At 62.0% G+C, this 56,519-nt stretch carries 51 protein-coding genes and 1 pseudogene (1 of these 52 only partly in view); 35 read left to right on the plus strand and 17 right to left on the minus strand.

The window, feature by feature from the left end; genetic code table 11:
• The 5 genes from ACS4RR_RS27200 to ACS4RR_RS27220 all read left to right on the plus strand — a co-directional run.
• Nucleotides 1-964, plus strand: partial view of an ABC transporter substrate-binding protein gene (locus ACS4RR_RS27200; protein WP_170260073.1) — the 3' portion only. Its footprint begins 626 nt before the window's first position; 964 of the gene's 1,590 nt are visible here — the last part of the coding sequence; the start codon falls outside the window, past its left edge; its stop codon occupies nucleotides 962-964.
• Nucleotides 965-1,060: 96 nt separating this feature from the next.
• Entirely contained in the window at nucleotides 1,061-2,065 is a 1,005-nt protein-coding gene (locus ACS4RR_RS27205) for an ABC transporter permease (protein ID WP_017968663.1), read from the plus strand.
• Complete coding sequence (locus ACS4RR_RS27210) at nucleotides 2,062-2,889, plus strand: ABC transporter permease (RefSeq protein WP_017968664.1); 828 nt, start codon at nucleotides 2,062-2,064, stop codon at nucleotides 2,887-2,889. The genes ACS4RR_RS27205 and ACS4RR_RS27210 overlap by 4 nt, the downstream gene beginning before the upstream one ends.
• Complete coding sequence (locus ACS4RR_RS27215; protein ID WP_017968665.1) at nucleotides 2,882-4,513, plus strand: ABC transporter ATP-binding protein; 1,632 nt, start codon at nucleotides 2,882-2,884, stop codon at nucleotides 4,511-4,513. Before ACS4RR_RS27210 ends, ACS4RR_RS27215 begins: the two co-directional genes overlap by 8 nt.
• A 51-nt stretch (nucleotides 4,514-4,564) precedes the next feature.
• Nucleotides 4,565-6,568, plus strand: a complete 2,004-nt coding sequence (locus ACS4RR_RS27220; RefSeq protein ID WP_456190455.1) for a CocE/NonD family hydrolase — start codon at nucleotides 4,565-4,567, stop codon at nucleotides 6,566-6,568.
• Between the two features lie 3 nt (nucleotides 6,569-6,571).
• On the opposite strand, the gene ACS4RR_RS27225 is transcribed toward ACS4RR_RS27220, so the two are convergent.
• Nucleotides 6,572-7,483 carry an alpha/beta hydrolase gene (locus tag ACS4RR_RS27225; protein WP_017968667.1) on the minus strand — a complete coding sequence of 304 codons (912 nt, stop codon included), beginning with the start codon at nucleotides 7,481-7,483 and terminating at the stop codon, nucleotides 6,572-6,574.
• A 223-nt stretch (nucleotides 7,484-7,706) separates the two neighbouring features.
• Between ACS4RR_RS27225 and ACS4RR_RS27230 the strand changes: the two genes are divergently transcribed.
• Nucleotides 7,707-8,231, plus strand: coding sequence for an RNA polymerase sigma factor (locus ACS4RR_RS27230; protein ID WP_026154620.1), 525 nt, complete (start codon nucleotides 7,707-7,709; stop codon nucleotides 8,229-8,231).
• Nucleotides 8,228-10,357 (plus strand): vWA domain-containing protein, encoded by a 2,130-nt coding sequence (locus tag ACS4RR_RS27235; protein ID WP_456190385.1) that lies wholly within the window; start codon nucleotides 8,228-8,230, stop codon nucleotides 10,355-10,357. The genes ACS4RR_RS27230 and ACS4RR_RS27235 overlap by 4 nt, the downstream gene beginning before the upstream one ends.
• A gap of 64 nt (nucleotides 10,358-10,421) precedes the next feature.
• Here the strand turns inward: ACS4RR_RS27235 and ACS4RR_RS27240 are convergent, their stop codons facing one another.
• Complete coding sequence (locus tag ACS4RR_RS27240) at nucleotides 10,422-11,348, minus strand: SMP-30/gluconolactonase/LRE family protein (protein ID WP_456190386.1); 927 nt, start codon at nucleotides 11,346-11,348, stop codon at nucleotides 10,422-10,424.
• Between the two features lie 226 nt (nucleotides 11,349-11,574).
• Between ACS4RR_RS27240 and ACS4RR_RS27245 the strand changes: the two genes are divergently transcribed.
• Complete coding sequence (locus ACS4RR_RS27245) at nucleotides 11,575-12,651, plus strand: LacI family DNA-binding transcriptional regulator (RefSeq protein WP_018070702.1); 1,077 nt, start codon at nucleotides 11,575-11,577, stop codon at nucleotides 12,649-12,651.
• Between the two features lie 75 nt (nucleotides 12,652-12,726).
• Here the strand turns inward: ACS4RR_RS27245 and ACS4RR_RS27250 are convergent, their stop codons facing one another.
• A complete protein-coding gene (locus ACS4RR_RS27250) occupies nucleotides 12,727-13,758 on the minus strand; it encodes an L-idonate 5-dehydrogenase (RefSeq protein ID WP_456190387.1) in 1,032 nt (343 codons plus the stop codon).
• 10 nt (nucleotides 13,759-13,768) lie between these two features.
• On the minus strand, nucleotides 13,769-14,710 hold the full coding sequence (locus ACS4RR_RS27255) for a 2-hydroxyacid dehydrogenase (protein ID WP_456190388.1): 942 nt from the start codon (nucleotides 14,708-14,710) through the stop codon (nucleotides 13,769-13,771).
• Between the two features lie 135 nt (nucleotides 14,711-14,845).
• On the opposite strand from ACS4RR_RS27255, the gene ACS4RR_RS27260 reads away from it, so the two are divergent.
• The 13 genes and pseudogenes from ACS4RR_RS27260 (at nucleotide 14,846) to ACS4RR_RS27320 (ending at nucleotide 29,317) form a co-directional block, all read left to right on the plus strand.
• The gene (locus ACS4RR_RS27260) at nucleotides 14,846-15,610 is read left to right on the plus strand and encodes an SDR family oxidoreductase (protein WP_017968674.1); all 765 of its coding nucleotides are present in this window, start codon (nucleotides 14,846-14,848) and stop codon (nucleotides 15,608-15,610) included.
• A gap of 13 nt (nucleotides 15,611-15,623) precedes the next feature.
• Nucleotides 15,624-16,169 (plus strand): gluconokinase, encoded by a 546-nt coding sequence (locus tag ACS4RR_RS27265; protein ID WP_456190389.1) that lies wholly within the window; start codon nucleotides 15,624-15,626, stop codon nucleotides 16,167-16,169.
• 1 nt (nucleotide 16,170) lies between these two features.
• Nucleotides 16,171-17,064, plus strand: coding sequence for an NAD(P)-dependent oxidoreductase (locus ACS4RR_RS27270; protein WP_222384865.1), 894 nt, complete (start codon nucleotides 16,171-16,173; stop codon nucleotides 17,062-17,064).
• Between the two features lie 108 nt (nucleotides 17,065-17,172).
• Nucleotides 17,173-18,668, plus strand: a pseudogene (locus ACS4RR_RS27275) (sugar ABC transporter ATP-binding protein).
• An 18-nt stretch (nucleotides 18,669-18,686) separates the two neighbouring features.
• Entirely contained in the window at nucleotides 18,687-19,727 is a 1,041-nt protein-coding gene (locus ACS4RR_RS27280) for an ABC transporter permease (RefSeq protein WP_170260085.1), read from the plus strand.
• 51 nt (nucleotides 19,728-19,778) lie between these two features.
• Complete coding sequence (locus tag ACS4RR_RS27285) at nucleotides 19,779-20,876, plus strand: ABC transporter substrate-binding protein (protein WP_222280596.1); 1,098 nt, start codon at nucleotides 19,779-19,781, stop codon at nucleotides 20,874-20,876.
• A gap of 96 nt (nucleotides 20,877-20,972) precedes the next feature.
• Complete coding sequence (locus tag ACS4RR_RS27290) at nucleotides 20,973-21,311, plus strand: hypothetical protein (protein WP_222280595.1); 339 nt, start codon at nucleotides 20,973-20,975, stop codon at nucleotides 21,309-21,311.
• Nucleotides 21,312-21,636: 325 nt separating this feature from the next.
• Nucleotides 21,637-22,662 (plus strand): ABC transporter substrate-binding protein, encoded by a 1,026-nt coding sequence (locus ACS4RR_RS27295; protein ID WP_456190390.1) that lies wholly within the window; start codon nucleotides 21,637-21,639, stop codon nucleotides 22,660-22,662.
• Nucleotides 22,663-22,696: 34 nt separating this feature from the next.
• Nucleotides 22,697-23,587 carry an ABC transporter permease gene (locus ACS4RR_RS27300; RefSeq protein ID WP_456190391.1) on the plus strand — a complete coding sequence of 297 codons (891 nt, stop codon included), beginning with the start codon at nucleotides 22,697-22,699 and terminating at the stop codon, nucleotides 23,585-23,587.
• On the plus strand, nucleotides 23,563-24,312 hold the full coding sequence (locus ACS4RR_RS27305; protein WP_456190392.1) for an ABC transporter ATP-binding protein: 750 nt from the start codon (nucleotides 23,563-23,565) through the stop codon (nucleotides 24,310-24,312). Before ACS4RR_RS27300 ends, ACS4RR_RS27305 begins: the two co-directional genes overlap by 25 nt.
• A 37-nt stretch (nucleotides 24,313-24,349) precedes the next feature.
• Nucleotides 24,350-25,720 (plus strand): LLM class flavin-dependent oxidoreductase, encoded by a 1,371-nt coding sequence (locus ACS4RR_RS27310; protein WP_456190393.1) that lies wholly within the window; start codon nucleotides 24,350-24,352, stop codon nucleotides 25,718-25,720.
• A 59-nt stretch (nucleotides 25,721-25,779) separates the two neighbouring features.
• Nucleotides 25,780-26,850, plus strand: a complete 1,071-nt coding sequence (locus ACS4RR_RS27315; protein ID WP_260112031.1) for an LLM class flavin-dependent oxidoreductase — start codon at nucleotides 25,780-25,782, stop codon at nucleotides 26,848-26,850.
• A 505-nt stretch (nucleotides 26,851-27,355) separates the two neighbouring features.
• Entirely contained in the window at nucleotides 27,356-29,317 is a 1,962-nt protein-coding gene (locus tag ACS4RR_RS27320) for a HAMP domain-containing methyl-accepting chemotaxis protein (RefSeq protein ID WP_260112032.1), read from the plus strand.
• Between the two features lie 90 nt (nucleotides 29,318-29,407).
• Here the strand turns inward: ACS4RR_RS27320 and mctP are convergent, their stop codons facing one another.
• The 5 genes from mctP to ACS4RR_RS27345 all read right to left on the minus strand — a co-directional run bounded on the left by mctP (nucleotide 29,408) and on the right by ACS4RR_RS27345 (nucleotide 33,954).
• Complete coding sequence (mctP, locus tag ACS4RR_RS27325; protein WP_260112033.1) at nucleotides 29,408-30,883, minus strand: monocarboxylate uptake permease MctP; 1,476 nt, start codon at nucleotides 30,881-30,883, stop codon at nucleotides 29,408-29,410.
• Complete coding sequence (locus tag ACS4RR_RS27330; RefSeq protein ID WP_130689074.1) at nucleotides 30,873-31,070, minus strand: DUF3311 domain-containing protein; 198 nt, start codon at nucleotides 31,068-31,070, stop codon at nucleotides 30,873-30,875. Before ACS4RR_RS27330 ends, mctP begins: the two co-directional genes overlap by 11 nt.
• A gap of 272 nt (nucleotides 31,071-31,342) precedes the next feature.
• The gene (gene mctR / locus ACS4RR_RS27335; RefSeq protein ID WP_017968690.1) at nucleotides 31,343-31,987 is read right to left on the minus strand and encodes a two-component system response regulator MctR; all 645 of its coding nucleotides are present in this window, start codon (nucleotides 31,985-31,987) and stop codon (nucleotides 31,343-31,345) included.
• Nucleotides 31,984-33,369, minus strand: a complete 1,386-nt coding sequence (gene mctS / locus ACS4RR_RS27340) for a two-component system sensor histidine kinase MctS (protein ID WP_260112034.1) — start codon at nucleotides 33,367-33,369, stop codon at nucleotides 31,984-31,986. Before mctS ends, mctR begins: the two co-directional genes overlap by 4 nt.
• Nucleotides 33,370-33,489: 120 nt before the next feature.
• Entirely contained in the window at nucleotides 33,490-33,954 is a 465-nt protein-coding gene (locus ACS4RR_RS27345) for an Lrp/AsnC family transcriptional regulator (protein WP_003555489.1), read from the minus strand.
• 163 nt (nucleotides 33,955-34,117) lie between these two features.
• Between ACS4RR_RS27345 and ACS4RR_RS27350 the strand changes: the two genes are divergently transcribed.
• From ACS4RR_RS27350 to ACS4RR_RS27370, 5 genes are all read left to right on the plus strand, one after another.
• Entirely contained in the window at nucleotides 34,118-34,897 is a 780-nt protein-coding gene (locus ACS4RR_RS27350; protein WP_017968692.1) for an ABC transporter ATP-binding protein, read from the plus strand.
• 39 nt (nucleotides 34,898-34,936) lie between these two features.
• Complete coding sequence (locus ACS4RR_RS27355) at nucleotides 34,937-35,710, plus strand: transporter substrate-binding domain-containing protein (protein WP_018070682.1); 774 nt, start codon at nucleotides 34,937-34,939, stop codon at nucleotides 35,708-35,710.
• A 12-nt stretch (nucleotides 35,711-35,722) separates the two neighbouring features.
• Nucleotides 35,723-36,448, plus strand: coding sequence for an ABC transporter permease (locus ACS4RR_RS27360; RefSeq protein ID WP_162117611.1), 726 nt, complete (start codon nucleotides 35,723-35,725; stop codon nucleotides 36,446-36,448).
• 12 nt (nucleotides 36,449-36,460) lie between these two features.
• On the plus strand, nucleotides 36,461-37,150 hold the full coding sequence (locus tag ACS4RR_RS27365) for an ABC transporter permease (RefSeq protein ID WP_260112035.1): 690 nt from the start codon (nucleotides 36,461-36,463) through the stop codon (nucleotides 37,148-37,150).
• A 120-nt stretch (nucleotides 37,151-37,270) separates the two neighbouring features.
• Entirely contained in the window at nucleotides 37,271-38,179 is a 909-nt protein-coding gene (locus ACS4RR_RS27370) for a homocysteine S-methyltransferase family protein (RefSeq protein WP_260112036.1), read from the plus strand.
• 35 nt (nucleotides 38,180-38,214) lie between these two features.
• Here the strand turns inward: ACS4RR_RS27370 and ACS4RR_RS27375 are convergent, their stop codons facing one another.
• A complete protein-coding gene (locus ACS4RR_RS27375; RefSeq protein ID WP_260112177.1) occupies nucleotides 38,215-38,649 on the minus strand; it encodes a MarR family winged helix-turn-helix transcriptional regulator in 435 nt (144 codons plus the stop codon).
• A gap of 201 nt (nucleotides 38,650-38,850) precedes the next feature.
• Here ACS4RR_RS27375 and ACS4RR_RS27380 point away from each other — a divergent pair, with 201 nt between their 5' ends.
• Nucleotides 38,851-40,665, plus strand: coding sequence for a chloride channel protein (locus tag ACS4RR_RS27380; protein ID WP_456190394.1), 1,815 nt, complete (start codon nucleotides 38,851-38,853; stop codon nucleotides 40,663-40,665).
• 89 nt (nucleotides 40,666-40,754) lie between these two features.
• On the opposite strand, the gene ACS4RR_RS27385 is transcribed toward ACS4RR_RS27380, so the two are convergent.
• The 5 genes from ACS4RR_RS27385 to ACS4RR_RS27405 form a co-directional block, all read right to left on the minus strand.
• Nucleotides 40,755-41,525: an ABC transporter ATP-binding protein gene (locus ACS4RR_RS27385; RefSeq protein ID WP_407752449.1), complete on the minus strand. Its 771-nt coding sequence runs from the start codon at nucleotides 41,523-41,525 to the stop codon at nucleotides 40,755-40,757.
• A gap of 9 nt (nucleotides 41,526-41,534) precedes the next feature.
• Nucleotides 41,535-42,518 carry an ABC transporter substrate-binding protein gene (locus ACS4RR_RS27390; protein ID WP_260112038.1) on the minus strand — a complete coding sequence of 328 codons (984 nt, stop codon included), beginning with the start codon at nucleotides 42,516-42,518 and terminating at the stop codon, nucleotides 41,535-41,537.
• A gap of 40 nt (nucleotides 42,519-42,558) precedes the next feature.
• Nucleotides 42,559-43,410 (minus strand): ABC transporter permease, encoded by an 852-nt coding sequence (locus ACS4RR_RS27395; RefSeq protein ID WP_456190395.1) that lies wholly within the window; start codon nucleotides 43,408-43,410, stop codon nucleotides 42,559-42,561.
• 10 nt (nucleotides 43,411-43,420) lie between these two features.
• A complete protein-coding gene (locus tag ACS4RR_RS27400; protein WP_260112040.1) occupies nucleotides 43,421-44,773 on the minus strand; it encodes an LLM class flavin-dependent oxidoreductase in 1,353 nt (450 codons plus the stop codon).
• A gap of 407 nt (nucleotides 44,774-45,180) precedes the next feature.
• Nucleotides 45,181-45,966, minus strand: a complete 786-nt coding sequence (locus tag ACS4RR_RS27405) for an IclR family transcriptional regulator (RefSeq protein ID WP_012760654.1) — start codon at nucleotides 45,964-45,966, stop codon at nucleotides 45,181-45,183.
• Nucleotides 45,967-46,184: 218 nt separating this feature from the next.
• On the opposite strand from ACS4RR_RS27405, the gene ACS4RR_RS27410 reads away from it, so the two are divergent.
• The 8 genes from ACS4RR_RS27410 to ACS4RR_RS27445 all read left to right on the plus strand — a co-directional run bounded on the left by ACS4RR_RS27410 (nucleotide 46,185) and on the right by ACS4RR_RS27445 (nucleotide 54,477).
• A complete protein-coding gene (locus tag ACS4RR_RS27410; protein ID WP_260112041.1) occupies nucleotides 46,185-47,258 on the plus strand; it encodes an ABC transporter substrate-binding protein in 1,074 nt (357 codons plus the stop codon).
• A 22-nt stretch (nucleotides 47,259-47,280) separates the two neighbouring features.
• Nucleotides 47,281-48,795, plus strand: a complete 1,515-nt coding sequence (locus ACS4RR_RS27415; RefSeq protein ID WP_170281769.1) for a sugar ABC transporter ATP-binding protein — start codon at nucleotides 47,281-47,283, stop codon at nucleotides 48,793-48,795.
• Nucleotides 48,792-49,754: an ABC transporter permease gene (locus ACS4RR_RS27420; protein ID WP_260112042.1), complete on the plus strand. Its 963-nt coding sequence runs from the start codon at nucleotides 48,792-48,794 to the stop codon at nucleotides 49,752-49,754. The genes ACS4RR_RS27415 and ACS4RR_RS27420 overlap by 4 nt, the downstream gene beginning before the upstream one ends.
• Complete coding sequence (locus ACS4RR_RS27425; protein ID WP_260112043.1) at nucleotides 49,751-50,692, plus strand: ABC transporter permease; 942 nt, start codon at nucleotides 49,751-49,753, stop codon at nucleotides 50,690-50,692. The genes ACS4RR_RS27420 and ACS4RR_RS27425 overlap by 4 nt, the downstream gene beginning before the upstream one ends.
• Nucleotides 50,689-51,645: an amidohydrolase family protein gene (locus tag ACS4RR_RS27430; protein WP_260112044.1), complete on the plus strand. Its 957-nt coding sequence runs from the start codon at nucleotides 50,689-50,691 to the stop codon at nucleotides 51,643-51,645. The genes ACS4RR_RS27425 and ACS4RR_RS27430 overlap by 4 nt, the downstream gene beginning before the upstream one ends.
• Nucleotides 51,638-52,948 carry an alanine racemase gene (locus ACS4RR_RS27435; RefSeq protein WP_260112045.1) on the plus strand — a complete coding sequence of 437 codons (1,311 nt, stop codon included), beginning with the start codon at nucleotides 51,638-51,640 and terminating at the stop codon, nucleotides 52,946-52,948. The genes ACS4RR_RS27430 and ACS4RR_RS27435 overlap by 8 nt, the downstream gene beginning before the upstream one ends.
• A 36-nt stretch (nucleotides 52,949-52,984) precedes the next feature.
• Nucleotides 52,985-53,329 (plus strand): RidA family protein, encoded by a 345-nt coding sequence (locus ACS4RR_RS27440; protein ID WP_017968710.1) that lies wholly within the window; start codon nucleotides 52,985-52,987, stop codon nucleotides 53,327-53,329.
• A gap of 134 nt (nucleotides 53,330-53,463) precedes the next feature.
• Nucleotides 53,464-54,477 (plus strand): succinylglutamate desuccinylase/aspartoacylase family protein, encoded by a 1,014-nt coding sequence (locus ACS4RR_RS27445; protein ID WP_260112046.1) that lies wholly within the window; start codon nucleotides 53,464-53,466, stop codon nucleotides 54,475-54,477.
• A gap of 15 nt (nucleotides 54,478-54,492) precedes the next feature.
• Here the strand turns inward: ACS4RR_RS27445 and ACS4RR_RS27450 are convergent, their stop codons facing one another.
• Both ACS4RR_RS27450 and ACS4RR_RS27455 read right to left on the minus strand, forming a co-directional pair.
• A complete protein-coding gene (locus ACS4RR_RS27450; RefSeq protein ID WP_222384884.1) occupies nucleotides 54,493-55,677 on the minus strand; it encodes a hypothetical protein in 1,185 nt (394 codons plus the stop codon).
• A 145-nt stretch (nucleotides 55,678-55,822) separates the two neighbouring features.
• The gene (locus tag ACS4RR_RS27455; protein ID WP_222280573.1) at nucleotides 55,823-56,497 is read right to left on the minus strand and encodes a 4-carboxy-4-hydroxy-2-oxoadipate aldolase/oxaloacetate decarboxylase; all 675 of its coding nucleotides are present in this window, start codon (nucleotides 56,495-56,497) and stop codon (nucleotides 55,823-55,825) included.
• Nucleotides 56,498-56,519: the final 22 nt, after the last annotated feature.

The raw sequence follows: 56,519 nt of genomic DNA on the forward strand, positions 1-56,519 counted from the left end.
CTACAAGATGACGAGCTTCGAGCCCGGCGTCCGCGCCACCTTTGAAAGGAACAAGGACGACTGGCGCACCGACCGAGGTTATGTCGATTCGATCGAAATCATCGGCATGAATGATGCGACCGCCCGTATCGCCGCACTTTCGTCGGGCCAGGTGCACTACATCAACCGCGTCGATCCGAAGACCGTCAATCTGCTGAAACGCGCCCCGAACGTCGAGATCCTCTCGACCGCCGGCCGCGGCCACTACGTCTTCATCATGCATTGCGACAAGGCGCCGTTCGACAACAACGACCTGCGCTTGGCCCTCAAATACGCCATGGACCGCGAGACCATGGTGCAGAAGATCCTCGGCGGTTACGGCAAGGTCGGCAACGACTTCCCGATCAACAGCACCTATGCGCTGTTCCCCGAAGGCATCGAGCAGCGCGCCTACGATCCTGACAAGGCTGCCTTCCACTACAAGAAGTCGGGCCATAGTGGCTCCGTCCTCCTGCGCACCTCCGAAGTCGCCTTCCCCGGCGCGGTCGACGCGGCCGTCCTCTATCAGGAAAGCTGCAAGAAGGCCGGCATCGAGATCGAGGTCAAACGCGAACCGGGCGACGGCTACTGGACCAACGTCTGGAATGTCCAGCCCTTCTCGACCTCCTACTGGGGTGGCCGCCCGACGCAGGACCAGATGTATTCCACCGCCTATCTCTCGACGGCGGACTGGAACGACACCCGTTTCAAGCGTCCTGACTTCGACAAGCTGCTGCTGCAGGCCCGCTCCGAACTTGATGAAGCCAAGCGCAAGGACATGTATCGCACTATGGCGATGACGGTGCGCGACGAGGGCGGCGTGATCCTGCCGATGTTCAACGACTTCGTGAACGCCTCCACCAAGCAGGTGAAGGGTTATGTCCATGACATCGGCAACGACATGTCGAACGGCTACGTCGCGACCCGCGTCTGGCTGGACGCCTGATGGCAAGGGGCGCATGCCCCTCCGATCTCTAACGAAGCCGGGACCGTGGGATGAAAACCCGCGGTCCTCCCGACGTTTTAGCGCGAGGTCCTCGCCATGACCAATCCTGCCCCAAGCATCTTGCCCGGCCTCCGGTTCCGGCAGCGTTTTCCGCTGCTTGCCCTGATCCTCGAGCGCTTCGTGCTCAGCCTCGTCCTGCTCTTTGCCGTCTCCATCCTGATCTTCGGCGGCCTGGAAGCCCTGCCCGGCGATTTTGCCACCACCTATCTCGGCCAGTCGGCGACCCCGCAGGCCGTCGCCAATATTCGTCAGGATCTCGGGCTGAACCGCCCGATAACCACGCGCTACGTCGAGTGGCTCGGCAACGCCGTCCAGGGTGACTTCGGCACTTCCTGGGCCAGCAAGAATTCGGTGAGCGAACAGATCGGCAAGCGCCTCGGCAACTCGCTGTTCCTGGCCGGTTTCGCAGCGGTGATTTCAGTGCCGCTCGCGGTCGGCCTCGGCATGCTGTCGGTGCATTTCCGCAACCGCCTGCCGGATAAGATCATCAACGTGATCTCGCTTGCGGCGATCTCACTGCCGGAATTCTTTATCGGCTACCTGCTGATCCTGTTCTTCGCGGTGAAGCTCGGCATGGCGACCTTTCCGGCGACCGTCTATGACAGCATGGGTTTCGTCGAGCGGTTGAAGGCAATCGCGTTGCCGACGGCGACCCTCGTGCTCGTCGTGCTCGCGCACATGATGCGCATGACGCGGGCGGCGATCCTCTCCGTCATGTCGTCGGCCTATATGGAAACCGCCGAGCTGAAAGGCCTCAGCGCCTTCCGCGCGATCGTCAAGCATGCCGCCCCCAATGCGCTCGCGCCGATCATCAATGTCATCGCGCTGAACCTTGCCTATCTCGTCGTCGGCGTCGTCGTTGTCGAAGTGGTCTTCGTCTATCCCGGCATGGGGCAATACATGGTCGATGCGGTCACCGTGCGCGACATGCCTGTCGTGCAGGCCTGCGGCCTGATCTTCGCGGCCGTCTACATCTTCCTCAATATGACGGCCGATATCCTCGCGATTATCGCCAATCCCAGGCTGAGGCATCCGCGATGAGATTGAGAGACATCCCCATCACCGCCTGGATCGGCATGGTCGGTATCGCCATCGCCTTCATCTTCGCAATCTTCGCACCCTGGCTCGCCCCCTATGGCGAGACGCAGGTCGTCGGCGACGTCTGGCAGCTGCCGGATAATCAATACATCTTCGGTCTCGACAATCTCGGCCGCGACATCTTCTCGCGGCTGATCTACGGCGCGCGCACGACGCTGACGGTAGCATCCGCCGCCACCATCATCTCCTTCTCGCTCGGCATTATCCTGAGCTTCACCGCTGCTGTCTCGCGCGGCGTTATCGACACCGCCCTGTCACGCTTCAATGATCTGATGATGTCGATCCCGACGCTGATCTTCGCGCTCGTCGTTCTTGCGGTGCTGCCGCAAAACATCGTCGTGCTGATCCTTGTCATGGCGATCCTCGATTCCACCCGCGTCTATCGTCTCGGCCGTGCGGTGGCGCTTGATGTCGCCGTGATGGAATTCGTCGAGGCGGCGACGTTGCGCGGCGAAGGCAAGCTCTGGATCATCTTCCGCGAGATCCTGCCGAACACGCTGTCGCCGCTGCTGGCGGAGTTCGGGCTGCGCTTCGCCTTCTCGATCCTGTTCCTCTCGACGCTTTCCTTCCTCGGCCTCGGCATTCAGCCGCCCGCGGCCGATTGGGGCGGCATGGTCAAGGACAACAAGGACGGCATCATCTTCGGCATCTCGGCAGCGCTGGTGCCGGGCACGGCGATCGCCGTGCTTGCCGTCTGCGTCAACCTCGTCGTCGACTGGCTCCTGAAACGCACATCCAGCCTCAAGGGAGGGCGCGGCGATGCCTGAGCTTCTTTCCGTTCGCAATCTGAAGATCGAAGCAACCAGCTATCCGCCGGGCGAACCGCCCAAGCGGGTCACTATCGTCGACGGCGTTTCCTTCGACCTGCAGAAGGGCAAGGTCCTCGGCCTCATCGGCGAATCGGGGGCCGGCAAATCGACAATCGGCCTTTCCGCACTTGCCTATGGCCGGGGCGGCGCCGAAATCACCGGCGGTGAGGTGCGGCTCGACGGCGCCGATATCCTGGCGCTCGGCAAGAACGGCATCCGTAAAATTCGCGGCGCACGGGTTTGCTATGTCGCGCAATCGGCCGCCGCCGCCTTCAATCCGGCCCACAGGCTCGGCGATCAGGTGATTGAAGCGTCTGTCAAACATGGTTTGATGAGTAAGGAAGAGGCGCGCAAGCGTGCACTTTATCTGTTCGGGGTTCTTGGCCTGCCCAGTCCCGAAACCTTCGGCGAGCGCTTTCCTCACCAGGTCTCCGGCGGCCAGCTGCAGCGGGCGATGACGGCGATGGCGCTCTGCTCCAATCCCGAACTCATCGTTTTCGACGAGCCGACGACAGCGCTTGACGTCACCACGCAGATCGACGTGCTGGCGGCGATCAAGCATGCTATCGAGGAAACGCACACGGCCGCCCTCTACATCACCCATGACCTTGCCGTCGTCGCCCAGATCTCGGACGACATCATGGTGCTGCGCTATGGCAAACAGGTCGAATATGGCAGTGTCCAGCAGATCATCGAGGCACCGCGGGAGGATTATACCCGCGCCCTCGTCAATGTCAGGCAGGCCTACCGCGAGGAAGCTGCCGACCAGTCTGCAGCACTTCTCAAGGTCGACAATGTCAGTGCCGAATATTCCAACGGCTTCAAAGTGCTGCACGATGTCACGCTGCACGTGCCGAAGGGGCAGACGCTCGCGGTCGTCGGCGAATCCGGTTCCGGCAAATCGACCCTGGCGCGCGTCATTACCGGCCTGCTGCCGCCGAGCAGCGGCCGCATCGCCTTTGACGGCAAGCCGCTGATGCCGGGCCTGAAGAGCCGGCCGAACGACGATCTGAGGCGAATCCAGTTGATTTACCAGATGGCCGACACGGCGATGAACCCACGTCAGACGGTTCGCGACATCATCGGCCGCCCGCTGACCTTCTATTATGGCCTCAGAGGTGCCGAGAAGACCGCCCGGGTGAAGGAACTGCTCGACCAGATAGAGATGGGCAAGGGCTTCGTCGATCGCTACCCGGCCGAACTTTCCGGCGGCCAGAAGCAGCGGGTGGCGATCGCAAGAGCGCTTGCCGCCAAGCCCGAACTCATCCTCTGCGACGAGCCGACCTCGGCGCTCGACCCGCTGGTGGCGGAGGGTATCCTCAAGCTGCTTCTCCGCCTGCAGGAGGAAGAACAGCTGTCCTATGTCTTCATCACGCACGACATCGCCATCGTCCGGGCGATTGCCGACAGCGTGGCGGTGATGCATCGCGGCAAGCTGGTGCGGTTCGGTCCGAAATCGAAGGCGCTATCGCCGCCCTTTGACGACTACACCGATCTGCTGTTGAAATCCGTGCCGGAAATGGAAATCGGCTGGCTGGAACGGGTGCTTGCCACGCGGCGCATGGAGAGCGCCGGTAACTGACTTGACGAGAGCCGAACCCTCGTCTCAAGGAGTATGCATCAAGGAATGAGCATGACCTCGCGCGGCTTCACCACCATCGAGAATGAATGGATTACGCTGAAGGATGGGACGCGGCTTGCCGCGCGCATCTGGATGCCTGACGGCGCGGAAAAAGATCCCGTTCCCGCCGTCTTCGAATTCCTGCCCTATCGCAAGCGGGATGGAACCAGCCTCAGGGATGAGTCGACCTACCCGGTATTCGCGGCCGCAGCCATTGCCGGCGTGCGCGTCGATATCCGCGGATCCGGAGAATCCGACGGCGTCATCGACGGCGAATATACCGAATGCGAGCTTGCCAATGCCTGCGAGCTGATCGCCTGGATTGCCGCGCAGTCATGGTCGAACGGCTCGGTCGGCATGATGGGCATCTCCTGGGGCGGCTTCAACAGCCTGCAGGTCGCAGCATTGCGCCCGCCGGCGCTGAAGGCGGTCATCTCGATCGCCTCGACCGTCGACCGTTACAATGACGATATCCATTACAAGAACGGCTGCCATCTCTCCGCCCAGCTCTCATGGGCGGCAACGATGCTCGGTTACCAGTCGCGGCCGCCCGATCCTGCGCTTGTCGGCGAACGCTGGAAGCAGATGTGGCTGGAACGTCTGGCCGGCGAACCCTTCTTCATGGAGGAATGGTTGAGCCACCAGCGGCGCGACGAATTCTGGCGGCATGGCTCGATCTCCGAGGATTTTTCGAGCGTCGAGATCCCGACGCTTGTCATCGCCGGCTGGGCCGACGGCTACCGCAATACGCCGCTGATGGCGGTCGAAGGCTTAGGCGACAAAGCAAAGGCGCTGATCGGGCCCTGGGTTCACAAATATCCGCATTTCGCGTGGCCGAAGCCGCGTACCGATTTCCATGGCGAAGCGATCGCCTGGTGGAACAAATGGCTGCGGGGCGAGGAGAACGGCATCGACGAGCTGCCGCAGGCCCGCGCTTATATTCTCGACGCCATCCGCCCTGCCCCGCGGCGCGACAGCGATCCGGGCTTCTGGGTCGCCAAGGGCGTTTGGTCGCCGCCGCAAATGCAATGCTTCTATGTCGAGCAATTCGGCAGGTTGACTGAAGGCATGCCGATCCCGCATGCGCCCGAACATCGCGTCTATGTGAGATCTCCGCTCGACACCGGGACGGCATCAGGCGAGTATTTCACGCTGAAGCCCGACGCGGAAATGGCGGCCGATCAGCGCTTGGACGATGCCGGCTCGCTGGTCTTCGATACGATGCCGCTTGCGAGGGATTACGACTATCTCGGCCGGCCCGTGCTGACGCTTGCGCTGCGGGCTCGGGCGGCGGGCGGAAATCTCTGCGCCCGGCTCGTCGATGTCCATCCGGACGGCACGGCAACACGTGTCGCCTTCGGCGTCGTCAATCTCACTCACCGCGACGGCAATGCAGATCCCAAGCCGCTGACACCAGGCGAGAGGGTGTCGATCCGCCTCGTGCTCGATGCCTGCGGTTATCGCTTCCGCAAGGGGCATCGCATCCGCCTTTCGCTTTCTACCGCCTATTGGCCGATGATCCTGCCGCCGCCTGATGACGAGGGCATCGAGGTCGATATCGCCGCACTCGGCCTGGGGCTGCCGATGCTCGGCGAGCACCAGCGGATCGACATCAAGGAACCGGCCAATCCCGATCCCCTGCCGAAATACATCGAGCATGCGGGCGCCGCGACCAAGCGGCAGGTCGTCCGCGACCTCTCGGCCAACCGAACGGACTATCACATCTACGAGGATACCGGGCTCACCGAACACCCCGAGACAGGTCTCTCGACCCGGCAATTGCGGGAGGAAGTCTGGTCGATTTCACCCGACAATCCGCTGTCGATGACCGGGACGTCGACCTGGACCTGCGACATGCGCCGCCCCGGCTGGTTCGTGCGAACGGTCGCGACCGCACGGATTGCCTGCACCCGGACCGACTGGGTCATCAGCGCTGTCGTCACCGCCTTCGAGGACGATGTTCAGGTCTTCGAAAAGGTCTTTGCGGAAAAGCGGATCGCGCGCGACCTGATGTGACCATCAAGCCGCTGCGAAACGCCTTATGGCCTCGCAGACGGCGCGGAAGCCGTCGCGGGCACCATCGCTCATGTGCCGGGCGCGCAGCCAGGCATGCACCATCTGCGGTTCCTCCCGGAACCAGACTTCGACGCCCTCCGCGGTGAGCCGGGCGGCATAGTGCCGGCCGTCGTCCCGGAGCGGATCGAAATGCGCAACCGTGATGAAGGTCGGCGGCAGCCCGGCAAGCGAAGCTGCCTGCAGCGGTTCGGCGATCTTATTGCCTGCCGGTGCTTGCAGGATCTCGCGGTAATAAGCGACATCCGCCGTTGTCAGACCCGGCGCCGCGGCCATTTCGACATAGGAGCCGGCAGTAAGATCCCCGCCGAGCGCCGGGTAGATCAGGACTTGTCCGACGACGCCGGACAGGTCCTCGTCGCGCGCGCGCAACGCAAGGCCCGCCGCCAGATTGCCGCCAGCACTGTCGCCGATCAGCACGACCTTGCTATTGGCGGAAAGCAGATGCTTCAACACGGCAAAGCCGTCATCCGTCTGCGCCGGCCAGCGATATTCAGGGACCAGCCGATAATCGACCGAAACGAGTTCCGCACCGGCAAAATCGGCAATCTCGGCGCAGATGGCGTGATGGCTCTCGAGCGAACCGACAACGAAGCCGCCGCCATGAAGATAGAGTAGAACGGACCTCGTGCTGATTTTCCGCGGACGGTAGCGCCGGATCGGTATGCGCTGGAGCATGCCGTCCGCAAAGATCATCTCCGGGGGCAGCGGGCGGTCAAAGCGCGCGCAAAGAGCGTCGTACCAATCTCGCTGCTGCTCGATCGACGCTTCAACGGCGTCCGATGGGTAGAAGGCATCGCAAATCGCCAGAAACTGCAGGATGCCCTTCTCGGTAGGAACAGACGGTTGAGCGGACATGGAGGTCCTTTCGCGATTTGGGACGATGTAGATCACGTCCCCGGCCGACTCTGTCCTCATCATGCGCCTTTGTGACGGGGACGATCTGTCTGGCCGCGACCCAAAAATGTCGTGACACTCAAAATTTCCGATAATTTTTCGCCATCGACCCAAGGAAAGCCATCCGAGAAACGTCTCAATCTCGAAATAGCGTTTTGCTTGGTGGCATGGGGTAGGTGCGGAATTGGACGCGGAGCTCATAGAACGAGCGCAGGGCGGCGACCGGGAGGCCTTTGGGCAACTGGTCTCGCGCCATTATGAATTCGTCCATGCGACGGCATGGCGTTGGTCGGGCAGTTCCACTGATGCCGACGACATCGCCCAGGAGGTCTGCGTCAAGCTCGGTGCGGCGATCCGCAGCTTTCGCGGCGCCAGCCGCTTCAGGACGTGGCTCTATACTCTGACGCTCAACGCCGCCCGCGACCATAGACGCAAACTTGCACGAGAGGAGCAGACATTCCGCGCCTACGCCGCCGAGCCGCAGCCCGATGCGCCTGATGGAAATGACGACGAGTTATCGAGCGAATTATGGGCCGCCGTGCGCGCCTTGCCGGAAAGGCAGTGCGACGCCGTGCTGCTCGTTTACGGCGAAGGTCTCAGCCATTCGGCTGCTGCCGATGTCATGGGCTGCTCGGAGGCGACCGTTTCCTGGCAGGTCCATGAGGCGCGTAAGAGGCTGAAGGCCGTGCTCGGGAAGGAAGAGGTATGACCGTGGACAAGGAACTCGAAAAGCTCTCCCGCGTGACGCCGCTGGCAGCGACCCCGGAGGCGCGCACGCGTGCGCTTGCTGCGGCGATGCAGGCCTTCGACACCGCGGAAAACAATGTAGCGGTGCCCCAAGGAAATGCGAAAGGCTGGCGTCAAAGCTCCATCATCAACTGGATATGGAGCCCTGCCATGAACAAGAAATTCCTCGCCGGTTCAGCCCTTGCGACGCTGCTGGTCATTCCCGCCGCCGGTTATCTCGCGATCGAGCTGACCCGCAACGGATTGCCGATCGTCGATCAGACAGAGATCGCCGGCAACGTTTCGAAAAGTGACGCGTCGAAGCAACCGGCTGCAACCACCGGTCAGAAGCCGGTCACGGTCGCGCCACAAGCACCGGCCGGGAACAACAGCCTGGCTGAGCAATCTGTCGCTGTCGCGCAAGCCCCGCGGGACAAGGAGGCATCGGCACTCGCGAAACCCGATTCGTCGCAGACATCCGAATTCGCTGTCAACGACGTCGCCACCCTCACGAACAAGCCGGAGGGTTCTGCAACGGCACTCGGGGCGGCCAAGCGCTCGGCGCCGGCCGCTCCCGGCATCGTTCCCCAGCAGCAGTTGGCCGAACCGATGGCCGCCATTGCCCCCTCGCCTGCGCCGCCTGCGGAGGGGCGCGTCCAGATTCAGCTCGATCCCAATCGTGAGCGGTTTGCCAATGCGGCCGCCAATCCGATCAAGAGCGTTGCGACGGATCCGGTTTCCACCTTCTCTGCCGATGTCGACAGCGCGTCCTATTCCTTCGTCCGCCGGTCGTTGACCGGCGGGGCGATGCCCGATCCGCAGTCGGTTCGCGTCGAGGAGATGATCAATTATTTCCCCTATGACTGGCCGGGCCCTGACAATGCCGACCAGCCTTTCAAGGCGACCGCGACTGTCATGCCGACCCCGTGGAACCACGACACGGAATTGATGCATGTGGCGATCAAGGGTTATGACATCGCGTCGGCGACCACGCCGCATGCCAATCTGGTTTTCCTGATCGACGTGTCGGGCTCGATGGACGAGCCGGACAAGCTGCCGCTTCTCAAAAGCGCCTTCAGGCTGCTGATCAACAGGCTGAAACCCGACGATACCGTCTCGATCGTCACTTATGCCGGCAATGCCGGCACGGTTCTGGCGCCGACACGTGTGGCGGAGAAATCGAAGATCCTGTCGGCAATCGACGGACTGGAGCCCGGAGGCTCGACCGGCGGCGCCGAAGGCATCGAGGCAGCCTATGACCTTGCCAAGCAGGGCTTCGTCAAGGACGGCGTCAACCGGGTGATGCTGGCGACGGACGGCGACTTCAATGTCGGCCCGTCGAGCGACGAGGACTTGAAGCGCATCATCGAAGAGAGGCGCAAGGACGGCATCTTCCTCACCGTCCTCGGCTTCGGGCGGGGCAATCTCAACGATTCCCTGATGCAGACGCTGGCCCAGAACGGCAATGGCAGTGCTGCCTATATCGACACCTTGGCGGAGGCACAGAAGACGCTGGTCGAAGAGGCCGGATCGACGCTGTTTCCGATCGCGAGCGACGTCAAGTTCCAGGTCGAATTCAACCCGGAACGGATCGCCGAATACCGGCTGATCGGTTACGAGACGCGGGCGTTGAACCGCGAGGATTTCAACAATGACCGCGTCGATGCCGGCGATATCGGTTCCGGCCACAGCGTCACGGCGATTTACGAGATTACGCCGAAGGGAAGCCCGGCGGTGATGAATGACGACCTGCGCTATGGTGCCGCCGATAAGGCGCCGGCCGCGACCGTCGACAGCGGCCATCACGGCGAACTTGCCTTCGTCAAGATGCGCTACAAAAAGCCGGGAGAGGACAAGAGCGCGCTCATCACCACGCCTGTGAATGACAACAACGCGGTCACCACTCTCGATGCCGCGCCGCAGGATGTCCGTTTCTCGGTGGCCGTCGCAGCCTTCGGCCAGAAACTAAGCCATGTCGCGGCCGTCGACACCTATTCCTATCAGGCGATCGCCGATCTCGCCGCGGCATCGCGAGGGACGGATGCCTTCGGCTACAGGTCGGATTTCCTCGGTCTCATCAGGCTGGCGGACGGCATCAGTCAACGATGAGGCAAGAGGCACAAAAACGCACCAAACAAGAGGCCGTCCCAAAAGGGCGGCCTCTGACGAGTGATTATCCCGGTCTCGACCCGTTGGCGGTGAGATAAACAGCGTAGAGAGACGTGCTCGCGGTGATGAAGAGACGGTTCAATTTGTCTCCGCCGAAGGTGACGTTGGAGACGCCCTCGGGAATATGGATCTTGCCGATCAAAGTACCATCCGGATCGTAAGCGTGCACACCGTCGTCGGCGCTCGTCCATATTCGGCCTTTCCGGTCGACGCGAAAACCATCGAACAGGCCTGAGGTACATTCTGCGAAAACGCCGAGATCGCTCAACCTTCCCTCATTCGAGACCGCGAGCTTTCTGATGTGGCGCGGACCGCCGGGCAGATGCGTTGCCCCGGTATCGGCGACGTAGAGCAGCGTCTCATCCGGGGAGAAAGCCAGTCCATTCGGCTTGACGAAATCGGAGGTCACCTGATCGGTCGAGCCTGTTGCCGGATCATGCCGGTAGACGTGGCATCCGCCGATTTCCGCCTCGCCATAGTCGCCCTCGTAGTCGTGGAGGATGCCGTAGCTCGGGTCGGTGAACCAGATGGTCCCATCGGACTTGACGGTGACGTCGTTTGGAGAATTGAGCCGTTTACCTGCAATTTGATCGGCCAGAACGGTGATCCTGCCGTTAAAGTCCGTGCGCGTGACACGGCGCGTCAGATGCTCGCAGGTGATCAGCCGGCCCTGATTGTCGACAGTATTGCCATTCGAATTGTTGCTGGGCGAGCGGAAGACCGATGTATGCCCGCTGGTATCGTCGTAGCGCATCATGTGGTTGTTGGGGATATCCGAGAAAACCAGATACCGCCCGGCGGCAAACCAGGCCGGTCCCTCCAGCCAGCGGCCGCCGGTCCAAAGCCGCTCGACGCGGGCGTGACCGACGAAGCAGCTTTCAAAACGCGGGTCGAGAACCTCAAACCCCGTACCGTCAATTTGCCCGAACATGATGCTCCTCCGTTTTCCTCAAATTGTTATCGATATCATTTTGTCGCGTTGTGAGCGCTTCGTACAGATGCCGATATGCCGGCGTTTGCGAAAATACCCCAGGAATCCCGGTTCTTGAACTTTGGAATGGTGCATTCCTGCAATAATATCGATTGTACGATGATAGCGATAACTTTATCGTGTCTTAGGCTACCTGACTCGGAAGCTTGTTTGAAAGCGGAGACCAGTGAAAAACGAGGATGAGCCGAAAGACAAGCGTCTCAAGCCGGGAGACGCGCAAAAGCTGACGATGGCGGAGGTCGCCAAATATGTCGGCGTCTCTGCCATGACCGTTTCACGTGCCTTTCGCCAGGATGCGAGCGTTTCCGAGGAAACCCGGAAGCGCATCATGGAAGCCGTCGACGCCCTCGGCTATGTGCTCGATCTGTCTGCCGGCAGCCTTTCGTCAAGGCGGAGCGGCTTCATCGCCGCCCTGGTGCCCTCGATCAATAATTCGAATTTCTCCGACACCGCACGCGGCATGACCGATGCGCTGCAGAATACCGGCCTTCAACTCCTTCTCGGCTATACCGACTATTCGGCGGAGAAAGAGGAAGAGCTGATCGAGGCGATGCTGCGCCGCCGCCCCGAAGGCATCATCCTGACGGGTGGTTCGCACACGGCGCGCGCGCGGCGGATGCTCGTAAAAGCCGGCATTCCCGTTGTCGAGACCTGGGAACTTCCGGAAGATCCGATCAATCAGGTCGTCGGCTTTTCCAACAGTGAGGCGATGTCCCTGCTGGTGCGGACACTTGCCGGTCAAGGGTATCGGAAATTCGGTTATATCGGTGGAACGACGGCGCGCGATACGCGCGGCAGCCAGCGACGAAGCGGTTTCCAGAAGACTGTCGAAGAATTGGGCCTCGGACCGGGACGGATGATTTCCTTCGGCGTGCCGCCCATCACCATGGAACAGGGTGGCCAGGCAATCGTCAGCCTGCTGGAGCGCTGGCCGGACACGGAAGTGGTTCTCTGCGTTTCCGACCTTTCCGCTTTCGGCGCCATCATGGAATGCACGCGCCGGGGAATGAAGGTTCCGCGGGACATCGCCGTTGCCGGTTTCGGCGATTACGAGATCTCGTCCATCTGTCATCCGCGCATTACCACCATCAATGTGGATTGTTATGGCATCGGTCGCCAGGCCGCCGCCCGCCTGCTGGATACCCTCCATACAGGCGAGGCGACCGGCGATGAGATCACATTGACGGGCTACAAGGTCGTCTTGCGCGAAAGCACGGACCGCAACGGCGCGCCAACCGCTTGAGATCACAGCGCCGCGCGTCTTTTCAGATGCGCGGCGCTGTAGCACTTTGAATGGCTGCAGGGATGATGCACTCGGTCAGAAGGCGATCTGCACTTTCATGGACTTGCTGCGGTCGCCTGCCAATTCGAAGGCGGCAACGGCTTCTTCGATCCCGAAAACACCTGTCAGCAGCGGCTTCAGATCGACGCGACGCGCGTTGATCAGTTCGACGGCGAGCGCAAATTCTTCGTGAAAACGGAATGTCCCGCGCATCTCGATTTCCTTCGCCACGATCATGTTCTGCGGAATGGAAACATCGCCGCCAAGGCCGAGCTGCACGAGAATGGCGCGGGGCTTAAGCGTCTCCAGGCCCGCCCGCACCGCCCGCTCATTGCCTGACGCTTCGAATATGACATCGAAGTATCCCTTGTCGGCGCTGTAAGCCGCAAGGTCGGAAGCATGGGTGGCAACGTTGATCGTTCTATCGGCGCCGCTGGTGCGGGCAATGGCCAGGACGCTATCCGTCACGTCAGTCGCGACGATTTCGCGGGCGCCGAGGACGCGCGCCGCAACGATCGCCAACATCCCGATGGGGCCGCAACCGGTGACGAGCACCCGTTTGCCGAGCAGCGACCCGGCGCGGTTTGCCGCATGCAGTGTCACCGCAAAGGGTTCGGCAAAGGCGGCCTCGTGAATGGAAATGCCGTCCGCGACCTTATGGCACTGCCAACGCTCCGCCACCAGCCGCTGGCGAAAGCCGCCCTGAATATGCGGCATCGGCATGGCGCTGCCGTAAAACCGCATGTTGAGGCAGTGGTTTTGCTGTCCTTTCAGGCAATATTGGCAATGGTTGCACGGCCGGCTCGGGGAAACAGCAACACGGTCTCCGACGGCAAGATCGGCGACGCCGGAACCCAGCGCCTTGACCGTGCCGGCGATCTCATGGCCGAGGATCATCGGTTCGCGCAGGCGAACGGTGCCGAAACCGCCGTGATTGTAATAATGCAGGTCCGAACCGCAGATGCCGCCGGCTTCGATGGCAATCTCCACCTGCCCGGCGCCCGCAACCTCCGGCTCGCGATCTTCGATCCTCAGATCCTTGGCGGCATGAATGACGATGGCTTTCATATCGGGACCCTCACACGACGGGAGTTGGAAGCGGGCGACCTGCAAAATGCGCAGCGAGATTGTCTCTGACCAATTGGCCCATGGCCTTTCGGGTCTCGACAGTGCCAGAGCCGTGATGGGGCTGCAACACGACGTTTTGCAACGTCAGGAAACGGGCATCGATCTTGGGTTCGTTCAGGAAGACATCAAGGCCGGCCGCCTGGATGGTGCGGTCTCGAAGGGCTGCGATCAGCGCTTCTTCGTCGACGGTGGTCCCGCGGGAGACGTTGATCAAGATGCCATTCGGGCCGAGCGCCTTAAGCACCTCAGCATTGATGATCTTCATGGTCGCCTCCCCGCCGGGGACGATGACGATCAGAAAGTCGGCCCAATCCGCAAGCGCGATCAGGTCGGGCTCGTAGGTGTAGGCAACATCCGTGTGGTCATTGCGAGCGAAATAGGAGATGTCGCAGCCGAACGCGGCAGCCCTCTTGGCGATTGCCTTGCCGATCCGGCCCATGCCGACGATCCCCACCTTCTTGCCCGAGACGCGCGTCACAAGCGGCATGGCGACACTGCCCCACTGGCCGGAGCGCACAAGAACATCGGCCTGCGGAATCTGCCTTGCCGTGGCAAGCAGCAGTCCGATGGCGATATCGGCGACATCTTCGGTGAGCACATCGGGGGTATTCGTGACGCGAATGCCGTTGGCGCGGGCATAGGACAAGTCGATTGCGTCGGTGCCGACGCCGTAACAGGAGACGATTTCCAGTTTCGGCAATTGCGCCATCAGTTCCGCGGATGCTCCGAGTTCGCCGCGGGTCGCTATGGCGCGGATATCCTTGCCGACCCTGGAGATCAGCTCCTGCCGGTCTGTCGCTTCCCATAGGCAATGGATTCGGTAGGTCGCCTCCAGATCCACCATGTCCCATTCCGGATAGGCTCCGGCCATCAAGATTTCTACCTCAGGCATTCCGTTTCCATCCCGCATTTTGACAGTTGATTATGTTATCGATAACATATAATTCGGAAAAGGGATGTCAAGTGAGTTTCACCGTCAGCGGCAGCGCAAGCCGTTGCCCGCGGAGAGACCGGAGGAGTGATTTGCATGAAGAACTTGTTTGATCTTACCGGACGGCGCGCCCTGATCACCGGCTCGAGCCAGGGGATCGGCTATGCCCTGGCCGAAGGCCTGGCGCAGCATGGCGCCGAGGTGATCATCAATGGCCGCACGCCCGAAAGCGTCAAACGCGCGGTCGAGAGCCTCAAGGATCAAGGCCTGTCTGCCCATGCGGCGATCTTCGACGTGACCAGCAAAGATGCCGCTAAAGAAGGCATCGACGCGATCGAAGCTGATATCGGACCGCTCGACATCCTGATCAACAATGCCGGCATGCAGTTTCGCACGCCGCTGGAAGATTTTCCGGCGGACAAATGGGAGCTGCTGCTGACCACCAATATTTCGAGCGTGTTCTACGTCGGCCAGGCAGCGGCCAAACCCATGATCGCCCGCGGACAGGGCAAGATCATCAACATCGCCTCCGTGCAAAGCGAGCTCGCCCGTCCCGGCATTGCTCCCTACACGGCGACCAAGGGCGCGGTGCGCAATCTGACCCGCGGCATGTGCGCCGACTGGGCCAAGTACGGCCTGCAGATCAACGCGATTGCGCCGGGCTATTTCAAGACGCCGCTCAACCAGGCGCTTGTCGACAATCCCGAGTTCTCGTCCTGGCTCGAGAAGCGGACGCCGGCCGGACGCTGGGGCAATGTCGAGGAATTGGTGGGCGCCGCCGTTTTCCTGTCGGGCCGCGGCTCGTCGTTTATCAACGGGCACACGCTTTATGTCGATGGCGGCATCACGACCAGCCTCTGATAGAGACGAGACCATGGGCTTCGAGCAAAAGGCATCGCCTCTGGCCATTGTCGTCATGGGCGTCAGCGGCTGCGGCAAATCCTCGGTTGGAGAGCATATCGCCGCTCGAAACGGCATGCTGTTTCTGGAGGGCGACCAACTCCACCCCGCAGGAAATGTCGAGAAGATGGCGCAGGGCCTACCGCTTACTGACGACGACCGCCTGCCCTGGCTCGACCGGATCGGTGAGGAAATAAGGACCGCGCAAGAAACGTCGCAAGGATTGGTGATTTCCTGTTCGGCGCTGAAGAGAAGCTATCGCGACAGGCTAAGACAGGCAGCGGGCGGGCGCCTGGCCTTTGTTTTCCTCGAAGCATCCCGCGACCTGTTGCTGTCGCGGATGCAGGCTCGCCAGGGCCATTTCATGCCGGCGTCGCTGCTCGACAGCCAGCTGCAAACACTGGAGCCGCCGACCGGTGAAGCTGGTGTGGTGACGGTGGCGATCGATAATGCGTTGGATGATATTGTGGCGCTGGCTTGCCAGGAACTGAGCGGCATGGCCGTCAAGGGAGGAGATTAACATGCAGGATGACTACAGAGCAGATGTCGCCGTCATCGGTGCCGGCATCATGGGAACGGCGATCGTCACGCGATTGATCGAAACCGGGCATAAGGTATCGGTCTTCGACCTGGATACCGAAAAAGTTGCGGCTTTGGAGGCCAAGGGCGCGCGCGCGGCCGGCTCCGTGGAGGAAGCGGTCTCACGGTCGGCGTTTTGTGTGCTGAGCCTCAATCACGCAAATATCGTCCGCGCTGTCGTCTTCGGCGACAAAGGTGTTGCCGCGGCTGCAAATGCCGACAAGGTGCTGATCGACATGTCGTCGATCGACCCGGCCGACACGGCCGACATGGCGATACGGCTGCGTCGGGAAACCGGCATGGCATGGGTGGATTGCCCGCTCTCCGGTGGCGTGCCAGGTGCGCTCAGCGGACGCCTGACGATCATGGCGGGCGGCAGCGCTGGGGATTTCGAACGGGCGCGCGTGGTGATGCGGCATCTTGCCGCCAATTACACGCTGATGGGTGCATCCGGCGCGGGGCAGACGACGAAGCTGATCAATCAGCTGTTTTGCGCCGTGCTGTTTCAGGCCGTCGCGGAGGCGGTCAAGCTCGCCGAAGCCGGCGGCGTCGATCCGGCCGCCATTCCGGCTGCCCTTGCCGGCGGCAGGGCTGATAACCGGATAATGCAGGAATTCATGGCAAAATTCGCTACCCGGGATTTCTCGCCGACAGGCAGAATCGACAACATGTTGAAGGACCTGGATTCGCTTCAGGCCTTCGCGCTGAAGACTAAGACGCCATTGCCGATGACCGGCTCCGTGGTCGAGATTCACCGCCTGCTCTGCGCCGCCGGCCTCGGGCCGAAGGACTCTGCCGAGATGATGCGTCTTCTCGACGGATTTCAGGCCGGCTGACATTAATCTCGCCGAGAAATTCGAGATCGTCATCTTTCCACTTGACCATCCACAAATGTTATCGATAACATACGATCAATAACAACCGCAGCTTTGGGAGGAGCCACAGTGGAAGCCAAGAGACTGCTGGAGTTCCAGTCGATCACCAAGAGCTTCGGCGGCACGCAAGCGCTGCGGGACGTCTCGATCGACCTGCGCGAGGGGAAATCCTCGCGCTGCTGGGGGAAAACGGCGCCGGCAAATCGACGCTCATCAAGACGCTTGCGGGTATCTACAAGCCCGATAGCGGCGACATCCTTTTTCGCGGCCAGAGCTACCATCATCGTCCCCCGAAGCCGAACGAACGGCAGCCGGTTGCCTTCATCCACCAGGATCTCGGTTTGATCGAGTGGATGACGGTCGGCGAGAACATGGGCCTGTCGCAGGGTTTCTCGATGCGTCGCGGCCTGATCGATTGGAACAGGACGCAGGCGCGCGCCAAGGAAGCCTTGAAACTGGTCGGTTGCGACTTTGACCCCACCACGCGGGTTTCGGCATTGTCGCGCACCGAAAAATCGCTTGTCGCCATTGCTCGTGCGCTTGCCGTCGAAGCCGACGTGCTGGTGCTCGACGAGCCGACGGCGAGCCTTCCCGCCGATGAAGTCGATCGGTTGTTCAATGCGATCCGTCCGTTGAAGGATCGCGGAGTCGGCATGATCTACGTCTCCCACAGGCTGGACGAAATCTTCCGGATTGCCGATCGGGTCGCCGTTCTGCGCGACGGTTGCATGGTGGGACAGAAACCCGTCAGCGAGACTACCCCCGACGAGCTGGTGACGATGATCATCGGCCGCAGCGGCGACAGCCTATTTTCCAAGACGGCGATCACGCCCGGCAAGGCGATCGTCGAGGTCCGCGATCTCGTCTGCGCCGGCACAGGCCCGATATCCTTCGATATCCGCGAGGGCGAGCTTCTGGGACTGGCTGGATTGCGCGGCGCCGGTCAGGAACGGATCGGCCGCGCCCTGTTCGGTTGCGAGCCCTTCAACGGCTCGGTTCTGCTGCATGACGAGGCCCCCGACCTTTCCAGCCCGCGGCGGGCCATGGCATCGGGCATCGGCTTGATCGCCCGTGACCGGACGGAGGAATCCGTGGCGCTCTCACTTTCCATTCGGGAAAATACCTACCTTAATCCGGGAGCCGTCGGGCGTGGGCTCTTGTCCTTCCTGTCGCCGCGCGGCGAAGCCGATCTTGCCCATAAGATCGGTCATTCCGTCGGCCTGCGGCCGAATGACCCGGATCTGCCGGTAGAGGCACTGTCGGGCGGCAATCAGCAGAAGGTGGTCGTCGGCCGCTGGCTGGCGACCGGCCGCAAGCTGCTGGTCGCCGAAGATCCGACCGCCGGCGTCGATATCGGAGCGCGTGCGGAGATCTACCGTCTGATCACCCAGGCGCTCGAGGCCGGCCTCGCGGTTGTCGTGGTGTCGACCGACTTCGAGGAAATCGCCCATATCTGCCACCGCGCGCTGGTTTTCTCGCGCGGCAAAATCGTCAGCGAACTGACTGGAAGCGCTCTGACGACGGAGGCGGTCATCACGGCCGCATCCGCATCGGAAGCCGCTTGAGCCATCGGGAGAACAGCCATGCAATCCATTGAATCCACGGCGCTGGAACCGACCAAGAGCGAAATGGCCGGTCTGTCCACTGGACAGAAAATCGGACGCCTGATCCCGGTCTACGGGCTGGTGATCCTGACCGTCGGCCTGATCGTGATCTTCTCGATCCTTCTGCCCGATACTTTCCCGACGCTGTTGAATGTCCGCTCGATCGTGTCCGACAAGGCCATCATCGCGCTTCTGTCGCTGGCTGCGATGATCCCGATGGCATCGGGCCGCATCGATCTGACCGTCGGCTATGGCATCGTGCTCTGGCACATTCTCGCCATCAGCCTGCAAACGGCCTACGGCCTGCCCTGGCCTGTCGCAGTCGTCATCGTGCTCGCGCTGGGCGTTCTTACCGGCTTCATCAACGGCCTGCTGGTCGAGGTTGCGAAGATCGACAGCTTCATCGCGACGCTCGGCACCGGAACGGTCCTCTATGCGCTGGCCCTCTGGCACACCGGCGGCCGACAGGTGGTCGGTGTCCTGCCGGAGGGATTCTATGCGCTGAACGGCACCATGCTGTTCGGCCTGCCGATCACCGGCTTCTACGTGCTGCTGGTCGCCATCTGTATGTGGATCGTGCTCGAATACCTGCCGATCGGCCGTTACCTCTACGCCATCGGCGCCAATCCGAAGGCGGCCGCCCTCAATGGCATTCCGGTCCGCAAATTCGTGATCGGCGCCTTCGTCACCTCGGGGCTGCTTGCAGCTCTGACCGGGGTCCTTCTCGCCTCGAAGCTGCGGATCGGCCAGGCAAGCGTCGGGCTCGAATATCTGCTGCCGGCGCTTGTCGGCGCGTTCCTCGGATCGACGACGATCAAGCCGGGCCGGGTGAACGTCTGGGGCACCTTGATCGGCGTCATCATCCTGGCGGTCGGAATATCAGGAATTCAGCAATTCGGCGGGTCGTTCTTCGTCGAACCGCTGTTCAACGGCGTCACCTTGCTGATTGCCATCGGCATAGCAGGCTACGCCCAGCGCAAGCGCGGAGCTGTGAGGAGGATCACACCCGCATCCAAATGAGGATGCCGGCCCATCCCGGCATTTCACAACAAACAAAATGGAGGAGTGAACATGAAGCGCAGAACATTATTGCAGGCAACGGTCGCAACCGTTGCCGTTATGCTCAGCATGCCGGCATTGGCCGATTCAATGGCTGACGCCAAGGCCGTGGTCGAAAAATATGCTTCGAAAGTGAGCGCCTGGGATGGCCCGACGAGCGGCCCCAAGGGCGCTGCCGGAAAGAACATCGTCATTCTGGCCGCCGATATGAAGAACGGCGGCATCCTCGGCGTGGTCAATGGCGTTCAGGAGGCGGCAGGCGCGCTCGGCTGGACGGTGAAGGCGCTTGACGGCGCCGGTTCGATCGGCGGGCGCACCGCGGCGTTCGGCCAGGCCATGGCGCTGAAGCCGGATGGCATCATCATCAACGGCTTTGACGCGGTCGAGCAGAAGCCCGCGATGGAAGCAGCCAAGGCTGCCGGCATTCCGATGGTTTCCTGGCACGCTGCCTCGGCGGTCGGTCCGGTTCCCGACGTCGGTGTCTTCGCAAACGTGACCACCGATGCGATGGAAGTGTCGAAGTCGGCGGCGGACTGGGCCTTTGCCGATGCCGGCGGCAAGCCGGGCGTCATCATCTTTACCGATTCCACCTATGCGATCGCGATTGCCAAGGCCGATCGCATGAAGAAGGAGATCGAGGATCTCGGTGGCACGGTGCTCGAATATGTCGACACGCCGATCGCCGAAACCTCTCAGCGCATGCCGCAGCTGACCACATCGCTTCTGCAGAAGTATGGCGCGAAGTGGACGCATTCGCTGGCGATTAACGACCTCTATTACGACTTCATGGGACCTTCGCTCGCCTCGGCCGGCATTGCCGGCGACGGAAAACCGGTGAACGTCGCAGCCGGCGACGGTTCGGAGAGCGCCTATCAGCGTATCCGCGCCAAGCAATTCCAGGCCGTCACGGTCGCCGAGCCGCTCAACCTCCAGGGCTGGCAGCTCGTCGACGAATTGAACCGCGCCTTTGCGAAAGCTCCATGGTCCGGCTACGTGTCGCCGCTCCATGTGGTGACCAGTGAGAACGTCGAGTTTGACGGTGGACCGAAGAACAGCTTCGATCCCGACAACGGCTATCGCGATCAATACAAGAAAATCTGGGGCAAATAACCCTTTCCGATCGGGGCGTATCGATCGGTACGCCCCGATCTCACGACAACACTCCAACATCGATCCAGCTCCGGCGAGTTTTGGAAAAGAGAACCTATGATCATTCGTTATGCTTTGTTTGAAGGCGAAATCCATCCCGGTAAAGAAGGGGAATTCCGCGAATTCGTGCGGCAGCGGCTCGTCCCTCTCTGGACGAAATTTCCAGGCGCCGAGGAAATCCGGGTGCTGGACGGGATGGAGCGCGACGAAGGCGCCCCGATCTATGCCATGGCGCTCGCCATTCGCTATCCCGACATGGATGCAGTGAACGCGGCACTTCTCTCCGATGTGCGGTCGCAGAGCCGTGAGGTCACCGGCGAACTCCTGCAGCTCTTTACTGGCAAGGTGCATCATCACGTCTTCTCGGCCAACGAATACGCGCCGCATAGCGCCTGACACAAGGCGATCCCGACGTCCGCGACGGCTTGGCGTCTGAAGGGCGGTCACTGCGGTTTGCTGCCAAGCCTTTATCAAGAGCAGGGTTAAACAAGGCCCCGTAAAGCGCCGTGGACGAACGTCCCAGGCGCTTTTTTCACGCCTGGATACATCGACTCTCGTGCCGACGCGCCGGATGCGATCGTTCCGGTTGCCCGACTTTTGAGGACATTTTTCCCTCAGCGCCACTTTCATTAAACTAAATAGTCTATCGATTTGGTGGATTATATTCCATCTTACCGTGCATCGCTCCTGCAATCAGCAATCGGAAACGGGAAGATCGACGATGACATTGGCAAAGACATTCAAAATTGCGTTGTTCAGTCTGCTTGGTCTCAGTGCCATTCACGGTGCGGCGGCTGCCCAGGCAGACGCTCCCCTGCTTCCCAAAGTGCCGCCGGGCACGGTGCTGACGATCGGCGATCCGGTCACGCAGAAAGCGCTCGAAGTGTCGGGCCTCGGCAAGGAGCTCAGTTTCGAGGTCAAATGGGCCAATATCAGCGGCGGGCCGCAGACGTCGGAAGCTTTCCGCGCCCATGCGCTCGATGTCGGATCGGTGGCCGAGATCCCCTCGATCTTCGCCAACTGGAACAATCTGCCCGTCCGCAACATCGCCTATCGCGAACGCCGTGACCCGATCGCCAATCCCATCTACCGCTTCGGCATCGCGCCAGGCGCGGCCGTCAAGACGCTCACGGATTTCCGCGGCAAACGCATCGCCTTCAGCCCGGGTCAGGCCCAGGGCACGCTGGTTCTGCGTGCCCTCCATGCCGCAGGCTTGAAGAGCGGCGATGTCACTCTGGTGGAACTGCCGAGCACCAGCGACGTCTACCCGAAGGCATTGGCGAGCAAGCAGGTCGATATCGCGCCGCTCGGCGGCGTCTACATCAGGCGCTACATCACCCAATACGGACCTGATGGCGCCACCCTCGTGGAGCATGGCCTGCGCGACGATCCGAGCCATCTCTATGCGCCGCAATGGGTTCTGGACGATCCCGCCAAGGCGGCAGCTCTCGCCGAATATGTCGGTCTGTGGGCACGCGCCACCGAATGGGTGAACCGGAACCCGGACCTCTGGATCAAGGAATATTACGTTGGCCAGCAGGGCCTCAGCCAGGAGGACGGGGAATATCTCGTCAAGCTGACCGGCGAACAGATCGTTCCCAGCGATTGGAGCGAAGTGAAGAAGCGTCACCAGGAAACCATCGACCTGCTGGCAGACGAGCTCGGCTACAAGCCCCTCAATGTGGAGCAGATTTTCGACAATCGCTTCGAGAAGCTCGGCGCTGCGGCTTTGGCCAAGAGCCAGTAACGCTCGACACCCCTTCGGAGAGGAGATTTGAAGCATGGCAACCACTTGGGATGCAGATGAGGCGAAACTGTCGCGGTCGTCCGGCGGTCGAATTGTGAGGGCAGGTTCTCGCCTCGTAAAACCGGCTGGCTCCACTGGTCCCCGTGCCCGGCGCAGGTTAGGCCCCGGACCGGCGATCCCTTTCGGATTGCAGATCGGGCCGGCATTGCTCGTCTTGACCTGGGTCGTTGGCTCGGCGCTCGGATGGATCGACCCGCGGATCCTGTCGGCGCCGTGGACGGTGGTCGAGGCTTTCGTAAGGCTCATCGAGCAGGGTCGCCTGCAGGATAACTTCGTGACATCGGCGACACGCGCCCTGCTCGGCCTTAGCATCGGTTTGCTGATCGGCACGGTCCTAGCGGTGATCGCCGGCCTTTCCCGGATCGGCGAAGCCCTGATCGACGGGCCGGTCCAGATCAAGCGCGCGATACCGACGCTGGCCCTGATCCCCTTGCTGATTCTGTGGTTCGGCATCGGCGAGAGCATGAAGGTTACGACCATCGCGCTGGCCGTAATCGTGCCTATTTATATCCACACCCACAACGCGCTCCGCAGCATCGACAGCCGTTATGTCGAACTGGCCGAAACCCTGCGGATGAGCCAGAAGGACTTCATCCTTCAGGTCGTGCTGCCTGGTGCCTTGCCGGGTTTCCTTCTGGGTCTGCGGTTTGCCGTCACCCTCTGCTGGGTTTCTCTCGTCGTGGTCGAGCAGATCAACGCCACTAGCGGGCTCGGTTACATGATCGATCTTGCCCGAAATTACGGGCAGACCGAGGTCATTCTCGTCGGCCTGGTGGTCTATGTGCTGCTGGGTCTCGTCTCGGACGGTCTCGTCCGCCTCATCGAACGGAGGGCCCTCTCATGGCGCCGCACCCTGGCAAACTGAACCCCGCAAACAAAGCCGTCCACGTGCGAGATCTCGCACGGCGGTTTGCGATGAAGACGATCCTCGACGGCGTCGATCTCGATATCGAGGCAGGCGAGTTCGTAGCCCTGCTTGGCCGCAGTGGCTCCGGCAAAAGCACGTTCCTCAGGGCTCTTGCCGGTCTGGATCACGGTGTCGAGGGAACCGGCACCCTCGAGACGCCGGAGAGCCTTTCGGTGGTTTTCCAGGACGCCCGTCTGCTGCCCTGGCGCACCGTCATTCAGAACGTCACGCTCGGCTTGACCGGCGTCTCCGGCCAGGAAGCCGGACGGAAGGCTTTGGCGGAAGTAGGACTTGCAGACCGGGAAACGGCGTGGCCGAACCAGCTTTCGGGTGGCGAGCAGCAGAGGGTCGCTCTTGCCCGTTCGCTGGTGCGCGAACCGGCCCTGCTTCTCGCCGATGAGCCGTTCGGCGCGCTCGACGCGCTGACCCGGCTGAAAATGCACGATCTGCTGCGGGAGTTGTGCGCCAGACACCGTCCTGCCGTGCTGCTCGTCACCCACGACGTCGATGAGGCGATTTCGCTGGCCGACCGCATACTGGTTCTCGATGAAGGCCGCCTCATCGAGGATCTCAGGATCGATCTGCCGACGCCGCGCGATCACGGCGATCCGCGCTTTACGCAATTTCGCATCCACCTCCTCAGCCGGCTCGGGGTCGAGCTTCCGGGCCGCAAGGCCGCCTGACATCAGCAACCGTTCAATTTGATCTGGGGATAAGCCAATGAGCACATCGAAACGGCAAATGCGGCTTGGCGCATTCATCATGGCGACGGGCCATCATATTGCCGCCTGGCGCCATCCGGAGGCGCAGGCCGATGCCGGCCTCAATATCGATCACTACCGCGAGCTCGCGCAGACCGCCGAACGCGGCAAATTCGATCTCGTCTTCGTCGCCGACAGTCCGGCGGGATGGGACCGCGCCAAAGACCCGGAAGCGCTTCGCCGCACCGCTCAGGGCGCGCATTTCGAGCCGCTGACCCTTTGGGCGGCCCTCTCGCAGGTGACCAAACATATCGGCTTCGTCGCCACGGCATCGACGACCTACGAGGACCCTTACCTTCTCGCCCGCAGATTTGCGTCGCTGGACTATATCTCCAAGGGTCGTGCGGCATGGAACGTCGTCACGACAGGTGCGGATGTTTCGAAGAATTTTTCAATCGCAGGCCATCCCGCCCATGCCGATCGTTACGAGCGGGCCGAGGAATTCGTCGACCTGGTGAAGGGCTTGTGGGATTCCTACGAGGACGATGCCTTCATCCGCGACAAGGAAAGCGGGGTCTATCTCGATCCCGACAAGGTGCATCTCGTCGATCACAAGGGCAAATTCTTCTCGGTGGCCGGTCCGCTCAACGTCGGCCGTCCGCTGCAGGGCTATCCTGTCATCGTGCAGGCCGGCGCATCGGAACCGGGTCGCGAACTTGCCGCCCGCACGGCCGAAATGATCTTTACCGCCAACCAGACCTTCGAGGATGCGCAGGAATTCTATTCCGACGTCAAAGGGCGGCTCGCCCGCTACGGACGCCGGCCGGACGAACTGCTGATCAGTCCCGGCATATTCCCCGTTCTCGGCGGGACGGAAACGGAAGCCCAGGCGAACTACGACTATATCCAATCGCTGGTTCATCCCTCCATCGCCTGGAATATCCTTGCCCGCCACTACAAGGGCGTCGACCTTTCCGGCTACTCGCTGGATGATCCCGCCCCTCCCCTGCCTGATAATACCGAACTCAACAAGAGCCGCCTCAAGCTGGTTTCCGACCTGGTATCACGCAACAATTTGACGCTACGCCAATTCTATCTGGCGGTCGCCACCGCTCGCGGCCATCGAACGGTTGTGGGAACACCCGAGCAGATCGCCGATGCGATGCAGAGCTGGTTCGAAAACGGTGCCGCCGACGCCTTCAACATCATGCCGCCGATCCTGCCCACCGCCTTGACCGATTTCGTCGATCAGGTCGTCCCGATCCTGCGCAAGCGCGGCCTGTTCCGGCACGAATACGAAGGCACGACGCTGCGGGAGAATCTTGGCCTCCAACGCCCGCCGAATGGCTTTGTGGTTCGGGCAGGGCAGCAGGTGCAGGCGGCAGTATAATTTCCCGGGGGGATTTCCCCCGGTTTCCTTGTTCCAATCACACAGAACTGCAGCATCGCATGAGCAATGATTCCGAATTTCTCTGGTATATTCCGAACGACATCAAAGCCGGTCATCGCGGCGATTCCGCCGTCGAGAACCACAACAGCCTGGATACGCTGACCAGCCACGCAAGGGCGTTGGAGGAACATGGCTGGAAGGGGGCGCTCATCGGCACCGGTTGGGGCCGCCCCGACACGTTTACCGTCGCGGCCTCGCTCGCCGCCCGGACCACCACTTTCGAGCCGCTCATTGCGATCCGCCCAGGCTATTGGCGACCGGCGAACTTCGCTTCCGCGGCGGCGACGCTGGACCATCTGACCGGCGGCCGCGTGCGGATCAACATCGTGTCGGGCAAGGACAACCTGGCTGCCTACGGCGACAGCGAGGGAGATCAGGCACACCGTTATGCCAGGACCAAGGAGTTCATGCGGCTGGTCCGCAGATTGTGGACCGAAGACAACGTCACATTCGGGGGCGAGCACTTCCGGGTCGCTGACTCCACCGTGGTGCCGCACATCCAGGTCCGCGGCGACCGTTGGCACCCCAAATTCTATTTTGGCGGTGCTTCGGAGGCGGCAGAGCGGGTGGCCGCCACGGAGGCCGATGTCCAGCTTTTCTGGGGTGAACCGATCGACGGTGTCCGCGAACGGATCGCGCGGCTCAAGGCGTTGAGCCGGGAACTGGACCGCGACCTCCCGCCGCTGGAATTCGGCCTGCGGATAACGACGCTGGTCCGCGACACCACCGAACAGGCCTGGACCGACGCCGAGGCGAAGGTCGCCGAGATGGCCAGAAGCAAGGGTGCGGGCTGGCATGATCACCAACGCGCGCAGGCCGTCGGCCAGCAGCGGCTGCTCGATCTGCATGAGCGCGGCGACGTCCTCGACGACAACCTCTATACCGCGCCGGGCAAGTTCGGCGGCGGCGGCGCCGGCACCACCTGGCTGGTCGGGTCGGCGGAAGACGTCGCCCGCTCGCTGCGCAAATATCAGGATCTCGGCATCACCCATTTCGTGCTGTCCGACACGCCCTATCTCTCCGAGATCAAGCGGCAGGGCGATCAGCTTCTTCCGCTGCTGCGCGGCTGAAGCCAGAGAAGCCGCGCTCCGGCACCGCAGCTGCAATTCATGCCGATTGCCGAGACCGTTCAGAGCGTCGCGCAGTTCGCGGGCAAGCCGCAGAGCCTTGCTGTGCGGGGGGAGGTTGAAGATTTCGCAACCACCGGGAGAGCGCTCGTCAAATTGTCCATCCGAAAGGCGCAAATGCTATCCAAATAGAGCGCTATAGCCCTGCTCCGCTGGCTCCGTTTACACTCTCTAAAATATATTACTCTAATTTTTTTAGATATCGGGGCGACGTTCTTTGAGGACAGTCACCTTCGCCATGAGGGCGGGTCAGGCACCCGAATTTCGTACGAAATCGGCTTTTATTGCTTTGACGGATGTCCCGTATCTCAAGCGCAATTCCGGGCACCGAGGTGCCTGTCGGATGCACTCGGAGACACCGAGGCTCTGCATTTGAATGAGATATGACAAGCAATCCTGGCTGTCGAGACATCCTTCCAACAAACCTCACCGCGAGGAGAGAGTGCATATGAAGAATATCGTGAGTTTCGGAGTTGTGGCGCGCTTGGCGCTTGGCTTCAGCGTTCTCCTTTTGCTGATGGTCGGCTTGACCATCTATTCGACGGAAAAAGTTGCGCAGATCAACGATAAGCTTGGCACCATCAACGACGTCAACAGCGTGAAGCAGCGGTTTGCCATCAACTATCGCGGCAGCGTGCACGATCGGGCGATCGCCATCCGCGACGTCACTCTGGTGACGTCTGCCGATGAGCGGAAGACCGCCGAGGCATTGATCGAAAAGCTGGCCGCCTCCTACGCCGAGAATGAAAAGCGCATGGCGGATATGGTTGCATCTCCGGCCGGTGCGACGGAACAGGAAAAGACCATTCTCGGTGAGATTGCAGACATCCAGGCGAAGACCAATCCTCTGGTCGCCCAGATCATTGCGCAGCAGGAGAAGGGCGACGGCGAGGCCGCTCGCAAGATCCTGCTCGAACAGGCTCGGCCGGCCTTCGTTGCCTGGCTTGGCGCCATCAACAAATTCATCGACTATCAGGAAGCGCTGAACAAATCGATTGGTGGCGAGGTTCGCAGCACGGCAAGCGGCTTCAAGCCATTGGCGCTGACCGCGCTTGGCATTGCGGCTGTTCTTTCACTGGTTGCCGCCGCCGTGACCGCACGCACGATCGTCGGCCCGCTGGCAAAACTTCAGCTTTCGCTGAAAGCGATGGCGGACGGCAATCTTAACGGTGATCGCCGCCTCGAAGCGCGGGGCGACGAGATCGGCAAGCTTGCACGGGCGGTGGCAGGGCTGCGCGACGCAATTTCAGCAAAGGCCGAACGGGAAGCTGACGCCGAGGCGAAGAGAGCTGTGTCGGAGCGGCATCGGCTCGAGCAGGATGCAGATGAACGCCGCACCCTCGCCGAGCAGACGGACAAGGCTGTCGGCCAGCTTGGCGATGCGCTGCAGGCGCTGGCTGACGGCGACCTCACACAGCAGATTGGCACTCCGTTCATTCCGTCTCTGGAAAAACTGAGAGCCGACTTCAATTCTGCGGTCGAAAAGCTTCGTGCCGCCATGCAGAAGGTTGCCCAGAACGCCAGCGCCATCGCCGCCGGTGCACAGGAGATCCGCTCCTCCTCGGACGATCTCGCCAGGCGGACCGAACAGCAGGCAGCCTCGGTCGAGGAAACCGCCGCTGCCTTGGAAGAGATTACGACCACCGTTGCCGACTCGAGCAACAAGGCTCAGGAAGCCGGCCAGCTCGTCCGCAAGACGAAGGATAGTGCCGAGCGGTCGGGCAGTGTCGTTCGGGATGCGGTCGATGCCATGGGCAAGATCGAATCCTCCGCCACCGAAATCGGCAGCATCATCGGCGTCATCGATGAAATCGCGTTCCAGACCAACCTGCTGGCGCTCAATGCCGGCGTCGAAGCCGCCCGTGCCGGCGAGGCAGGTAAGGGCTTTGCCGTCGTCGCTCAGGAAGTGCGCGAGCTGGCGCAACGCTCCGCCAAGGCGGCAAAAGAAATCAAGGAACTTATCAACGCTTCGAACGGCCACGTCAAAAGCGGCGTGGCCTTGGTTGGCGAGACCGGAAGGGCGCTGAAAGAGATTGCCGAGCAGGTACAGCAGGTCGACGGCAATGTGGGGGCCATCGTCGGCGCTTCGCAAGAGCAGGCGACGGGGCTGAAAGAGATCAATACCGCCGTCAACAAGATGGATCAGGGGACGCAGCAGAACGCCGCCATGGTGGAAGAAGCCACAGCGGCGGCCCACAAGCTCGCCAAGGAAGCCGATGCGCTGTTTCAGCTGCTGGGCCAGTTCAACATTGGTGGAGTAGTGGCACCAAAGCGCGCCTCGCAGCCCGTTGCCGCGGCGCCCCGTTCTCAACCGGCGCCCTCGCCTGCCCGCCAGATGATTGCCAAGGTAGGTAAGTCGTTCCAGACGAACGGGAATGCAGCATTGGCCGGCGATTGGGAAGAATTTTAAGTCGCCCTGATTTCCCTCCAGCCTATGCTGGAACGCCAAAGCGGCATAATTTTGCGAAGGGCAGCGTTTGCTGCCCTTCGCATTTGAATCTTATGCCCGAGCCGGAGTCTTGACCGGAAGCAGGGCACTGACAACAACCGCAACGGCGATGTTGGCTGCAAGCGCCAGCAGTCCGGTATAGACGGTGAAGGGTTCGCCTCCGAGGCTAATCAGATGCAGAGGCTTCCAGCCGGCATCCCAGACGAGGAAAGTACCGCCGCAGAAGCCGACGAACCAGCCGGCAAGCAGGCCGGGTGCACGGAACCAGTTGGTATAGAGGCCGAAGACCAGGGCCGGAAGCGTCTGCAGGATCCAGATGCCGCCGAGCAGCTGCAGGTCGAGTGCGAATTGCGTCGGCAGGAAGATGATGACGAGAAGCGCACCGATCTTCACGACGAGCGAGGTGATCTTTGCAACCTTCGCCTCGCCCGCATCGCTGACGTCAGGATCGACATAGGCTTTCCAGAAATTGCGGGTGAAGAGATTGGCGGCGCCGATGCTCATTACCGCTGCCGGCACCAGTGCGCCGATGGCGATCGCCGCAAAGGCGAAGCCGGAGAACCAGCCCGAAAACAGCGTCTTGAACAGCGTCGGAACGACGTCATTGGCGCTGTCGAGCTTCAGGTTGGCGGCATGCCCCATATAGCCGAGCAGCGCCAGAAGGCCGAGCAGCAGCGTATAGGCGGGCAGCATGATCGCATTCTTACGGATCGTCTTGCCGCTGTTGGAGGCAAAGATGCCGGTCAGCGTATGCGGATACATGAAGGCCGCGAGCGCCGAACCCAAGGCGAGCGTGGCATAGGCGACATACTGGTTGCCACCGAGCAGCAGGTTGCCGGAACCCTTGGCCTGGAAAGCCGCATCGGCCGAGGCAAAGACGTTGGCGTAACCGCCGAGTTTCGATGGGATCAGTGCGACGGCCGCGATCACGACGATATAGATCATAATATCCTTGACGAAGGCGATCAGCGCCGGCGCGCGCAGGCCGGCGGAGTAGGTGTAGAGCGCCAGCACGATAAAGGCGATCGCCAGCGGCAACTCGCCATGCAGCCCGAGCGCCTTCAGCACCGCCGTCATGCCGACGAGCTGGAGGGCGATATAGGGCATGGTGGCGATGACGCCTGTTGCCGCGACGGCGAGTTCGAGACCGCGCGATCCGTATTGACCGTGGACGACGTCGCCAGCCGTCACATAGCCGAAATCCTTGGCGCGTTTCCACAGCACAGGCATGACCATGAAGACGAAGGGATAAACGACGATGGTGTAGGGCAGCGCAAAGAAGCCGTAGGCTCCCACGGTATAGACCAGCGCCGGGACGGCGATCACGGTGTAGGCGGTATAGAAATCGCCGCCGACGAGGAACCAGGTGATCCAGGTGCCGAAGTTGCGTCCGCCGAGACCCCATTCATCGATATGGGCCAGTGTCTCGGGCTTACGCCAACGGCTGGCGACGAAGCCCATGACCGTGACCAAAACGAAAAAGAAGATGAAGACGGCAAGCGCCGTGCCGTTGATGTCAGTCGTCATGGCGGGTGCTCCGATAGGCGATCCAGGTCAACGTCGCGGTGATCGGCACCCAGAGAAGCTGATACCAATAGAAGAAGGGAAAGCCGAAAAGAGACGGCTCGCGGACATTGTAAAATGGCGGCCAGAGCAGACCTATGTAGGGAATGACAAGCAGCCAGAGCGCTGCCTTGCTACGTGGTTTTTCCATGTCGGAATACCTTTCAGGCGCCGCGGGCGGCGGTCGCCATGTTCCAGTTGTCGGCGTGGAAGGCAGGTCTGTCAGCCGGCGGCCGCAGCAGGCCCAGCTTGGGTCGCTCGAGGTTTTCCGACCGATCGGAAGCTGATATAACGCATGTGAATTCCTCCCAACGGCTCGCACTTGGCCAGCCGTGGATGGAGTCCTATGGCGCCGGTTTTAAGCTCGCAAGATCGAGGCGGCGCTGAAATGCCGGGGCCTACCCAGAAGTGGGTAGATGCAATTTATCCGACTTTCGAGACGATGCCGTGATCGAGCGCATAGCGGATGAGGCCCGCTGTAGTGGCGATACCGAGCTTCTTCTTGAGGTTCTTGCGATGGGTTTCCGCGGTGGCGGAGGTGATCCCGAGCGTTTCGGCGATCTCCTTGTTGCTTCTGCCGGCAACGATCAGCCCGAGAATGTCGCGTTCGCGCGGCGTCAGGGGATCGGTTCCCTCCTCCGCGCGTTCGCCCATCAGCGCGTCGAAGACGCCGGAGGAGAAATATGTCCCCCCGCCCGCCACGGTCTCGATGGCCGAGACGATCTCGTCGGTCGAAACGTCCTTCAGGATGTAACCGGCAGCGCCGTGCATGACCGAAGAGGAAATATACTCGCGGCTGTCATGCATGGAGAGCATCACCACCCGCGCCTGGGGAAGTTCGTTCCTGAACAATTCGATCGCATCGATGCCGCTCAGCTTCGGCATGTTGATGTCCATCAGCACGACCTGCGGCAGAACTTGCCGGCCGATCTCCAGCCCCGCTTGCGCGAGCCCCGCCGTGCCGGCGACTTCGATATGGTCGAATGTTTCGAGCACGGCCTTCAACCCATCCAGCACCAGCGGATGGTTGTCGATCAAGAGCACCCTGATTTTCGGGCGTTCCGTCATGCGGCTTCTGCCTGCTTGCCGGCGGGGAGATTGGCCGATTTCGGCAGCATCGCCGTCAGCGTCGTGCCGGCCTCGCTACTGTTGATTAACAGCAGGCCGCGGAAGTGGGCCATCCGCTCCTGCATATTGCGCAGGCCGAGACCTGATCTGCCGGAGACCCCGTCTTTAATGCCGTCGAAGCCGGTACCGTTGTCGGTGATCGTCATGCGAGCCCGACCGCCGTCGCTCCAGAGCTTGACCGCAAGCTTGGAGGCGCCCGAGTGGCGTTCGACATTGTTGAACGCTTCCTGGGCGACACGATAAAGTGCGGTATTGGCTTCGGCCTTCAGCGTGTCGGTGAAGTTCGAAGCGTCGATCTTCGTCTCGATCCCCGTCCGCTCGGCAAAATGATAGCAGAGTGCCTCCAGCGCCGCCGTCAGGCCGAGGTCGTCGAGCACACGCGGGCGCAGATCGTGCGACAGCCGCCTGATTTCCTTGATGGCGCCGTTCAGCGCCTCGACACCGCGGTCGATGGTGACAGCCGCATCGTCGACATTGGTCCTGACCTTGCGGCCGGCAAGGTCCATCGCATAACGCACGCCGACGAGATTTTGGGAAATGCCGTCGTGCAACTCGCGGGCAAGCCGCGCGCGCTCTTCTTCCTGCGTATCGATGACCCGCTGTGTCAGCTGCTTGAGCCGGCTGTCGGCCATGCGGCGCTCATGGAACGTCAGCAGCATGCAGGTGGTGAAAACGACAAGCACCGAAGGCACGGCGATCAGCGCGACGATGACAAAGGTCCGTTTTATGTTGGCGCGCATAACCGCGTTGGCGGTGGCACTTTGGGCAAAGACGTCATCCAGATAAACGCCGGTGCCGACGACCCAGTGCCATTTGTCGAGGCTGACAACGAAGGAGAGCTTGTCGGCGATCTGTCCGGTCGATGGTTTCTGCCATTTGTACTGATGCAGGCCCCCGCCTGCTCTTGCCGTGGCGATCAGCTCGGCAATGACCTTGTCGCCATCCGGATCGGTGAGGTCGAGCCAATTGTGCCCATGTCGGAAGCTCTGGCGCGGATGGACGATGTTGTTGCCGTCGTAATCGTAGACGAAGAAATATCCGTCCTTGCCGTAGTCGAGCGAAGTCAGGATCGCCGCCACCTGTTGCTTGGCGGCTTCGTTGTCGGCACCGGCATTGTCATAGATCGTCTGGATGGCGGACAGGGCAAGGTTGGTCAGATTGAGGATCTCGGCTTCCTTGGTCTTCAGCATGTTCTGCTCGAACGTGTCGATGCTGTTCTTGGCAAGGTTTGCCGATTGCCAGGTGATGAAGGTGGTGATCGCAAGGATCGAAATGACGAGCGGAACGATCGCCAATGCGATGATCTGGTGTCGTAACGTCAACGATCATTCCTCCCGAGAATTTGCGCCGGGAATTATGCCCTTTGTCAAATGCGAGTCCAGCGGCTTGTCGCTGCCCATCTGTCGCGCGGGAAGCAATGCCGGCGGGGCATCGCCTCCGCGCTAGTCCAGCGGCACGAACAGGCCGAGCTTGACGTCCCGCAGCACGACATTCGTGTGCATGCGGCGGATCTGCGGATTGTCAGCCATGATCAGGGCGGCGATATCGTCATAATGCTCGACGTCGCGGGCGGTGACGATCGCGATCAGATCGACCGCACCGGTGACATAATAGACCTGCTGAATATGATCCTGCTTTTCCGCCCAGAGGCGGAACTTCGCCAGCGCGTCGTAATTGTCCCGCTCGATCTCCATCCCGACGATGAACACCATCGCTGTGCCCGTCGCCTTGCGGTCGACGACGGCGACCTCCGCCTTGATGATCCCTTCCTCGCGCAGCCGCTTCAACCGCCTCTGCACGGCCGACACCGACAGTCCGATCCGTTCGGCAATCGTTTCGGCTTTCAGCTGGCAGTCGCGCTGAACGATATCGAGAATGTCACGGTCAAAACGATCGAGCTGTTCCATTGTCAAATCCTAGTTCTCGCCGCAGCAATTCGCGCATTCTGCCGTACTTGCCGCATGAAGAAGATTATTTTGCCTAAAATATGCAGAATAGATGAAAACTGCGGGAAAAAACCGCGTTAATTCATCATTATCCTTCGCAAGCTCAACTCAGCCGGAACCATGCATGCCAGATCAACCCTTTCCTGCTCTTCGCGTCGAAGATCTCCATAAAAGCTTCGGCTCGCAACAGGTTCTCAAGGGTATCTCGACGCAGGCCGAGAAGTCCGATGTGATTTCTATCATCGGCTCGTCGGGCTCCGGCAAGAGCACTTTTCTCAGATGCATCAATTTCCTGGAAACGCCGGATCGCGGCCGCATCGCGGTGAACGGCGAGGAGATCGCGCTGAAGATGGGGCGGGGCGGCCGGCTGCAGCCGCGCAGTTGGCGGCAGATCGAACGGATACGGACCGGACTGGGGATGGTCTTCCAGAGTTTCAATCTCTGGGCTCATCGGACGGTGCTGGAAAACGTCATCGAGGCGCCGGTGCACGTCATGGGCATTTCACGGCGCGAGGCCATCGAAAAGGCGGAGGCCCTGCTCCACAAGGTCGGGCTCTTCGATAAACGCGACGCCTACCCCGCTTTCCTCTCCGGCGGCCAGCAGCAACGCGCGGCGATTGCGAGAGCCCTCTGCGTCGACCCTGCTGTCATGCTGTTCGACGAACCGACATCGGCGCTCGATCCGGAGCTGGTCGGCGAGGTCCTGAAGGTCATCCGCGATCTCGCGGAAGAAGGCCGGACCATGCTGATCGTCACGCATGAAATGCGCTTCGCCCGCGATGTATCCAGCCGTGTCCTGTTCCTCCATCAGGGACGGATCGAGGAAGAAGGCCCGCCGGAGCAGATATTCGGGGCGCCGGTCAGCGCCCGCTGCCGGGAGTTCACCGGCCTCAGCGCCCACTGATGCGCATCATCGACAACACAAACCAGGAGAATCCTGCGAATGAAACTGCTCCCCACGCTTTTTGCCGGCGCGGCACTCGTGCTTTCCGCCGTCACCGCACAGGCCGAAGTCCGCTTCGGTGTCATGAACGAATCCTATCCGCCCTTCTTCGCCAAGGACGCCTCCGGCCAATGGCAGGGATGGGAGATCGACCTGATGAACGCTGTGTGCGAGGAGATGAAGGAGAAATGCTCGATCGTCGAAATTTCCTGGGATGGTCTCATTCCGGCTCTTCAGAGCAAGAAGTTCGACGTGATCTGGTCGTCGATGTCGAACACCGCGGAACGCTCGAAGGTGATCGACTTCACCGACAAATATTATAACACGCCGAGCACCTTGATCGGCCCCAAGGACCAGAAGCCGGGCGCCACTGCCGAGGACGTGAAAGGCAAGACCATCGGCATCCAGGTGTCGACGATCCAGTCGGAATATTACAAGAAGTATTTCGCCGCCGCTGCCGAGGAAAAGACCTACCAGACGCTCGATGAGGCGTTTCAGGACCTCGCCTCCGGCCGTATCGACTATGTCTTCGGCGATTCACTGGCGCTTGATGCTTTCCTCAAAAGCGATGGCGGCAAGGATTGCTGCGCCAAGATGGGCGACGTTGCCGACGACAAGGAGATTCTCGGCGCTGGCGTTTCGGGCGGCCTGCGCAAGGAAGACACTGAGCTGAAGGCCAAGCTGAACACGGCGATCGCTGCCGTCCGTGCCAGTGGCCAGTATGATACTATCAACAAGAAATACTTCGATTTCGACATCTACGGCGCAAAGTAAGCAGCCGGAACGATGGCGACTGCGCAACAAGGTATTCTGGACCTGCTGTCTCCCTATCCTCCGGGATGGGGCGGCGTCCTTTTGGCAGGTGCGGTCTCCACGGTCGCCATCTCGGCTTGCGCTTTTGCGATCGGCTTGCTGCTTGGCACCGGCGGCGCGCTGGGAAAGCTCTCTGGTAACCGCATGCTGCGCCTGCTGCTCGATCTCTATACCACGCTGATCCGCGCCGTTCCCGAGTTGATCCTGATCGTCGGGCTCTATTATGCCGGCACCGATGGCCTCAACCGGCTGCTCGCCGCGTTGGAGCTGCCGCCGGTCAATGTGAACGGCTTTGTCGCAGCCGTCGCCGTGCTGGGCTTCGTCCAGGGTGCCTACATGACGGAGGTGCTGCGCGGTGCGATCCTCGCCATTCCCGTCGGCCAGATCGAGGCCGCCAAAGCCTTCGGCATGGGGCCGGTGCGGAGGTTCCGCCGTGTCCTGCTGCCGGCGCTTCTGCCAAACGCGCTGCCGGGCCTTGCCAATCTGTGGATGTCGGTCACCAAGGACAGCGCGCTGGTCGCCGTCGTCGGCTACCAGGAACTGGCGCTCGCCACCCGTCTTGCCGGGGCAAGCACCAAGCATTACTTCGTCTTTTTCCTTGCTTCGGCCCTTCTCTATCTCGCCATCACGCTTGTTTCCAACGTCGTCTTCAAACTGATCGAGGGACGGGTACGGCGGGGACAGCCGCGCCTTGCCTGAAGAAAGCGCCCCATGAGTTTCACCTGGATCTCTTCCTATTGGCCGCTGCTTCTGACAGGCGCCTGGCAGACCGTTTGCCTGCTGGTGATCTCCGTGGTGTTCGGCTTCATCATCGCCATAGGCCTCGCCTTCGCGCAGGTCAGCGGCGGCAGGCTGACGCGGCTCCTGGCGCGCAGCTACTGCACCTTCTTTCGCGGCACGCCACTGCTGATACAGCTGTGGCTTCTCTATTATGGGGTTGGCTCGCTGCTGCCCATGGTCCCCGGCATCCGCCAGAGCCTGTTCTGGCCGATCCTGCGCGAGGGCTTCTTCTTCGCCGCCGTCAGTTTTACCCTGAACTATGCAGCCTATGAGGCCGAGGTGTTGCGCGGCGCGCTGCTTGCCGTTCCCAAGGGCGAGCTCGAAGCGGGCCGGGCCTTCGGCCTGTCGCCCTGGATGCTGACCCGCCGCATCTGGTTGCCTCGCGCCATTCGCATCGCCCTGCCGACGATTGCAGGAGAGATCGTCATGCAGCTCAAGGCGACGCCGCTCGCCTTTACGGTGACGGTGATGGATCTTTACGCCGTGGCAAACAAGGTTCGCCAGGACACGCTGCTCGTCTATGAACCGCTGCTGGTCGTCACCCTCTTCTATCTCGCGCTGACCGCGGTGACCGCCCGCGTCTTTCGAGGGCTCGAAGCGCAGGTGCCGGTTCGCCGCTAGGCCGACGGAAAAGGACTGGCCCATGAATTCCCTGGCGCACGAACCACGTGCACCCCGCCCACTTTGTTATGAAAAGCCCGGCGCCGCTGACGGCGCGACAGCCTGAATGGAGACCTCTTGATGAGCACGACACGAATTCTCGATGGCGGCATGAGCCGCGAACTGTTGCGGCTGGGCGCCGAACTGAAACAACCGGAATGGTCGGCATTGGCGCTGATCAACGCGCCGGATATCGTCCGTAGAGTACATCAGGAATTCATCGCCGCCGGCTCTGAGGTCATCACGACAAACAGCTATGCGCTCGTACCCTTTCACATCGGCGAGGACCGGTTCTGGAAGGAGGGCGCGGCGCTGATCCGTCTCGCCGGTCGCCTGGCGCGCGAAGCGGCCGATGCCGCCACGGATCGCAAGGTGCTGGTCGCTGGCTCGCTGCCGCCGATCTTCGGCTCATATGAGCCTGAGAATTTTCAGCCTTCGAGGGTGCAGGATTATCTCAAGGTGCTTGTCGAAAACCTATCTCCCTTCGTCGATATATGGCTCGGCGAGACGTTGAGCCTGATTGCCGAGGCAGAGGCTGTTCGCAAGGCGGTGGCGACGTCGGACAAGCCGTTCTGGATTTCGTTCACATTGGCGGACGACGAGGCAGCCATAAGGGGCGGCGAACCGAAGCTTCGCTCCGAGGAAAGGGTCGAGGAGGCGGCATCCTGGGCGGTTTCATCGGGCGCCGAAGCCCTCCTGTTCAATTGCAGCAAGCCCGAGGTCATGCAGGCGGCGGTGGAGACGGCGGCGGGCGTGTTCAGGACAATGGACGCTTCCATCGAAATCGGCGTCTATGCCAATGCCTTCGAAGGGGAAACAGGCGAGGCAGCCGCCAATGAAGGCCTGCATGAGACCCGAAACGATCTGAACGACGATGCCTATTCGCGCTATGCCTGCTCCTGGGCCGAGGCCGGCGCGACGATCATCGGCGGCTGCTGCGGCATCGGCGCTGCCCATATCCATCGCCTGAAGAAGACGCTTTTGGATTAAAGCGGCACGTCAGGAGATCGGCTATGTCGCAATTGTCATTTGGTGTTTGACGCCGTCTTCTGGAGTTCGAGCAGAAGCTCGATCAACTTCGGGGCCATCTCCCTGATTTCCGAAAGGTGGACGGCGCTCAGTCTCGTCAGAAGCGCATCCGCCTTGTCCGTCAGGAGAATGGTCTGGCGGCGCCTGTCGGCCGGATCGGCATGGCGTTCGACCAATCCGGCATCCGACAGCCGCCCGACAAGCTCGGTCGCCGTATGCGGCGCGATGATCAGCCGCTCGGCCAGCATGCCGATGGTCATGGCGCCGCCGCGTTGTCCCTTGATCGCCAAAAGGGCCTGATGCTGCTGTACGGGCAATCCCTCCGACTGGGCGGCCGAGGCGCTGAAGTCCATGAACTGGCGAAGCGCAAATCGGAGGTCGGCGAGAGCTTCGTAATCCTCTTGCCTCAGCGGCGGCGCGGTCTTCTTCAAAGCACTTCTCCTCTGCCGCAACGGCTGCCAGGATCGGCAGGCCATGCCGCCATCATCGAATAGATGGGCAGTCGCCAGCCGGTCAAGTGAGGCATCTTCATCGAACATTTTCGCCTTCATGCTTTCGCCCGTTGATTTATATCGCATCACGATATATTGACCCGCCTCAAGCGTTTCCATTCCGGCGTAGCAGAGGCTTCCATGGCGCAGCATCCACCAAACAACCGGCCGCACGATTTCACCGGCGGTCTTTCCCGGCGCGAGGCCGGCGATTTCACCACCGACAGGCGGGTCCTCATCCTGGTCGGCATGTCCATCATTGTCGGCACGTCAGGCGCGTTTGCAGCCTGGTGTCTCGTCAGCCTGATCGCGCTGGTGACGAATGTCATCTGGTTCGGGGAGATCGGCATCCAGCCCGCCTCTCTGGCTGCGGTGCAGCGCTCGCTGTGGGTGGTGCTGGTTCCGCCACTGGGTGGACTTGCCATCGGATTGATGGCCCGTTTCGGGTCGGAGAAGATCCGCGGCCACGGCATTCCTGAGGCGATCGAGGCCATTCTGATCGGCGGTAGCCGGATGTCGCCGAAGGTCGCGGTCCTCAAGCCGCTGTCGTCGGCAATCTCCATCGGAACCGGCGGCCCGTTCGGCGCCGAGGGGCCGATCATCATGACGGGCGGTGCGATCGGATCGCTTTTCGCGCAATTCTTTCACATGAGTGCCGCCGAGCGGAAGACGCTGCTCGTTGCCGGCGCCGCCGCAGGCATGACGGCCATCTTCGGTTCGCCGATCGCCGCGGTCATGCTGGCGGTCGAACTGCTGCTGTTCGAATGGAAGCCGCGCAGCTTCATTCCCGTTGCCGTTGCCGCCTGCGTGTCGATCTGCTGGCGCCCGCTGCTGTTCGGCGTAGGCCCGCTGTTCCCGACCCACTTCCAGGTGGCCTTGCCCTGGTGGGGTATTTTCGCCTGCGCGGCGATGGGCATCTTCTCCGGCCTGCAATCGGGATTGCTGACGACGCTGCTCTACCGGATCGAGGACCTGTTCGAAGCCTTGCCGATCCACTGGATGTGGTGGCCGGCACTTGGCGGTCTCGTCATCGGTCTCGGCGGCCTGATCGAACCGCGGGCAATGGGCGTCGGCTACGACATCATCGATGGCTTGCTCAACAATCGGCTGCTCGCCCCGGCGGTCATGTCGATCCTGCTGGTGAAGACCATCATCTGGCTCTTTGCCCTGTCGTCGGGCACCTCCGGTGGCGTGCTCGCGCCGCTTCTGATTTTCGGCGGGGCTCTCGGATGGCTGGTCGGCTTGGTCATGCCGGGCAATGACCCCGGCTTCTGGGCGCTGCTCGGAATGGCGGCGATGATGGGTGGAACCATGCGTGCGCCGCTGACGGGCACCTTCTTTGCGATGGAAATCACCGGCGACGTCAGCACCCTCGTTCCGCTGCTTGCCGCAACCGTGGTGGCCTATGCCGTCACCGTCCTTCTGCTGCGCCGCTCGATCCTCACCGAGAAGATCGCCCGCCGCGGTCAGCACATCACCCGCGAATATGGCGTCGATCCGTTCGAACTGGCGCGCGCAAGGGAGATCATGATCAGCGATGTCGACACGCTTCCCGTCGCCATGACGGTGGGGGAGGCGTGCGACTTCTTTGCCTCGCAGCAGAAAACGCACCGGATCTATCCGGTGGTCGACGCAGCAGGCAGGCTGTCCGGCGTCGTATCCAGAGCCGACGCTTTGCTCTGGCAGGGCAATCCGGACCTCGCCAGTCAGACGCTTGCGGAAAACGTGACGGACGGTTCCGTTCCGGTGGGGCATCCTGACGATACGGTCGCATTCATCGCCGACCTGATGCTGTCCACCGGCGACGGACGCATTCCGATCGTCGATCCGGCGTCCGGGAAATTATGCGGCCTGATCGCCCGCAAGGATTTGCTGCGGCTGCGCAGTTCCTACAGGTCGGCCGAACTGGATCGGCGGCCCTATCTTACCGCCGGCTCGAAGAGCAAGTCGCTGTAGCGGCCCGCGGGCGTCCTCCGCATCGCTACTGCTACTGCCGCGCGGCGCATGGATCAGGTCCCATGCGCCCGCGCTGACGCTTGAAGACTTCAATGCAGTCCGAACAGGTTCAGCAGCTCTTCGCGGTGTCGAACGAATTCCGGTGCGCTGCGGTCGCGAGGCCGGGGCAGATCGATTTCGATCAGACGCGGCTCGCCGCCCTTCTCCCGTGGCAGGATCAGGATCCGGTCGGCCAGATAGATCGCCTCCTCGAGATCATGGGTGACGAGGATGGTCGTCACATCCTCATCGCGCCAGATCCGTGCGAGTTCCTGCTGCATGCCGATCTTGGTCATCGCGTCGAGCGCGCCGAGCGGTTCGTCGAGCAGCAGGATCTCGGGCTGGACGGCCAGAGCCCGGGCGATGCCGACGCGCTGCGCCATGCCGCCCGACAGCTGCCGGGGATAGGCAGCCTCGAATTGCTGCAGGCCGACGAGCTTGACATAATGACGCGCCCGTCCCCTCGCCTGCTCACGCGACAGGCCGCTGGTTTCCAGCCCGAAGGAGACATTGTCGAGCACATCAAGCCAGGGCAGAAGGCGCGGTTCCTGAAAGATGACGGCGCGCTCCGCGCCGACGCCTCGCACCGCCTTGCCATCGACGAGAACCTCTCCCGTGTCGGAATCCTCAAGGCCTGCCAGAACCCTGAGCAGGGTCGTCTTGCCCGAGCCGCTGGCACCGACGATGGCGAGGCTTTCGCCGGAGCGGACGTGGAGGTTGATATCCCTGAGAACCTGCAGAGGTGTCCCGTTCAATCTGTAGGATTTGGAGAGGTGACGGATCGTCACCTCCCCGCGGCGCGTGTCCTCAGCGATGCTCATCATCATTCCTCAGTTGCTTGCCGGCCTGGCATCGGTGGTCAAGAGGATGTCTTTAGCCGCCAGCTGGCCCTGCTTCAGCTTGCCTTCGCGAACCAGGACGTCGATCCAGAACTGGATGTCGCGCTCGACCGGCAGGCCGCCGGCACGCACCCCATAGCCTCGGAAGTACTGTGCGATATCAGCGTTCTCACCACGCTCGCTGAGCGCCTTGGCGAGGATCTTCTTGGTTTCCTCCGGATGCTCGCGGGCGTAGTCGAGAGCGCGAGCCGACTGCTCGACGAAAATCTTTGCAGCTTCAGGATGCTCGCGAGCGAAATCACGGCGCAGGACCACGAATCCCCCGGCGATGTCGCCAAGCACGTCGGTATCGTCAAAAATCGGACGCAGGCCGCCATTCTTCAGTGCAGCCCCCTCGAAGGTCGTCTGCCAGTAACCGAAGGCGGCAATATCGACCTGCTTGGAGCGCAATACCTGCTCGAGCTGCGGCCCGGGAACGACAAGCTGATTGGCTGCGTCGGCCGGCAGGCCGACGGAATGTAAGGCTTCGCGGATGGTGTAGTCGAGATGCGCGCCGAGCGTATTGACCGCGATGCTCTTGCCGGCAATGTCCTTGATACTCTTGATCGGGCTGTCTTCCAGCACGTAGAAGGTCGACTGGACCTCGTCATTGATGCCGTTCGAAGGATAGGCGGCGACGAAATCATTGCCGCCGATGATCGAATTCAAAACGGCGGAGGTTGCGGCGCTGCCGATCTCGACATCACCCGATGCCAGGGCGATCAGGGAGGCCGGGCCGCCCTGGGCGTAGCCGACATTTTCCAGCGTGATGCCCGTTCCGTCGAAATAGCCGAGTTCGGCGGCGAGTTCATGGGCGGCAAGACCACCCTGGCTGGCGAGGTAGCGCAGCTTCACCGTGTCGGTGGCTGCGGCCGGCGTCGCAAGACCGAGGGCGATCGCTGCCGGCAGGAGGAGGTTGCGAGGATGGAATGTCATGTGGCGGTGCCTTTCGGAAGAGGAAAATCGGGAAAGCAGTTCAGCGGCTCGGCTGAGACCAGCGGCAGAGACGGCGCTGCAAGAGAACGAGCAAGGCATTGGCGGCAAGCCCGAGGAAGGCGAGCAGAAGGATCGCCGCAAACATCAGCGGGATCTGAAAATTGTACTGTGCGTTCATAACCTGGAAGCCGATGCCCTTGTTGGCGCCGATCATCTCGGCGGCAATCAGCAGCAGAAGCGCAGTCGTCGCCGAAAGACGCAGGCCGACGAAGATTGCCGGCACCGACGCCGGCAGGATGACGCGGCGGAAGATGGTCAGCGGTCCGGCGCCATAGGTCCGCGCCATCTCGATGAGCTTCTTGTCCACCTCCTTGACGCCGCCGATCGTGGCGAGCAGCACTGGAAACAGTGTGGCCCAGAAGATCACGAAGATCTTGGATGTTTCGCCGAGGCCGAGCAGCAGGATGAAGACCGGGTAGAGCGCCAGCGCCGAGGTCTGGCGGAAGAGCTGCAGGATCGGATCGAGCGCCTGTTCGACTGCACGAACCTGGCCCATGAACAGGCCGAGCGGAATGCCGATCACCACGGCAAAGGCGAAGGCGGTTCCGGATCGCTGCAGACTGATGGCGATGTCATCGAGCAGCGCGCCGTTGGCAAGATTGGTCCAAAGAGCAGACAGGATCACATTCAAGGGCGGGAAGATAGCGGGATTGACCCAGCCTCTGGTGCTCGACACTTGCCAGAACACGAGGAAGCCGATGAGAAGGCCATAACGCGGCAAAAGCGATGCGAGCAGCCCGCGCACTTGCGAGGCGAGAGTGGAAATATGGCTTTCGCTGTTTTTCAGGCGGCCGAAGCTTCTCGGAAGAACCTGGTTGATTTCATAGGACATCGACCGCTCCTCACTCTGCTGCCTGGAGAGCTGCTTGTTCTGCAGCCCATCTATTGGTCGGGAAAGGCAGGCCGAGGTTTTCCCGAAGCGTCTTGCCCTCATAGGCCGTGCGGAACAGGCCGCGGCGCTGCAGCTCCGGGATGACCAGATCGACGAAATCGTCGAGCGCCGTCGGCAGCCAGGGCGGCAGAATGTTGAAGCCGTCGGCCGCTTCGTTCTCGAACCATTTCTGCAGTGTATCGGCGATCTGTTCGGGCGTGCCGACGATGGTGTAGTGGCCGCGGGCCGACGCGATCCACTGATAGAGCTGGCGGATGGTGAAGTTGTTTTCGTCGGCGATCTGGCGGATGAGGGCTTGGCGGCTCTTCATGCCTTCCGTCGGCGGTGCGGGCGGAAGAGGCCCGTCGAGGTCATAGCCGTGCAGGTCGAGCGTGCCGCCGGTCAGGCCATTAAGGAGGCCGATCCCGTCCTCTTCGACGATGAGCGAGGTCAGACGGTCGTATTTCTCGCGCGCCTCCGCCTCGGTCCTACCGACGAAAGCGGATACGCCGGGCATGACGAGGATATGATCGGGGTTTCGGCCGAGAGCGCGGGCGCGTGCCTTGATGTCCCGATAGAACTCCTGGGCGGTTTCGATATGCTGATGGGCGGTGAAGATGACTTCGGCCGTTGCTGCGGCGAGCCCGCGCCCATCTTCGGATTGCCCGGCCTGGACGATGACGGGATGCCCCTGCGGCGATCGCGAGATGTTGAGGGGACCGCGCACGCTGAAATGTTCGCCGCGGTGATCGGTGTCGTGCAGCTTCGCTGGGTCGAAGAACACGCCGGATTGCTTATCCCGAATGAAGGCGTCGTCCTCGAAGCTTTCCCAGAGTTTGCGGACGACCTCGACGTGCTCGGCGGCGCGGCGATATCGATCCGCATGCGGAAGCTGCGTATCGCGGTTGAAATTCTGCGCCGTCAGGTCGCCCGTCGTGGTGACGACATTCCAGCCGGCGCGACCCTCCGAGATCAGATCCAGCGAGGCGAATTTGCGGGCGGTCGTGTAAGGCTCTTCGTAGGTGGTCGAGGACGTGGCGATGAAGCCGAGATGGGTGGTGAAAGGCGCAAGGGCGGAGAACAATGTCACGGGTTCGAAGCCGGCCACGCGGGCGTTGCCGCCTTCGCGCGCACCGCCAAAACCGACAGCCAGCCCGTCGGCGAGGAAATAAGCATCGAAGAGGCCACGCTCAGCCGTCAAGGCAAGACGTTTGTGAAACTCGAAACTGGTCGCGCCGTCGGCCGGCTGGTCCGGATGCCGCCATGACGCAACATGCTGTCCGCCACCGGGAAGAAATGCCCCAAGCCTGATTTTCCGTGTCATTTCGTGTCCTCTCCGTTTTCCGTCAACAGCCCGGTCTTCCCCAGGGCCAAGTATTCAATTGGCTGTTGGGTTGCTAAAATACGTTCTCCATAGAATTTATAGAGAAACTGAATTTCGTAGTTTCGGAGGAAGGGTGAATAGATTTCCCGGTTTGGCATGAAATTGGAAATCAACGGTCAGGGCGACTATCCGGGGGTATGCGGGCGCGGACCGGCAGATGGGATCTGCGGGCGTGGCGAAGAGCCCGGCGGAGACGACAAATAGCAATAGGTCTTCTTAGCGTCTTATGCCCGCTTACAGCACCGCCGGAGCGAGCAGGATCCAGTTTGACGAGCATGCAAGGGAATGGCGGCTTTCGCACGAACGTCCGTGCTAGCTGAAATCAATGCCTTCATGTGCTCAGGGCATCAGCCTCGTTTTGGCCGAGTCGGGGCATGGTCGAGGCCGGCGGCGGCCTTCTTCAGGCAGTCGAGGTAGCGGTCCCGGTTGGCGATGCCATCGTCGCGTGGCGTGACGAGGCAGAGCGTTGCGGCTGCATGGCCTTCCTCGCCCCGCACCGGTACGGCAAAACAATGGGTGAAGCTGTCGACGATGCTGTTGAAGGTGAAGAGACCTTCACGTTCGGCCTGGCGCACCTCGGCGATGAAGGTTTGCGGCTCGAGCCATTCGCCGTTCGGCAGGCGAAAATCCTGCGGCGGAATGAAGTTCAGGATGTCCTGATCCGACAGATGCGCGACGAGCAGGCGGCCCGACGCCGTCCACGGGATCGGCACCGACTGCCCGACGTCCGTCGAAATGCGGAAGGGGCGCGCGCCTTCGCGCATGCGAACGACCGTGTATCTGTTTCCATCCAGCATGCAGAACTGCGCCGTCTCCCGCGTCTCGTCGGCAAGCTGTTCCAGCGCCGCCTCGCATTCGCGGGTGAAGTCGAAATGGTTCTCATAGGCTGCGCCGAGGAAATACAGTTTGCGGCCGAGATAGACACGCCCCTCGCCGCCGGTGAATTCCAGGATGCCATTCTGCAGCAGCAGGTTGACGAGCTCGTAAACCGATGAGCGCGGTGCGCCGATCTGCGCGGCGATTTCATTCGGCTTCAGGGCCTGCCGTTTCTGGCGCAGGAAATCGAGGATCTCGAAGGCGCGGTCGAGCCCTCGGGCGCGTTTACCGGCTGCTTCGTCCTGAACTGCATCCATTGCTATCGATCCTTTTTTGTCCGGCAAAGCTTTTCAAGCCGACTGCCGCATCTGTTAATCGATCCCGTCATTCGTCGCGAATGAAATTTCCCCACCCCTCTTGCGAGGTAGAAAAATCGGCATAAGATCGCGTCGTCCGGTATATAGATCATATGTACATTATATTGGACATTGATGGCAAGCCGTCAACGCTGCCGCACACAAAAAAGGGGATCGACATGAAGAATCTTGAAAACGGCATTTCCGCTTCACTACGCCGCCGCCTTCTCGCGGGTGCTGCCGCCGCTGCGGCACTCCTCGTCTTTTCGGCCGGCACAGCCTCGGCCGCCGCCAATTGCATCAAGGGTGACAGGAAGGCGCCCTATACGATCGGCTGGGCAAACATCTACTCGGTGCCGACCTGGATGAAGCAGACCGAAGGCACCATCACGGCTGAAGTGGAGGAACTGAAGAAGGCGGGCTTCGTCAAGGATCTGATGATCACGGACGCGCAGGGTAACGCCCAGACGCAGATCCAGCATATCCAGTCGATGATCGACGCCAATGTCGATGCCATCGTCGTGATCGCCGGTTCCTCCAACGCGCTTGACCGCGTCATATCAGATGCCTGCGACAAGGGCATCGCCGTCGTGAATTTCGACAGCCTTGTCAACACCGACAAGGTGACGGCGAAGATCAACACCGATTCCAACGAATGGGGCGCGACCGCTGCCAAGTGGATGGTCAGCCAGCTCGGCGGCAAGGGCAAGATCATCATCATGAACGGCCCGGCCGGCATTTCGGTGAGCGACGACCGCCGCAAGGGCGCCCAGCCGGTCCTCGACGCCAATCCCGGTCTCCAGGTGATCACCGAGACGAACACGGAATATAACGTCGCCCCGGCACAGGAAGCGATGACCAGCCTGCTCTTCGCCAATCCCGAAATCGACGGCGTGCTGTCGCTCGGCGGCGCGCTGTCGGCCGGCTCGGTGCTGGCCTTCGAGCGTCAGGGCCGCGACCAGGTGCCGACAACAGGCGAAAACGCCAGGCAGTTCCTCGAACTCTGGAAGGAGAAGGGCCTGAAGGGCTGGGCCACCATGCAGCCCAACTGGCTCGGCGCGCTGTCCGTTTACACCGCCGTGCAGGCGCTGGAAGGCAAGGACGTTCCGCCTTTCGTCAAGGTGCCGCTGCCTGTCATCGACGACAGCACGATCGGCAGCTACCTCGCCCGGGCCGACAAGTTCCCGGCTGACGGCTATATCTACTCGGACTACGACAAGGCGCTCTTCGACAAGCTGCTTGCCGCCAAGTAGTCCCCGCGCAGAGGAAGCCGTCATGACGGAAGAAAGACCCCTGCTGGAAGCCCGGCAGGTGTTCAGGGGATTTTTCGGCAATCCCGTTTTGAAGGGCGTCGATATCGCCCTTCTGCCAGGCAAGGTTCACGCCCTGCTCGGCGAAAACGGCGCCGGCAAATCCACGCTGATCAACCTCCTGTCCGGCGCTCTCCAGCCGGACGGCGGTTCCATCCTGGTCGACGGCAAGCCGGTCGAGCGCTTCAGCCCGGCGGCCGCGCGCGCTGCCGGCATTGCTGTGGTTCAGCAGGAGCTGAGCCTCACGGCCAGTCTCTCGATAGCCGAAAACATCGGGCTCGGCGCCTTTCCGCGCCGGTTCGGTCTCATTGATTACAGAGCGCTCCATCGCGGCGTGTCAGATGTCTGCGATATGGTGGGGCTTACCGAGCCGCTCGACATGCCGGTCACCGATCTGGCACTGGGCCGCCGCCAGATGGTGGAGATCGCCAAGGCCCTGTTTCGCAAGCCCCGCGTGCTCATTCTGGACGAGCCGACTTCGTCGCTTTCCGCCCACGAAGCCGGCATCCTTGCCCGCCTGATCGGGACGCTCAAGGACCGCGGCACGGCACTTCTCTATATTTCCCACCGCCTCAACGAGGTGCAGGCGCTCTGCTCGCACGTCACGGTGCTGAAGGACGGCCTGGTCACCGCCGACCAGTCGCTGTCCGGCATCGACGGCGAAGGGCTGGTGCGCCTGATGGTCGGTCGCGAGACCGGCGACCTGTTCCCGCCGCGGCTGTCCGCAGCACCCGGCCCGATGCGCATCAGCGTCGAAGGTTTTTCCGCCGGCATGGTGCGTGACATCGGCTTCTCCGCCCGCGCCGGCGAAATCGTCGGCATCGGTGGGCTCGTGGGACAAGGGCAGGAAGACTTGCTGCTTGGCCTTTACGGCGCGATTCCAGCCTCGGCCGGTCGAACGGAGGTATCCGGCAAACCCACCCTGCCCGCTGATGTCGGCGAGGCGAATGCCGCCGGCATCGTTTATGTCCCGGCCGACCGCAAGCATGAGGGGCTGGTACTGCCGCACTCCATCGCCTCCAATCTCATCCTGCCCTCGCTTGGACTGCTCGCCCGCAAGGGCTTACGCCACCGGCCGGCAGAAACCGGCCTGGTCGCCGATCTCACGCGCCGGCTGACGATCAAGGGCGATACGGCCCGCCCGGTGCAGGCGCTTTCCGGCGGCAATCAGCAGAAGGTGGCGCTCGCCAAATGGCTGCCGCTGGATCCCTCCGTTCTGCTCCTCAACGATCCGACGCGCGGCGTCGACATCGAGACCAAGCGTGAAATCTACCTTATGCTCCGCGCCTTCGCCGCCGAGGGGCGGCTCGTCATCCTGGCCAGCTCCGATACGCCTGAGCTCGTGCATCTCTGCCACCGTGTCGTGGTTCTGCGTGAGGGGCGCATCGCGGCCGTGCTGTCGCAGGATGAAATCAGCGAAGGAGCGATCGTCGGCGCGGCCATGGGCATCACGGCCACGACGCAGGGAGAGGCGGCATGAGCACAAGTTCGTCATCCCGGCTCTACGGCTCGATCCAGCTCCGCCGCAACCGCGGCCTTGCCGGCCTCTATCTGGTCGTCGCCGCCTTTCTCATCCTCTATGCGCTGCTCTTTCCCGGCATCCTTTCGATCGGCGGCTTTTCGAAGTTCACGCAGAACTGGTTCCCGCTCGCACTCGTCACCATGGCGCAGGCGCTGCTCATGCTGAACGGCGGCATCACGCTGGCGATCGGCCCGCTCGTCAGCCTTGGAGCGGTGATCGCCGCGACGACGATGGAAGGAGCGCTCGGCGTGCCGGGCGGCATTCTTGCGGTCTCGCTCGCCGGCCTTTCGATCGGGGCTGTCATCGGCGCCATCGTCACCTATCTGAGGCTGCCTGCAATCATCGTTACGCTCGCCGGCTCCTTCATCATCGGTGGGGTCGCACTCATCCTCTTGCCGCGGCCGGGCGGGTTCATTCCCGATTGGCTGTCGACGGTGCTGGCTGGCCATACGCCTGTCGCGTTCCTGCTGCTCGTCGTGATCCTCGTACTGTGGAAGGCCTTTCTTGCAACCCCGCTCGGCCTCGGCATCTATGCGGCCGGCGACAATCCGGTCGGCGCGTTCCGCTCCGGTGTCCCGGTCGAACGGGTGAAGGTCGCAGCCTTCGCGCTGTCCGGTCTTCTCGCAGCCCTGACCGGTCTCTTCGTTGCTGCGCAGACCGGCTCGGGTGATCCTGTTATCGGCACGCCCTTCACGCTGAACTCGATCGCCGCTGCCGTCCTCGGCGGCGTGGGTTTCCTCGGCGGCAAAGGCACGATGCGCGGCGCGATCTGCGGCAGCCTGCTGCTCTCGGTGATGATCAACGTCATGTTCTTCCTAGGCTTCCCGCCGGTCGCCCAATATGTCGCCCAAGGGTTGATTATCGTCGGCGCGGTCGCCGTGCCGGAACTTCTTGGAGCTTGGAGGGCAAGGCGATGAACGTCATCAGGTCCGCGTTCCGCAATCCGCCGCTGCTGACCTTGCTTCTGGTCGCGCTCGTCTGGATCGCCGCAAGCTTTTCGTTGCGTGGTTTTGGCGCCTATGGCCACCTGCGCTACCTGCTCGAAGTCGCCGCGGTGATCGGCATTGCCGCCGCCGGCCAGACGCTCGTCATCCTGATGGGCGGCATCGATCTCTCCGTCGGCGCGGTCATAACAGTCACGGCGATCCTGCTGCCGCTGATCTCGCCCGCCTGGGACCCGACCGGTCTCGCCGGCATAGCGGCGGCCCTTGCCATTGCCACCGGCATCGGCCTGATGAACGGTGCCGGTGCTGCCTATCTTCGCGTGCCGCCAATCATCATGACGCTTGCCATGGCCACCTTCCTGCAGGGGCTGCTCGTCATCGTCGCCGGCGGCAGCGCGGTTACCGTCAGCAATCCGGCGGTCATTCTGCTCGGGCAGGCGCGGCCGCTCGGCATTCCCTCAGGCATCATTCTGTGGCTCGCCGTCTCGATCGTCGTCCTGCTGCTCGTCCACCGCATGCCGATCGGCGCCCGTTTCCTGGCGCTTGGGGCAAACCCGCTGGCGGCCCGACTTTCCGGCGTCAGCGTCACGCGCAACACGCTGATCGTCCATACTCTGTCGGGCTTTTTCGCAGGGCTTGCCGGCATTCTGGTGCTCGGGATGAACCGGCAAGGTTATGTCGGCATCGGCGACCCCTATCTGCTGACCTCGATCGCTGCCGTCGTGCTCGGCGGTACCTCCATCCTCGGCGGCCGCGGCACCTATGCAGGGACCATTCCCGGGGCAATTCTGCTCGTCACGGCGGCGGCGCTGATCACGGTCGTCAACGCCTCGCCCGGTTGGCGGTCGATCATGTTCGGCACGCTGATCCTTGCCCTTCTGCTGGTTTCCGGCCGCGAGGCGGGCAGATGACGGAGCGCTACGATGGGCCGGTGATCGACCCGCATCACCACCTCTGGGATCTCAGCCTAGAACGCCATCCCTGGCTGCAGAAGGCCAGAGCTTCCGCCGAGGAGATGGTTTTCGCAAGCCTCGCACCGATCCTGCGTGACTATCGCATCGACGATTATCGCGCCGATGCTGCCCGCCAGAACGTGATTGCAACCGTGCATGTGGAGGCGGGCTGGTCTGACGGGCACCCGCTGGAAGAGAGTCGCTGGCTGGATGGTCTCGACCGCAGTTCCGGAGTGTCGCATCGTTATATCGCGCGCGTTCAACTCGATGGGCTCCATGCCATGCGCCTGCTCGAGGCGGAAGCGGCAAACCCGAATGTTGTCGGCATCCGTGATATTTTGAGCTGGCATCCCGATGTGGCAAAGAGTTTTGCTCCGCGTCCGAACCGTATGGGCGATCCCGCCTGGCGGGCGGGTCTTGCCCATGCCACGGGCCTCGGGCTGGTCTTCGACCTGATGCTCTATCCCTGGCAGATGAATGAGGCGCTCGAACTGGTGCGCGCTTTTCCGCAAACCCTCTTCGTGCTCAACCATGGCGGAAGCCCCATTGATCGGACGGAGGACGGAATGGCGCTCTGGCGCCGTGGTCTGCGGGCACTCGGTAACGAGCCGAACATGCGTCTGAAGATCTCCGACCTCGTTGCCTACGACAACAATTGGACGCTCGAAGGCCTGCGGCCGGTGATCGAGCATTGCCTCGATTGTTTCGGCCCGGCGCGCGCCATGTTCGCAAGCGACTTCCCGGTCGCGGGCCTGCACGCCTCTTTCGACGAGGTCTACCAGGTTTTCCGCACGGTCGCCTCGCAGCTTTCTTACGACGAGCAGCGCGCCCTGTTCTTTGCCACCGCCAACGACACTTATCGCCTCGGCATCGCCGACCCGGCCGAGATCAGGAGTGGCTGCCATGTCTGACCTTCATACCGTGACGGAAAACGTGCTGATCGACGAGCGGATGCGCGGCTTTCCGCCGGGAAATCCGCCGCTTGCCCTTGCGGCAATCGGCAAGCAGGGATGGAGGCCCTATGACGGCAGGATGGCCCTGCCGCTGATCTCGCTCGACCGGCAGGCCTTCTCCCAAAACGTCGAACTGATGATGGCCTATGTGAAGAGCCGCGGCGCCGATATCGCGCCGCACGCCAAGACGCCGATGTCGACGGCGCTCTCGGAGGCACTTCTGGCGGCAGGCGCTTGGGGCACGACGATCGCCGATATCCGCCAGGCCGCCGTCCTGCTTAAGGCGGGACAGCGCCGGCTGATCCTCGCCAACGAGATCGGCGGGGCCGCCGCCGCTCGTCGGCTCGCGGCCCTGCTTGCCCACTATCCCGATGCGGAACTTCATATCTTCGTGGATTCGACCGCACTCGCCGAGGCTCTTCGCTCCGCCTGGCAGGAGCATACAGATCTGCCGCCCCTCGGCCTGCTGGTGGAGTTTGGCGCCGGCCGCGCCGGTGCCCGCGGCGTCGCCGCCGCCGAGGCAATTCTGGAGGCGATCCTTGCGGCGGAGACGCCGGCCTTCCGGCTGACCGGCATCGCCGCGTATGAGGGTGCGGCGGCGACCGCCGATGCGGAGGAGACGATGCGTCGCATCGACGCGCTGATGGCGGTGACATCCGATTTCCTGCCGAAGCTGCGCGCCCGCATCGGCGACGAGCGGCCGCTCCTCGTCACATCAGGCGGCTCGGTGTTTTTCGACCTTGTGATTGCCAGGCTTTCAGCCGCCGTTGCGGCCGATCCCGCCTGCCGGCTGGTGCTGCGCAGCGGCGCGATCTTCTTCCACGATCACGGCATTTACGAGCGCGGCCTTGCCGGCCTCGATGCACGCGGCGGTTTCCGCATCGGCGGCGAGACGATCTCGGCCGCCGAAGCCTTCCGTCCGGCGCTGCGGGTCTGGGCCGAGGTCCTCTCCCGGCCGGAGCCGCGGCTTGCTATCTGCGGCATGGGCATGCGCGACGTCGCGATGGACCAGGGCCTGCCGCGGCCCTTGGCGCTCTATCGCAATGGGGCGTTTCTCGCCGATCTCGGAAAAGCCGAAGTGTTCCGCCTCAACGATCAACACGCCTTCGTCGCCCTTGCCGACGGCAGCGACGTCGCGGTCGGCGACGTCATCGAGTGCGGCATCTCGCATCCCTGCACCTGCCTTGACCGGCATGCCATCCTCTACGGCCTCGACCCGGACCATTCGGTGACCGCGGCCTATCTGACCAGCTTCGGCTGACCCCTTCCTCCAAAAGCAAGAAAAGGAAAATCCGCCATGATCCAGCGCTATCAGAAAGGTTCGCGTATGAGCCAAGCCGTCAGCTACGGCGGTCTCGTCTATATCGCCGGCCAGGTCGCGGAAAATCGCAAAGCTGATATCGAGGATCAGACCCGCGACGTGCTCGGCAAGATCGACGCCCTGTTGCAAGAAGCCGGTATCGACCGATCGCGCCTGATCGCCGTCAACGTCTTCCTGCCGGCGATCGTCGATTTCGAGGCGATGAACAGCGTCTATGATGACTGGATCGACCTCGAAAACCCGCCGGCCCGCGCCTGCGTCGAGGCGCGCCTCGCCGATCCGGATCTGCGCGTCGAAATGACAGCCGTCGCCGCCCTCTAGCGCATCGGCCCGAAAATCGGAATCGATTTTCGGAAAGCACGATGCGTCGATTCAAAGTGTTACAGCGACCTTTGCGCGTCTGAAAGACGCGCGGCGCTGTAGCGGCATCACAAACCGCCCGCATTGGAGACATCATGCATAGCGGTCTCGTCAATCCGATCGACTTTTCTCGCGAGGGCCGGCAGGCCGGCCACCTCGCCATTCCCTATTCGATCGACCGGTCGCCCTATTATCAGATCCGCATTCCGATCCTTCGTCTCAGAAACGGCGATGGGCCGTCTTTGCTGCTGATGGCCGGCAACCATGGCGACGAGTATGAGGGCGAACTCCAGCTCGGCCGGCTGATGCGCCTGTTGGATGTCGCCGAAATCCGCGGCGCCGTCACCATCCTGCCGATGGCGAACCTGCCGGCGGTGATGGCGGCCAAGCGCTGCTCGCCCTTCGACGGCGGCAATCTCAACCGAGCCTTTCCCGGTGATCCCACCGGCTCTCCGACGGCGCGGATGGCGCATTTTCTCGAGCATGAGCTTTTTCAGCGCCATGACGTCGTGCTCGATCTGCATTCGGGCGGCACCTCCATGGCCCACCTGCCCTGCACGCTGATCGAGCGGCAGGCCGATGCCGCCCGCTTCGAACGGTCCGTTTCGCTGATGCGCGGCATGGGCGCCGCGCATGCCTTCATCGCCGATAACGGGCCGACGGCACCGACATCGATGGGGGCGGCAGGGCGGGCGGGAACCGTGGGTCTTTCCGGCGAATTCGGCGGCGGCGGCACCGTGACGCCTGAGACAATGGGTTTCACGGCGACGGCGATCGACCGGCTGCTCGTCACACTCGGCATCGTCGAGCGTCCAGTCCTGTCGCGTACGCCGCTCACCGAGCCCGGGCCATTGCAGCTGCTGTCACTGTCCCGGCACAGCCAGGGCATCTATGCGAACCGCAGAGGCTGGTTCGAGCCGGCCGTGGCCCTCGGCGCCACCGTTGCCACTGGTGAGCTTGCCGGATGGTATCATGACCTGGAACGCCTGGAGCAGCTGGAGGAGGAACTGCGCTTTGCCGAGAGCGGCATTGTCATTTCCCATAGGCTGCACTGCGACAGCCAGGCCGGCGACTGCCTGATCCAGATCGCCGAACCCATCGCATCCTGAGGAGCGCTGATCCGCTTAAGTGATTGCGTCGACCGCTGCCTTGACCCAGTCGAGGCGCTTTGCCGGTATCAGGCCGTAATTGTAGAAGTTCACGCCGTCAGCGCCGGCGTCAACGGCAGCCTTGGCGCGTGCGGCGAGCACCGCCGGCCCGCTTACTTCGGGATAGAAGACGCGCAGGCCAATGCCCAGAAGCTTTCCCGGTCCGATTGCCGCCCGGCCGGTCCGGATGACATCGGCGACGGCATCCGGTTCCATGTCGTAACAGCAGAGGATCGCGCCGTCGCAGAGCTTGCCGACCGCTGTCAGCTCGACGCCGCCAAGCCAGCCGTCCTTCAGGTCGATGAGCACGATGCGTGTCGCCGGATCGGCGGCCGCCTTGATTTTGCCGATCAGGCTGGTCACCGGTTCGCTGCGCCAGGTGAGATAGGCATGCAGATCGGGATGGTCGCGAAAGGCATCGATGCCGGCGGCCGGAAAGTCCGGGAACTGCCGTTCCGGGACAGCTCGTTCGGAGAGTTCAGCGATGAAGCGCGCGGTCGATCGGCGCGCACCTTCGACCGGCACGCCGGCCTTTTCGGCGCGCGCCGTGCAATGGTCGCAGAAGCAGAGCGACAGCAGGAAATCGTCTTCGGCATTCAGGCCGACGCCGTCCTTCTCGTGATGGTATTCATGCGCGAATCCCATGAAGTTCGGGCTCTCGAGTTCCACCATATCGGGCTGGTAGTTGGTCGTGATGTCGCGCACAAGAGTCACGGCATAGGCCCGCGCGGCCGGGCTGGAGGGGCAAAGATTGTAATAATTGGGATTGCCGAAGGCGTTCCGCGTCACGTGATTGGGATGCAGCATGCCGAGACGGGTATTGTGCAGGCAGACCGTCCAGCAGGAGACCTTGAGGCCGGTCGTATCGCGTCCCTGGACGAGGGCTTCCAGCATGTCGCCGCGCTCAGTGACATTCCCAGCCATCAGCGGCCGGATCAGCTTGTCCTGCCACAGGCTTTCATCCGGCTGGAAGTAGACCGTTCCGTCTTCGGGGAAATAGGCCTTCTGCCGCGGGCTCCGCGGCTGCAGGAAGCGGCCGGCGTGATAGGAGGTCGCCAAGCTGACCGTGTTAAGGCCGGCGCGGCCGCGAAGCTCGGCGGCAAAGGCGTCGAGCCCCTGGTCCTGGATATCCCAAGGGTAAGTCCACATGGAAAGATGCATGGAATGCTCCCGTCGAATCTGTCCACTTTATAGAACATGTGTCCATAATAGTGTCCAGCCCGATCTTTGAGCACGGGCACCTGGCCTGCGGAGTAGCGGGTTTTGTCTGTAAAGTGGCAGGGCTGATAGCTATTGCGCTGTCGCGTCAGATGTCGACGAAGAGGCCCTTGGCTTTCAGCACCAATTCCAGATTGCTGACCTCGATGACCGATTTGCCCTGCTTATATGCCGCGATATAGCCGGCCTCGGCATCTTCGCGGGCCTGCGAAAGCCGGGCGACTTCCTGCGCTTCCTGGCGGCGCACGACCACCAGGCCGTCGGCATCGCCGGCGATGATGTCGCCGGGATGGATGATTTCGCCGCCGACGATGATCGTCTCGTTCACCGCCGCAATGGTTTCCTTCACCGTCCCCTTGATGCAGACGCTGAGCGAGAAGACCGGGAAACCGAGTTCCCTCAGCTGCAGCGTGTCGCGCACGCCGGTGTCGGTCACCAGGCCGCCGATGCCCTTTGCCAGGCAGGCATTGGCAAGCACATCGCCGAAGGATCCGGCCTCTTCGTATTCGCCCGCCGATACGACGATAATATCGCCGGGTTTTGCGTAGTTGATGGCGAGCTGCAGCATGATGTTGTCACGCGGCGCGCATTTCACCGTAAAGGCCGGACCGCACAGTTTCATGCGGTAATCGATGGGCTTGAGGCGGGAGGAAAGGGCTCCGCGGCGCCCTTGGGCTTCGTGGATCGTTGCGGGTGAAAATTTGGAAACGGCGTCGATATCGGCTTTATCAGGCCGTTCGGCAATATCTTTAATATGGATCATGGATGCCTCACATCGTTGGTCG

The sequence above is a fragment of the Rhizobium zaerense genome (genome assembly GCF_051810725.1).
Lineage (GTDB): Bacteria > Pseudomonadota > Alphaproteobacteria > Rhizobiales > Rhizobiaceae > Rhizobium > Rhizobium leguminosarum_I.

Coding starts and splice junctions, on each gene's coding strand:
- ACS4RR_RS27360 (WP_162117611.1), top strand. CDS start 35,723: ATGGCGACTGCGCAACAAGGTATTCTGGACCTGCTGTCTCCCTATCCT.
- ACS4RR_RS27350 (WP_017968692.1), top strand. CDS start 34,118: ATGCCAGATCAACCCTTTCCTGCTCTTCGCGTCGAAGATCTCCATAAA.
- ACS4RR_RS27385 (WP_407752449.1), bottom strand. CDS start 41,525: ATGAGCATCGCTGAGGACACGCGCCGCGGGGAGGTGACGATCCGTCAC.
- mctP (WP_260112033.1), bottom strand. CDS start 30,883: ATGACGACTGACATCAACGGCACGGCGCTTGCCGTCTTCATCTTCTTT.
- ACS4RR_RS27440 (WP_017968710.1), top strand. CDS start 52,985: ATGATCCAGCGCTATCAGAAAGGTTCGCGTATGAGCCAAGCCGTCAGC.
- ACS4RR_RS27405 (WP_012760654.1), bottom strand. CDS start 45,966: ATGGATGCAGTTCAGGACGAAGCAGCCGGTAAACGCGCCCGAGGGCTC.
- ACS4RR_RS27415 (WP_170281769.1), top strand. CDS start 47,281: ATGACGGAAGAAAGACCCCTGCTGGAAGCCCGGCAGGTGTTCAGGGGA.
- ACS4RR_RS27420 (WP_260112042.1), top strand. CDS start 48,792: ATGAGCACAAGTTCGTCATCCCGGCTCTACGGCTCGATCCAGCTCCGC.
- ACS4RR_RS27235 (WP_456190385.1), top strand. CDS start 8,228: ATGACCGTGGACAAGGAACTCGAAAAGCTCTCCCGCGTGACGCCGCTG.
- ACS4RR_RS27225 (WP_017968667.1), bottom strand. CDS start 7,483: ATGTCCGCTCAACCGTCTGTTCCTACCGAGAAGGGCATCCTGCAGTTT.
- ACS4RR_RS27400 (WP_260112040.1), bottom strand. CDS start 44,773: ATGACACGGAAAATCAGGCTTGGGGCATTTCTTCCCGGTGGCGGACAG.
- ACS4RR_RS27435 (WP_260112045.1), top strand. CDS start 51,638: ATGTCTGACCTTCATACCGTGACGGAAAACGTGCTGATCGACGAGCGG.
- ACS4RR_RS27260 (WP_017968674.1), top strand. CDS start 14,846: ATGAAGAACTTGTTTGATCTTACCGGACGGCGCGCCCTGATCACCGGC.
- ACS4RR_RS27410 (WP_260112041.1), top strand. CDS start 46,185: ATGAAGAATCTTGAAAACGGCATTTCCGCTTCACTACGCCGCCGCCTT.
- ACS4RR_RS27345 (WP_003555489.1), bottom strand. CDS start 33,954: ATGGAACAGCTCGATCGTTTTGACCGTGACATTCTCGATATCGTTCAG.
- ACS4RR_RS27330 (WP_130689074.1), bottom strand. CDS start 31,070: ATGGAAAAACCACGTAGCAAGGCAGCGCTCTGGCTGCTTGTCATTCCC.
- ACS4RR_RS27455 (WP_222280573.1), bottom strand. CDS start 56,497: ATGATCCATATTAAAGATATTGCCGAACGGCCTGATAAAGCCGATATC.
- ACS4RR_RS27270 (WP_222384865.1), top strand. CDS start 16,171: ATGCAGGATGACTACAGAGCAGATGTCGCCGTCATCGGTGCCGGCATC.
- ACS4RR_RS27445 (WP_260112046.1), top strand. CDS start 53,464: ATGCATAGCGGTCTCGTCAATCCGATCGACTTTTCTCGCGAGGGCCGG.
- ACS4RR_RS27355 (WP_018070682.1), top strand. CDS start 34,937: ATGAAACTGCTCCCCACGCTTTTTGCCGGCGCGGCACTCGTGCTTTCC.
- ACS4RR_RS27220 (WP_456190455.1), top strand. CDS start 4,565: ATGACCTCGCGCGGCTTCACCACCATCGAGAATGAATGGATTACGCTG.
- ACS4RR_RS27450 (WP_222384884.1), bottom strand. CDS start 55,677: ATGCATCTTTCCATGTGGACTTACCCTTGGGATATCCAGGACCAGGGG.
- ACS4RR_RS27370 (WP_260112036.1), top strand. CDS start 37,271: ATGAGCACGACACGAATTCTCGATGGCGGCATGAGCCGCGAACTGTTG.
- ACS4RR_RS27365 (WP_260112035.1), top strand. CDS start 36,461: ATGAGTTTCACCTGGATCTCTTCCTATTGGCCGCTGCTTCTGACAGGC.
- ACS4RR_RS27430 (WP_260112044.1), top strand. CDS start 50,689: ATGACGGAGCGCTACGATGGGCCGGTGATCGACCCGCATCACCACCTC.
- ACS4RR_RS27320 (WP_260112032.1), top strand. CDS start 27,356: ATGAAGAATATCGTGAGTTTCGGAGTTGTGGCGCGCTTGGCGCTTGGC.
- ACS4RR_RS27280 (WP_170260085.1), top strand. CDS start 18,687: ATGCAATCCATTGAATCCACGGCGCTGGAACCGACCAAGAGCGAAATG.
- ACS4RR_RS27240 (WP_456190386.1), bottom strand. CDS start 11,348: ATGTTCGGGCAAATTGACGGTACGGGGTTTGAGGTTCTCGACCCGCGT.
- ACS4RR_RS27425 (WP_260112043.1), top strand. CDS start 49,751: ATGAACGTCATCAGGTCCGCGTTCCGCAATCCGCCGCTGCTGACCTTG.
- mctR (WP_017968690.1), bottom strand. CDS start 31,987: ATGACGGAACGCCCGAAAATCAGGGTGCTCTTGATCGACAACCATCCG.
- ACS4RR_RS27305 (WP_456190392.1), top strand. CDS start 23,563: ATGGCGCCGCACCCTGGCAAACTGAACCCCGCAAACAAAGCCGTCCAC.
- ACS4RR_RS27315 (WP_260112031.1), top strand. CDS start 25,780: ATGAGCAATGATTCCGAATTTCTCTGGTATATTCCGAACGACATCAAA.
- ACS4RR_RS27265 (WP_456190389.1), top strand. CDS start 15,624: ATGGGCTTCGAGCAAAAGGCATCGCCTCTGGCCATTGTCGTCATGGGC.
- ACS4RR_RS27215 (WP_017968665.1), top strand. CDS start 2,882: ATGCCTGAGCTTCTTTCCGTTCGCAATCTGAAGATCGAAGCAACCAGC.
- ACS4RR_RS27205 (WP_017968663.1), top strand. CDS start 1,061: ATGACCAATCCTGCCCCAAGCATCTTGCCCGGCCTCCGGTTCCGGCAG.
- ACS4RR_RS27210 (WP_017968664.1), top strand. CDS start 2,062: ATGAGATTGAGAGACATCCCCATCACCGCCTGGATCGGCATGGTCGGT.
- ACS4RR_RS27395 (WP_456190395.1), bottom strand. CDS start 43,410: ATGTCCTATGAAATCAACCAGGTTCTTCCGAGAAGCTTCGGCCGCCTG.
- ACS4RR_RS27290 (WP_222280595.1), top strand. CDS start 20,973: ATGATCATTCGTTATGCTTTGTTTGAAGGCGAAATCCATCCCGGTAAA.
- ACS4RR_RS27390 (WP_260112038.1), bottom strand. CDS start 42,518: ATGACATTCCATCCTCGCAACCTCCTCCTGCCGGCAGCGATCGCCCTC.
- ACS4RR_RS27250 (WP_456190387.1), bottom strand. CDS start 13,758: ATGAAAGCCATCGTCATTCATGCCGCCAAGGATCTGAGGATCGAAGAT.
- ACS4RR_RS27285 (WP_222280596.1), top strand. CDS start 19,779: ATGAAGCGCAGAACATTATTGCAGGCAACGGTCGCAACCGTTGCCGTT.
- ACS4RR_RS27300 (WP_456190391.1), top strand. CDS start 22,697: ATGGCAACCACTTGGGATGCAGATGAGGCGAAACTGTCGCGGTCGTCC.
- ACS4RR_RS27380 (WP_456190394.1), top strand. CDS start 38,851: ATGGCGCAGCATCCACCAAACAACCGGCCGCACGATTTCACCGGCGGT.
- ACS4RR_RS27255 (WP_456190388.1), bottom strand. CDS start 14,710: ATGCCTGAGGTAGAAATCTTGATGGCCGGAGCCTATCCGGAATGGGAC.
- ACS4RR_RS27295 (WP_456190390.1), top strand. CDS start 21,637: ATGACATTGGCAAAGACATTCAAAATTGCGTTGTTCAGTCTGCTTGGT.
- ACS4RR_RS27310 (WP_456190393.1), top strand. CDS start 24,350: ATGAGCACATCGAAACGGCAAATGCGGCTTGGCGCATTCATCATGGCG.